At 63.9% G+C, this 56,350-nt stretch carries 54 protein-coding genes (2 of these 54 running past the window's edge); 28 read left to right on the plus strand and 26 right to left on the minus strand.

The window, feature by feature from the left end; all coding sequences use genetic code 11:
* The 3 genes in view from IEX85_RS04520 to IEX85_RS04530 are tightly spaced (each overlapping or abutting the next) and all read left to right on the plus strand, a layout consistent with a single transcriptional unit that may run on beyond the window.
* Positions 1–658 carry the 3' portion of a DUF484 family protein gene (locus IEX85_RS04520; RefSeq protein ID WP_188858782.1) on the plus strand. The gene continues 32 nt to the left of window position 1, outside the view, so only the last 658 of its 690 coding nucleotides appear in the window; the start codon falls outside the window, past its left edge; its stop codon occupies positions 656–658.
* Positions 655–1,551 (plus strand): tyrosine recombinase XerC, encoded by an 897-nt coding sequence (xerC, locus tag IEX85_RS04525; RefSeq protein ID WP_188858784.1) that lies wholly within the window; start codon positions 655–657, stop codon positions 1,549–1,551. Before IEX85_RS04520 ends, xerC begins: the two co-directional genes overlap by 4 nt.
* Positions 1,544–2,269, plus strand: coding sequence for an HAD family hydrolase (locus IEX85_RS04530; protein WP_188858786.1), 726 nt, complete (start codon positions 1,544–1,546; stop codon positions 2,267–2,269). Before xerC ends, IEX85_RS04530 begins: the two co-directional genes overlap by 8 nt.
* 161 nt (positions 2,270–2,430) lie before the next feature.
* Here the strand turns inward: IEX85_RS04530 and hemW are convergent, their stop codons facing one another.
* From hemW to IEX85_RS04570, 8 genes are all read right to left on the minus strand, one after another.
* The gene (hemW, locus tag IEX85_RS04535; RefSeq protein ID WP_188858789.1) at positions 2,431–3,564 is read right to left on the minus strand and encodes a radical SAM family heme chaperone HemW; all 1,134 of its coding nucleotides are present in this window, start codon (positions 3,562–3,564) and stop codon (positions 2,431–2,433) included.
* A 97-nt stretch (positions 3,565–3,661) separates the two neighbouring features.
* Positions 3,662–4,300 carry an RdgB/HAM1 family non-canonical purine NTP pyrophosphatase gene (rdgB, locus tag IEX85_RS04540; RefSeq protein WP_188858791.1) on the minus strand — a complete coding sequence of 213 codons (639 nt, stop codon included), beginning with the start codon at positions 4,298–4,300 and terminating at the stop codon, positions 3,662–3,664.
* Positions 4,297–4,761: a DUF4426 domain-containing protein gene (locus tag IEX85_RS04545; RefSeq protein WP_188858793.1), complete on the minus strand. Its 465-nt coding sequence runs from the start codon at positions 4,759–4,761 to the stop codon at positions 4,297–4,299. Before IEX85_RS04545 ends, rdgB begins: the two co-directional genes overlap by 4 nt.
* An 81-nt stretch (positions 4,762–4,842) precedes the next feature.
* Positions 4,843–5,433 (minus strand): methionine biosynthesis protein MetW, encoded by a 591-nt coding sequence (gene metW / locus IEX85_RS04550; protein WP_188858795.1) that lies wholly within the window; start codon positions 5,431–5,433, stop codon positions 4,843–4,845.
* Entirely contained in the window at positions 5,423–6,589 is a 1,167-nt protein-coding gene (gene metX, locus IEX85_RS04555) for a homoserine O-succinyltransferase MetX (RefSeq protein WP_188858797.1), read from the minus strand. Before metX ends, metW begins: the two co-directional genes overlap by 11 nt.
* Positions 6,590–6,650: 61 nt before the next feature.
* A complete protein-coding gene (locus tag IEX85_RS04560; RefSeq protein WP_188858799.1) occupies positions 6,651–7,193 on the minus strand; it encodes a YggT family protein in 543 nt (180 codons plus the stop codon).
* A gap of 106 nt (positions 7,194–7,299) precedes the next feature.
* Positions 7,300–8,124, minus strand: a complete 825-nt coding sequence (proC, locus tag IEX85_RS04565) for a pyrroline-5-carboxylate reductase (protein WP_188858801.1) — start codon at positions 8,122–8,124, stop codon at positions 7,300–7,302.
* Positions 8,125–8,219: 95 nt separating this feature from the next.
* On the minus strand, positions 8,220–8,936 hold the full coding sequence (locus IEX85_RS04570) for a YggS family pyridoxal phosphate-dependent enzyme (protein WP_188858803.1): 717 nt from the start codon (positions 8,934–8,936) through the stop codon (positions 8,220–8,222).
* Positions 8,937–9,030: 94 nt separating this feature from the next.
* On the opposite strand from IEX85_RS04570, the gene IEX85_RS04575 reads away from it, so the two are divergent.
* The 4 genes from IEX85_RS04575 to IEX85_RS04590 all read left to right on the plus strand — a co-directional run bounded on the left by IEX85_RS04575 (position 9,031) and on the right by IEX85_RS04590 (position 13,260).
* Positions 9,031–10,065, plus strand: a complete 1,035-nt coding sequence (locus IEX85_RS04575) for a type IV pilus twitching motility protein PilT (RefSeq protein WP_188858805.1) — start codon at positions 9,031–9,033, stop codon at positions 10,063–10,065.
* Positions 10,066–10,092: 27 nt separating this feature from the next.
* Positions 10,093–11,259, plus strand: a complete 1,167-nt coding sequence (locus tag IEX85_RS04580) for a PilT/PilU family type 4a pilus ATPase (RefSeq protein WP_188858807.1) — start codon at positions 10,093–10,095, stop codon at positions 11,257–11,259.
* A 92-nt stretch (positions 11,260–11,351) separates the two neighbouring features.
* Positions 11,352–12,557: an MFS transporter gene (locus tag IEX85_RS04585; RefSeq protein ID WP_188858809.1), complete on the plus strand. Its 1,206-nt coding sequence runs from the start codon at positions 11,352–11,354 to the stop codon at positions 12,555–12,557.
* 211 nt (positions 12,558–12,768) lie between these two features.
* On the plus strand, positions 12,769–13,260 hold the full coding sequence (locus IEX85_RS04590; protein ID WP_188858811.1) for a 2-amino-4-hydroxy-6-hydroxymethyldihydropteridine diphosphokinase: 492 nt from the start codon (positions 12,769–12,771) through the stop codon (positions 13,258–13,260).
* Here IEX85_RS04590 and IEX85_RS04595 read toward each other — a convergent pair.
* From IEX85_RS04595 to metK, 12 genes are all read right to left on the minus strand, one after another.
* Complete coding sequence (locus IEX85_RS04595; RefSeq protein WP_188858813.1) at positions 13,171–13,884, minus strand: SDR family NAD(P)-dependent oxidoreductase; 714 nt, start codon at positions 13,882–13,884, stop codon at positions 13,171–13,173. The genes IEX85_RS04590 and IEX85_RS04595 overlap by 90 nt on opposite strands.
* A gap of 31 nt (positions 13,885–13,915) precedes the next feature.
* The gene (locus tag IEX85_RS04600; RefSeq protein WP_188858815.1) at positions 13,916–15,862 is read right to left on the minus strand and encodes a putative bifunctional diguanylate cyclase/phosphodiesterase; all 1,947 of its coding nucleotides are present in this window, start codon (positions 15,860–15,862) and stop codon (positions 13,916–13,918) included.
* Between the two features lie 30 nt (positions 15,863–15,892).
* Positions 15,893–16,402, minus strand: a complete 510-nt coding sequence (locus tag IEX85_RS04605; protein ID WP_229721790.1) for a putative pterin-binding protein — start codon at positions 16,400–16,402, stop codon at positions 15,893–15,895.
* Between the two features lie 276 nt (positions 16,403–16,678).
* Entirely contained in the window at positions 16,679–17,950 is a 1,272-nt protein-coding gene (locus IEX85_RS04610) for a dihydroorotase (protein WP_188858818.1), read from the minus strand.
* 20 nt (positions 17,951–17,970) lie between these two features.
* Positions 17,971–18,975, minus strand: a complete 1,005-nt coding sequence (locus IEX85_RS04615) for an aspartate carbamoyltransferase catalytic subunit (RefSeq protein ID WP_188858820.1) — start codon at positions 18,973–18,975, stop codon at positions 17,971–17,973.
* Between the two features lie 14 nt (positions 18,976–18,989).
* Complete coding sequence (gene pyrR, locus IEX85_RS04620; RefSeq protein ID WP_188858823.1) at positions 18,990–19,499, minus strand: bifunctional pyr operon transcriptional regulator/uracil phosphoribosyltransferase PyrR; 510 nt, start codon at positions 19,497–19,499, stop codon at positions 18,990–18,992.
* On the minus strand, positions 19,480–19,956 hold the full coding sequence (gene ruvX / locus IEX85_RS04625) for a Holliday junction resolvase RuvX (RefSeq protein ID WP_188858825.1): 477 nt from the start codon (positions 19,954–19,956) through the stop codon (positions 19,480–19,482). The genes pyrR and ruvX overlap by 20 nt, the downstream gene beginning before the upstream one ends.
* Positions 19,957–19,965: 9 nt before the next feature.
* Entirely contained in the window at positions 19,966–20,544 is a 579-nt protein-coding gene (locus IEX85_RS04630; protein ID WP_188858827.1) for a YqgE/AlgH family protein, read from the minus strand.
* Positions 20,545–20,575: 31 nt separating this feature from the next.
* A complete protein-coding gene (locus IEX85_RS04635; protein ID WP_229721791.1) occupies positions 20,576–21,550 on the minus strand; it encodes an energy transducer TonB in 975 nt (324 codons plus the stop codon).
* Positions 21,547–22,506 carry a glutathione synthase gene (gene gshB / locus IEX85_RS04640; RefSeq protein ID WP_188858829.1) on the minus strand — a complete coding sequence of 320 codons (960 nt, stop codon included), beginning with the start codon at positions 22,504–22,506 and terminating at the stop codon, positions 21,547–21,549. Before gshB ends, IEX85_RS04635 begins: the two co-directional genes overlap by 4 nt.
* A gap of 732 nt (positions 22,507–23,238) precedes the next feature.
* The gene (locus tag IEX85_RS04645; RefSeq protein ID WP_188858831.1) at positions 23,239–23,967 is read right to left on the minus strand and encodes a 16S rRNA (uracil(1498)-N(3))-methyltransferase; all 729 of its coding nucleotides are present in this window, start codon (positions 23,965–23,967) and stop codon (positions 23,239–23,241) included.
* Between the two features lie 180 nt (positions 23,968–24,147).
* Positions 24,148–25,338, minus strand: a complete 1,191-nt coding sequence (gene metK / locus IEX85_RS04650) for a methionine adenosyltransferase (protein WP_188858833.1) — start codon at positions 25,336–25,338, stop codon at positions 24,148–24,150.
* 282 nt (positions 25,339–25,620) lie between these two features.
* Between metK and tkt the strand changes: the two genes are divergently transcribed.
* The 6 genes from tkt to IEX85_RS04680 all read left to right on the plus strand — a co-directional run bounded on the left by tkt (position 25,621) and on the right by IEX85_RS04680 (position 32,257).
* A complete protein-coding gene (gene tkt / locus IEX85_RS04655) occupies positions 25,621–27,615 on the plus strand; it encodes a transketolase (protein ID WP_188858835.1) in 1,995 nt (664 codons plus the stop codon).
* A gap of 51 nt (positions 27,616–27,666) precedes the next feature.
* Positions 27,667–28,683 (plus strand): type I glyceraldehyde-3-phosphate dehydrogenase, encoded by a 1,017-nt coding sequence (locus IEX85_RS04660; RefSeq protein WP_188858837.1) that lies wholly within the window; start codon positions 27,667–27,669, stop codon positions 28,681–28,683.
* A gap of 92 nt (positions 28,684–28,775) precedes the next feature.
* Positions 28,776–29,942, plus strand: coding sequence for a phosphoglycerate kinase (locus IEX85_RS04665; RefSeq protein WP_188858839.1), 1,167 nt, complete (start codon positions 28,776–28,778; stop codon positions 29,940–29,942).
* Positions 29,943–30,022: 80 nt separating this feature from the next.
* A complete protein-coding gene (gene fba / locus IEX85_RS04670) occupies positions 30,023–31,087 on the plus strand; it encodes a class II fructose-bisphosphate aldolase (protein WP_188858841.1) in 1,065 nt (354 codons plus the stop codon).
* A 246-nt stretch (positions 31,088–31,333) separates the two neighbouring features.
* The gene (locus IEX85_RS04675; protein WP_188858843.1) at positions 31,334–31,888 is read left to right on the plus strand and encodes a L,D-transpeptidase family protein; all 555 of its coding nucleotides are present in this window, start codon (positions 31,334–31,336) and stop codon (positions 31,886–31,888) included.
* Positions 31,889–31,999: 111 nt separating this feature from the next.
* Positions 32,000–32,257 carry an alanine-zipper protein gene (locus IEX85_RS04680; RefSeq protein WP_188858845.1) on the plus strand — a complete coding sequence of 86 codons (258 nt, stop codon included), beginning with the start codon at positions 32,000–32,002 and terminating at the stop codon, positions 32,255–32,257.
* 91 nt (positions 32,258–32,348) lie between these two features.
* Here IEX85_RS04680 and IEX85_RS04685 read toward each other — a convergent pair whose 3' ends face one another.
* Positions 32,349–33,278: a L,D-transpeptidase family protein gene (locus tag IEX85_RS04685; protein WP_188858847.1), complete on the minus strand. Its 930-nt coding sequence runs from the start codon at positions 33,276–33,278 to the stop codon at positions 32,349–32,351.
* A 154-nt stretch (positions 33,279–33,432) separates the two neighbouring features.
* Here IEX85_RS04685 and IEX85_RS04690 point away from each other — a divergent pair, with 154 nt between their 5' ends.
* The 15 genes from IEX85_RS04690 to leuA all read left to right on the plus strand — a co-directional run bounded on the left by IEX85_RS04690 (position 33,433) and on the right by leuA (position 51,691).
* Positions 33,433–33,837 (plus strand): NADH-quinone oxidoreductase subunit A, encoded by a 405-nt coding sequence (locus tag IEX85_RS04690; protein WP_188858850.1) that lies wholly within the window; start codon positions 33,433–33,435, stop codon positions 33,835–33,837.
* The gene (locus tag IEX85_RS04695) at positions 33,834–34,466 is read left to right on the plus strand and encodes a NuoB/complex I 20 kDa subunit family protein (protein ID WP_188858852.1); all 633 of its coding nucleotides are present in this window, start codon (positions 33,834–33,836) and stop codon (positions 34,464–34,466) included. The genes IEX85_RS04690 and IEX85_RS04695 overlap by 4 nt, the downstream gene beginning before the upstream one ends.
* Entirely contained in the window at positions 34,466–36,229 is a 1,764-nt protein-coding gene (nuoC, locus tag IEX85_RS04700) for an NADH-quinone oxidoreductase subunit C/D (RefSeq protein ID WP_188858854.1), read from the plus strand. The genes IEX85_RS04695 and nuoC overlap by 1 nt, the downstream gene beginning before the upstream one ends.
* 156 nt (positions 36,230–36,385) lie before the next feature.
* Entirely contained in the window at positions 36,386–36,901 is a 516-nt protein-coding gene (nuoE, locus tag IEX85_RS04705) for an NADH-quinone oxidoreductase subunit NuoE (protein WP_188858856.1), read from the plus strand.
* On the plus strand, positions 36,898–38,181 hold the full coding sequence (gene nuoF / locus IEX85_RS04710; protein WP_229721792.1) for an NADH-quinone oxidoreductase subunit NuoF: 1,284 nt from the start codon (positions 36,898–36,900) through the stop codon (positions 38,179–38,181). The genes nuoE and nuoF overlap by 4 nt, the downstream gene beginning before the upstream one ends.
* An 839-nt stretch (positions 38,182–39,020) precedes the next feature.
* Positions 39,021–41,777 (plus strand): NADH-quinone oxidoreductase subunit NuoG, encoded by a 2,757-nt coding sequence (gene nuoG / locus IEX85_RS04715; RefSeq protein ID WP_229721793.1) that lies wholly within the window; start codon positions 39,021–39,023, stop codon positions 41,775–41,777.
* Complete coding sequence (nuoH, locus tag IEX85_RS04720) at positions 41,770–42,714, plus strand: NADH-quinone oxidoreductase subunit NuoH (protein WP_188858859.1); 945 nt, start codon at positions 41,770–41,772, stop codon at positions 42,712–42,714. Before nuoG ends, nuoH begins: the two co-directional genes overlap by 8 nt.
* Before the next feature lie 49 nt (positions 42,715–42,763).
* The gene (nuoI, locus tag IEX85_RS04725) at positions 42,764–43,279 is read left to right on the plus strand and encodes an NADH-quinone oxidoreductase subunit NuoI (protein WP_188858861.1); all 516 of its coding nucleotides are present in this window, start codon (positions 42,764–42,766) and stop codon (positions 43,277–43,279) included.
* Positions 43,276–43,788 carry an NADH-quinone oxidoreductase subunit J gene (gene nuoJ, locus IEX85_RS04730; protein WP_188858863.1) on the plus strand — a complete coding sequence of 171 codons (513 nt, stop codon included), beginning with the start codon at positions 43,276–43,278 and terminating at the stop codon, positions 43,786–43,788. Before nuoI ends, nuoJ begins: the two co-directional genes overlap by 4 nt.
* Positions 43,785–44,093 carry an NADH-quinone oxidoreductase subunit NuoK gene (gene nuoK / locus IEX85_RS04735; protein WP_188858865.1) on the plus strand — a complete coding sequence of 103 codons (309 nt, stop codon included), beginning with the start codon at positions 43,785–43,787 and terminating at the stop codon, positions 44,091–44,093. The genes nuoJ and nuoK overlap by 4 nt, the downstream gene beginning before the upstream one ends.
* Before the next feature lie 51 nt (positions 44,094–44,144).
* Positions 44,145–45,956: an NADH-quinone oxidoreductase subunit L gene (nuoL, locus tag IEX85_RS04740; RefSeq protein WP_188858867.1), complete on the plus strand. Its 1,812-nt coding sequence runs from the start codon at positions 44,145–44,147 to the stop codon at positions 45,954–45,956.
* 31 nt (positions 45,957–45,987) lie between these two features.
* Positions 45,988–47,484: a complex I subunit 4 family protein gene (locus tag IEX85_RS04745; RefSeq protein WP_188858869.1), complete on the plus strand. Its 1,497-nt coding sequence runs from the start codon at positions 45,988–45,990 to the stop codon at positions 47,482–47,484.
* Positions 47,481–48,905 (plus strand): NADH-quinone oxidoreductase subunit N, encoded by a 1,425-nt coding sequence (locus IEX85_RS04750; protein WP_188858871.1) that lies wholly within the window; start codon positions 47,481–47,483, stop codon positions 48,903–48,905. The genes IEX85_RS04745 and IEX85_RS04750 overlap by 4 nt, the downstream gene beginning before the upstream one ends.
* A gap of 108 nt (positions 48,906–49,013) precedes the next feature.
* Positions 49,014–49,475: a hypothetical protein gene (locus IEX85_RS04755; protein WP_188858873.1), complete on the plus strand. Its 462-nt coding sequence runs from the start codon at positions 49,014–49,016 to the stop codon at positions 49,473–49,475.
* A 536-nt stretch (positions 49,476–50,011) separates the two neighbouring features.
* The gene (gene leuA, locus IEX85_RS04760; RefSeq protein WP_188858875.1) at positions 50,012–51,691 is read left to right on the plus strand and encodes a 2-isopropylmalate synthase; all 1,680 of its coding nucleotides are present in this window, start codon (positions 50,012–50,014) and stop codon (positions 51,689–51,691) included.
* A gap of 159 nt (positions 51,692–51,850) precedes the next feature.
* Here leuA and IEX85_RS04765 read toward each other — a convergent pair whose 3' ends face one another.
* The 5 genes from IEX85_RS04765 to IEX85_RS04785 form a co-directional block, all read right to left on the minus strand.
* Positions 51,851–52,357, minus strand: coding sequence for a disulfide bond formation protein B (locus IEX85_RS04765; RefSeq protein ID WP_188858877.1), 507 nt, complete (start codon positions 52,355–52,357; stop codon positions 51,851–51,853).
* A 111-nt stretch (positions 52,358–52,468) separates the two neighbouring features.
* Entirely contained in the window at positions 52,469–53,098 is a 630-nt protein-coding gene (locus IEX85_RS04770; RefSeq protein ID WP_188858879.1) for an outer membrane beta-barrel protein, read from the minus strand.
* A gap of 100 nt (positions 53,099–53,198) precedes the next feature.
* Positions 53,199–54,110, minus strand: coding sequence for a DMT family transporter (locus tag IEX85_RS04775; protein ID WP_188858881.1), 912 nt, complete (start codon positions 54,108–54,110; stop codon positions 53,199–53,201).
* A gap of 53 nt (positions 54,111–54,163) precedes the next feature.
* Entirely contained in the window at positions 54,164–55,045 is an 882-nt protein-coding gene (locus tag IEX85_RS04780) for a DMT family transporter (RefSeq protein WP_188858883.1), read from the minus strand.
* Between the two features lie 619 nt (positions 55,046–55,664).
* A protein-coding gene (locus tag IEX85_RS04785) for an ATP-grasp domain-containing protein (protein WP_188858885.1) crosses the window boundary here: on the minus strand, positions 55,665–56,350 show its 3' portion. 139 nt of this gene lie beyond the right edge of the window; the window shows 686 of its 825 coding nt (coding positions 140–825); its start codon lies beyond the right edge, outside the window — the gene reads right to left on this strand; it ends in the stop codon at positions 55,665–55,667.

Below are 56,350 nucleotides of genomic sequence, written 5' to 3' on the forward strand. Positions count from 1 at the left end.
GGACGAACGGCAGGTGGCGGACTATCTCGCCGAGAACCCGGACTTCTTTTCCGGTCACGCCTATCTGCTGGAAAAACTCTATGTTCCCCACGAAACCGGCGCAGCGGTGTCGCTGGTCGCTCGCCAGACCGGCGTGCTGCGGGAGAAAAACCAGCAGCTGCGCACCCATCTGTCGGATCTGATCGAAGTCGCGCGCCACAACGATATCCAGTTCGAGAAGACCAAGCGCATGGTACTGGCGCTGCTCGGTTGCGAGACCCTCGACGATGTCGCGGTGGCGATCGACGAGAGCCTGTGCGGCGACTTCCACGGCGATACCACGGCGCTTTTGCTGATCGACCCTGTGGCGGACGCTACCGCGAACCTGCGCCAGTTTGCCAGCGAGGAGCTGCAGGTGCTCGGTCCGCTGCTGGAAACCAGCCTCCCGAGCTGCGGCCGACTGCCGGAGAGTCAGCACGCCTGCCTGTTCCAGGAAAAGGCGTTCCGGGTGCAGTCCGGCGCGGTGGTGCCGCTGATTCAGGGTGAAACCCTGGGGCTGCTGGCGATCGGCAGCTACGACCCGCATTATTTCCAGAGCAGCCAGGGCACTCTGTTTCTGAGCTATGTCGGTGAAGTGCTGAGCCGGGTGCTGTACCGCATTCTGAGCCGGGATCGATGACCGACGCGGCGCTGGACGCTTTTCTGCGCAACCTGCGCAGCGAACGCCAGTGCTCGGATCACACCCTGGCCAATTACCGGCGCGATCTGCAGCGCCTGCAACGCTATATGCTGGCCAATCACCTCGACGGCTGGGATGTCGTGCAGCCGCGTGACATCCGCGCCTTCGTGGCCGAAGTGCATCGTGACGGCCTGTCCGGCAAGTCCATTCAGCGTCAGCTCTCGGCGATACGTACCTTCTACCGCTATCTCAGCCGCGAAGGCCTGGCGTCCCGGAATCCGGCGCTAGGGGTGCGCGCGCCGAAAAGTCCCCGCCGCCTGCCCCCGACCCTCGACGCCGACCAGCTCGGCCAGTTGCTGGAAATCCCGGTCGAGGATGCCGTCTCGGCGCGCGACTGCGCCATGATGGAGCTAATCTATTCATCGGGGCTGCGGCTGGCGGAGCTCGTCAGTCTCGACCTCGGCGATATCGACTTCCGTGACGCCAGCCTGGTGGTGACCGGCAAAGGGCGTAAAACGCGCATGCTGCCAGTCGGTGGCAAGGCGCTGCAGGCGCTGGATGTCTGGCTGCAGTGGCGGCCGGGGCTGGCGCATGGTGGAGAGGCGGCGTTGTTCGTCAGCAGCCGTGGCGGTCGCATCAGCAGCCGCGCGGTGCAGCAGCGGCTGGCGCACTGGGGGCTGCACCAGGCCACCGATGGTCAGGTGCACCCGCACCGCCTGCGGCACAGCTTCGCCAGCCATCTGCTGGAGTCGAGCGGCGACCTCAAGGCGGTGCAGGAGCTGCTGGGGCATGCCGATATCGCCACCACCCAGGTGTATACCCACCTGGATTTTCAGCATCTGGCCGATGTCTATGACAGGGCCCATCCGAGAGCGCGCAAGAAAAATGATTAAGTGTGTAACCTTCGACCTCGACGACACCCTCTGGGCGGTAGACCCGGTGATCGAAGCGGCGAACCGGTCATTGTTCGACTGGCTGGCGCGCAATGCCGAGTTGTTCACCCGCCAGTTCAGCCTTGCGGATTTGCCGCGTCTGCGGCGGGAGGTGCTTGAAAGGCACCCGGAAATCGGCCACAGCGTCACCCAGATCCGCCTGCGGCTGCTGGAGCATGGTCTGCTCACCGCCGGCTACCCGGCGGCGCAGGCGGAAGCCCTGGCGCTGCAGGCATTCGAGGTATTCCTCGACGGTCGCAATCAGGTGGAGTTTTTCGAGCATGCCGTCACCATGCTGCAGATCCTGCGCGAGCGCGGGCTGCTGATAGGCGCGCTGAGCAACGGCAATGCCGACGTCCAGCGCGTCGGGCTCGGCGACTACTTCGATTTCCAGTTCAACGCCGACGGTACCGGCACCGAGAAACCCCATCCGCTGATGTTCGAGCAGGCCCTGGAAAAGACCGGTCTGCGGCCCGAGCAGGTGGTGCATATCGGCGACAACCCCGTCGCCGATATCGAGGGCGCGCACAATGCCGGCTACTGGACCATCTGGGTCAACCTCAAAGGCGAGCTCTGGCCCGGCGGCCCGACCCCGGACCAGGTGGTGCACGATTTGAGCGAAATCCCCCGGGCGCTGACGGAAATCGCCGAGATCGCCGCATCGCGCGTAACGCTTTGATGGGTAAGGCGTTGGGCATGGGGTCACACCACACGCCTAACGCCTAGGGTGCCGGTGAGCCTGCGAACCGCACCAGGTAATTGCGGGAACGGTGCGGTTCACTCCGTTCACCGGCACCCTACGATGTTTCCCGTCACCCGTCACCCGTCACCCGTCACCCGTCACAGAAACAGCTCCAGCAGGTTGTTGAGGAACAACCGGCCCTGGGACGTTGGCCGGATCTGGTCGGGGTTCTCCTCGAGCAGGCCCTGACGGACGGCCTTTTCAAGCTGCGGTCCTATCTGCTGCAGGTCGAGCCCCGTTCTCTCGCCGAGCAGGCCGACGGGAACGCCGTCCACCAGTCGCAGCGCGTTGAGCATGAATTCGAACGCCAGCTCGTCCGCGGCAATCGGGTTTTCGCCGCCGAGTCGCCGCGCAGGATCCATGTAGGCGGCGGGCTGACGCTGTTTCCAGCGTCGCACGATGCGTTTTTCCTCCGGGCGGGTCAGCTTGCCGTGGGCGCCGGCGCCGATGCCGATATAATCGCCGAAACGCCAGTAGTTGAGATTGTGCGCCGCCTCGCGGCCATCACGGGCATAGGCCGAGATTTCGTATTGCCGGAAACCGTGCAGCGCCAGGCGCTGCTGACCCTGTTCCTGAATTTCCCACAGCAGCTCGTCGACCGGCAGGGCCGGCGGGCGGGCATTGAATTCGGTGTTGGGCTCGATGGTCAGCTGGTACCAGGAGAGGTGTTCGGGCTGTAGCGAGATCGCGGTCTCGAGATCATGCAGGGCGCCGGTCAGGGTCTGCTGCGGCAGGCCGTGCATCAGGTCGAGGTTGATATTGTCGAAGCCGATGGCGCGGGCGCTGGCGACCGCGGTGTAGGCCTCGTCTGCACTATGGATACGGCCCAGGGCGCTGAGCTGGGCATCGCTGAAGCTCTGAATGCCCAGTGACAGGCGGTTGACCCCGGCCTCACGAAAGCCGGCGAAGCGCGCCTGTTCGAAGGTGCCGGGATTGGCCTCCATGGTGATTTCGGCGTTCGCAGCCAGCGGTGTCCGCTGCGCAACACCCGCCAGTATCCGCGCCAGGGCACCGGCTGAAAAGAGGCTCGGTGTGCCGCCGCCGATAAAGACCGTTTCGATCTCCCGGCCCTGCACATCCGCAAGCTCCGACTCCAGGTCGGCCATCAGGGCCTCGACGTACTGCTCCTCGGGCAGGTCCCCGCGCGCGGCGTGCGAGTTGAAATCGCAGTAGGGGCACTTGCGCACGCACCAGGGAATATGGATATAGAGGGATAGCGGGGGCAGTTGCATGGGATCGTCGTGCGTGGGGTTAATGGGAGGTGGTGAGTGGCGTAGGAGCCCACTCTGTGGGCGAACGGGCGCTAATTGAACGCCGGTGGATGCGGCGCTATGCGCCTTGATCCACCCTGCAGGGTTTCAGGTAAGGCTCGATGTTTTTCACCAGCTGCGCGACGGCCTGACCGCGATGGCTGATGCGGTTCTTTTCCTCCGGTGCCAGTTCTGCGGCGCAACGCCCGAGTTCCGGTACCAGGAACAGCGGATCATAGCCGAAGCCGCCTTCGCCGCGCGGCGCATGCAGTATCTGGCCCTCCCAGCTGCCAATGCTGATCAGCGGCGTCGGGTCCTCGGCATGACGCATGAATACCAGCACGCAGCGAAAACGTGCACTGCGTGCCTGCTGTGGTATCTCGGCAAGCTGGTGCAGCAGGCGCTGGCAATTCTCGGTATCGCTGGCGCCCGGGCCGGCGAATCGCGCCGAATAGATGCCGGGCGCGCCGTCGAGGGCGTCGACCTCCAGGCCCGAGTCGTCGGCCAGCGCCGGCAGACCGGTGCAGCGACAGGCGTGGCGGGCCTTGAGAATGGCATTCTCGATGAAACTCAGGCCCGTTTCCTCGGCGTCGGTGACGCCGAGTTCGGACTGGGGGATGACCTCGACCTCCAGGGGGGCGAGGACCTGCTGGAATTCACGGAGCTTGCCGGCGTTGCCGCTGGCCAGCACGATACGCTGTACGGATTGACTGCTCATTCGGGATAGAAGGTCTGTTCGAACTGAATGCTGTAGGCGGACTGGTTCGGGTCCGGCTGTACTTCGAGCGAGATGCGCATCAGCTGCTCGCCGGAGAAGCGCAGACCACCGATGTAGTAAAGGGCGTCGGCCTCGCGGATTTCCTTGAAGCTCAGGTCCTCGCTCTGGCCGATCAGGTTGCTGGCGCTGCCCGTCACGTTGGCGGTTACCGCCTGCTTGCTGCCGTCGGCCTGCTTCTGCAGCACCGAGACGTTGATCAGCGCGAGGTTCTTGCTGCGGGTGAGACCGTAGCTTTCGGCGACGTCCGGCTCGATGAAGGTGCTGTTGAAAGCGTTGTAGTGTACCTCGTAGTCGCCGTAGGCGACGAACTGGTCGGCGCTCGCCACCGGCGCAACGGTCAGCAGCCAGCCGGTCAGGCAACCGGCTGCAACAGTCAGACGGGATTGATTGATTGCTCTCATGGTTTCTCCTTCCTCAGCCAATTTTCGGCCAACTCGCCAGCGGCGCGGTGCGAATCGCTTCGCTCGGCGGCGCCCTGCCACTCACCGGGTAATCCGGTAGATGGCGATTTCGCCCAGCATGTTGGGCCACAGTCGCAGCCACCAGCGGTCCCGATGCAGATGATCCACCACCGTGCGCTCGCGGATATGAATGTTGCGCTCGATGCACAGGCGCTCAAAATCCTTGAACGTGCAGAAGTGGATGTTCGGCGTGTTGTACCAAGTATAGGGCAGGAATTTGGACACCGGCATCTGGCCGCGAAAGCCCAGGTAGCCGCGTGCGCGCCAGTGGCCGAAGTTGGGAAAAGTGACGATGCATTCGCGGCCGATACGCAGCATTTCGTCGACGATGATGTCCGGACGGTGCATCACCTGCAGCGCCTGGGTCATGACGACGACGTCGAAACTGTTGTCCCGAATCGACGCCAGGCCTTCGTCGATGTCTTTTTCGATGACGTTGACGCCGGCCATGATGCAGGCGGTGATATTGTCGTGGTTGTATTCCAGACCATAGCCCTCCACCTGCTTGTGGCGGCTCAGGTAGCTCAGCAGCTCGCCTTCGCCGCAACCGAGGTCGAGAACGCGGCTGCCGGGCTCGATCCAGGCCTGGATAATGTCGAGATCAGCGCGCATCCGGGCTCTCCGGTGGAATATCGGCGGCCACCCTGCGCATGTAGGCGTGCAGAACCTCCATGTATCGCGGGCTGGGAATCAGGAAGGCGTCGTGTCCCTGCTGGGAGTCGATTTCGGCGTAGCTGACCGGCTTGCCGGCGTCGACCAGCGCATCGACGATTTCCCGCGAGCGTGCCGGGGAAAAGCGCCAGTCGGTGGTGAAGGAAATCACCATGAAGCCGCAACGGGTACCGGCCAGAGCGTCCGCCAGGCTGTGGCCGAAGGCTGCGGCAGGGTCGAAGTAGTCCAGAGCCCGGGTCATCAGCAGGTAGGTGTTGGCGTCGAAGGCGGTGGAAAAGCGCTCGCCCTGGTACTGCAGGTAGGACTCCACCTCGAACTGGGGGCTGTAGTCGAAGTTCAGCGCGTCGCTGCGCATCTCCCGGCCGAATTTCTCGTGCATGCCGCCGTCGGACAGGTAGGTGATATGGCCCACCATGCGTGCCAGCATCAGGCCGGTCTTGGGGATCGTCTCCTGCTCGTAGTAGTGGCCGGCGTGGAACTGCGGATCGCGGGAAATCGCCTGGCGTGCGACCTCGTTGAAGGCAATGTTCTGGGCGGTGAGCTTCGGTGCCGCGGCGATCACCATACAGTGACGCAGCCGCTCCGGATGGTCGATCGCCCACTGCAGCGCCTGCATTCCACCGAGGCTGCCGCCGATCACCGCGGCCCACTGACGGATGCCGAGATGGTCGGCCAGTCGCGCCTGGCTTTCGACCCAGTCGGGCACCGTGACGATCGGAAAGTCCGGACCATAGGGCTTGCCGGTCTCCGGGTTCGGGCTGTTGGGCCCGGTGGAGCCATGGCAGCCGCCAAGGTTGTTGAGTCCGACGACGAAGAAGCGGTTGGTGTCGATCGGCTTGCCGGGACCTACCGCCGAGTCCCACCATCCGGGCTTGCGATCCTCGGTGCTGTGGTAGCCGGCGACATGGTGATTGCCGGAAAGGGCGTGGCAGATCAGGATGGCGTTGCTGTGGTCTGCATTGAGCGTGCCGTAGGTCTCAATGGCCAGCTCGAAGGCGTCGAGCGTGCGGCCGCAGGCGAGCTGCAGCGGCTGGTCGAAGCGAACGAGACTGGGTTCGACGAGCCCGACCGAATCGTCGGGAAAGGGGGTTGGCATTTGCTCATTTTCCGGGGGCTGGGCGCTGTTTATGCCTTTAGCGTAGACGATGAGGCCGTGACTACATCACCAGGCGGCCGAGCTGAGACTGCACGATCTGGATGACCAGGAAGATCAGGATCGGTGACAGATCGAGTCCGCCGATCGGCGGAATCACCTTGCGCGCCAGCGCGAACAGCGGCTCGGTCAGTTGCAGCAGCAACTGCGGCGCAGGGTGGTAGCTGTTGGGCGCGACCCAGCTGATGATCACCGCGCCGATCACGGCCCAGAAGTAGATGGTCAGGATGGTGTTGAGCAACCCGACCAGTGCGTAGATCAGCAGACTGGTGATCCCGATGCTGTGCCCGGCCACGGTGATGAGCGCGAACAGCGTCGCCAGCTTGACGACATAGGCCAGCAGCAGCGGTGAGGTGTCGATGCGGCCGGCGCGGGGAACGATCTGCTGCAGCGGCCGCAGCACAGGGTTGGTCAGGCGTGCGACAGCCTGGGAGATCGGGTTGTAGTAGTCCGCCTTTGCCAGCTGCAGCAAAAAGCGCAATACGACGATAAAGGCGTAGAGCTCGCCGACCGTGCGGATGATCAGTAGGATCGGGTCCTGTCCCATGGCTGTTCGTTGCCTTCCTGTTGGTTAAGCCGTTGATTGGCGGAAAGTATAGAGCCTTTCGCCGGGTGAATGAACTCTGGGGAACCTGTGAACCTTACCAGGCCCCCTAACCCTTGAGCTGCTCCGCCAGCTCCCGGGAGCGTCGGGCACAGGCCTGCATCGCCTGCTCTACGGCGGCCTCCAGCCCCGCCGCCTGGAACGACAGTATGGCCTGTTCGGTGGTGCCCTTGGGCGATGTCACGTTGCTGCGCAACTGCGACGGGCTCAGCTCGCTGGCCGAGGCCATGCGGGCGGCGCCGAGGGCCGTCTGCAGTGTCAACTGGCTGGCGACGTCGCGGCTCAGGCCGAGCTTCTCGCCGGCGGCGATCATCGCTTCCATGAACAGAAAATAGTAGGCGGGACCGGAACCCGAGACCGCCGTTACCGCGTGCAGCAGCTCTTCGTGCTCGACCCAGAGTGCCAGCCCCACGCCGCTCATCAGGCTCTCGGCCCGGGCTTTCTGTTCGGCGCTGACACGAGCGTTGGCGTACAGGCCGCTGGCGCCGGTCTGCACCTGTGACGGGGTGTTGGGCATGCAGCGTACGATGGCGTTGTCGCCGCCGAGCCAGCGGTCCAGGCTGTCGCAGCCGATACCGGCCGCGACCGATACCACCAGTGGCCGGCTTTCGACGACGGCCGCCGTCATGGCTTCGCAAACCGCTTTCATTATCTGGGGCTTGACCGCCAACACCAGAATATCGGCGGCGCGGGCTGCAGCGTCGTTGTCGCTGCCGGTGCACAGGCCAAGGGGCTCGAGGTCGGCCAGCTTTTCGACCCGGGTGCCGGTGGCCCAGATTCGCTCGGCCGGGTAGCCGTTTTCCAGCAGGCCGCCGATGATGGCGCGGGCCATGTTGCCGGCACCGATAAAGGCTACGGTTGGTTTCGTACTCATCTGGATTCCTTTTGCTTCGTCGAGCGCGGGCCGAACAGGGCGGGGCCGATGCGCTCGTTATGGTTTTGGCGGCGCCTTCGGGCCATGGGCTCCGTTCATGTCGCTGTTCCCACGGGTGTTTTGGCGCCGTAATCGCGGGGGCCGAACAGGGCAGTACCGATGCGCACCTGGGTCGCGCCTTCGCATATGGCCGCTTCCATATCCGCGGACATCCCCATCGACAGGGTATCCAGCCCAGGGTGTTCCTGCTGCAGTTGTCGCAGCAGCTCCCGCATGGCGGCCAGTGGCCGCCGCTGCTCCTCGGGATCCTCACTGGCGGCCGGAATCGCCATCAGGCCGCGCAGGCGGATGTTGGGCAGCGTCGCGACCTCTCGTGCCAGCGCCTCCACCTCATCGGGCAGGCAGCCGGATTTGCTTGGTTCCGCGCTGATGTTCACCTGCAGGCAGATATTCAGCGGCGCCAGCCCTCCGGGCCGCTGTTCCGACAGGCGACGGGCCACCTTGGCGCGGTCTACGCTGTGCACCCAGTCGAAGTGCCCGGCGATGGCACGTGTCTTGTTGGACTGGATCGGGCCGATAAAATGCCACTCGATATCGAGGTCGGCCAGCGCCTCGATTTTATCCAGCGCTTCCTGCAGGTAGTTTTCGCCGAAGGCGCACTGGCCTGCGGCATAGGCGTCGCGCAGTTCGTCGGGGCTGCGGGTCTTGCTGACGGCCAGCAACTGTACGGAATCCTCGCCGCGGCCGCAGTCCGCCGCGACCTCGGCGATCCGCTTGCGCACTGCACAAATATTGTCTGCTATGCTGTTCATTGCTCTGCTTTAGCGGTGGCGGTCATTGGATTGACCGGGGTATTCTGCTAGAAATAGGGTCTCGAATGGAAGTAGTAGCGGGTCGCGAACGAAGATGGATATAACCGAGCTCTTATCGTTTACGGTGCAGCAGGGAGCGTCCGACCTGCATCTCACGGCCGGGATGCCGCCAGTGATCCGTGTCGACGGCGACGTCCGTCGCATCAAGCTGCCGGCGCTGGACCACAAGGCCGTGCAGGCCCTTGTCTACGACATCATGAACGACAAGGTGCGCAAGGAGTACGAGGACAACCTCGAGGTCGACTTCTCGATCGAAGTGCCGTCCCTGGCGCGCTTTCGTGTCAACGCCTTCAACCAGAACCGCGGCGCCGCCGCGGTGTTCCGCACCATCCCCAGCCGTGTACTGACGCTGGAGGATCTCGGCATGGGCAAGGTGTTCCAGGACATGGCCGAGAAGCCCCGCGGGCTGGTGCTGGTGACCGGGCCGACCGGTTCCGGTAAGAGTACGACCCTGGCGGCGATGGTCGACTACATCAACGACAACCGTACCGACCATATCCTCACCATCGAGGATCCGATCGAATTCGTGCACGAAAGCAAGAAGTGCCTGATCAACCAGCGTGAGGTGCATCGTGACACCCACAGCTTTGCCAACGCGCTGCGTTCGGCGCTGCGCGAGGACCCCGATGTGATCCTGGTCGGCGAGATGCGAGACCTCGAGACCATCCGCCTCGCGCTGACGGCCGCCGAAACCGGTCACCTGGTGTTCGGCACCCTGCACACCACCTCGGCGGCGAAGACCATCGACCGTGTCATCGACGTCTTCCCGGCGGCGGAAAAGGACATGGTGCGCTCGATGCTGTCGGAATCCCTGCAGGGCGTCATTTCCCAGACCCTGCTCAAGAAAACCAATGGCGGCCGGGTGGCGGCCCATGAGATCATGGTCGGTACGCCGGCCATCCGCAACCTGATCCGAGAGGACAAGGTCGCGCAGATGTATTCGGCGATACAGACCGGTGCAGCCTTCGGCATGAAGACACTGGACCAGAGTCTGCTGGAACTGCTGCAAAAGGGATTGATCTCGCGCGAAGCCGCGCGGGAAAAGGCAAAGAGTCCGCAGAGCTTCTGACGGGCATCAGGCTTGGGGAATTAGACCGTGGACTTTACACAACTACTCAAGGTGGTTATCGACCGCGACGCATCGGACCTTTTCGTCACCGCCGGCGCGCGTCCGAGTATCAAGGTGGATGGCACCATCAAACCGCTGACCAAGGAGCCGCTGACACCGTCACAGGTGCGCTCGCTGGTCTACAGCACCATGAACGACAAGCAGCTGGCCGAGTTCGAGGGCACCAGCGAGTGCAACTTCGCCATCAGCGCGCGGGGCATGGGGCGTTTCCGTGTCAGTGCGTTCATGCAGCGCAACTCTCCGGGTATGGTGCTGCGTCGCATCGCCACGCGTATCCCGTCGATGGAAGAGCTGAATCTGCCGCCGGTGCTCAAAGACCTGTCGATGACCAAGCGCGGTCTGATCCTGTTCGTCGGTGGCACCTCGACCGGTAAGTCGACCTCGCTGGCGTCGATGATCGATTACCGCAATTCCCATAGTCGCGGTCATATCATCACCATCGAGGACCCGATCGAATACATTCACGATCACAAGGAAAGTATCATCACCCAGCGCGAGGTGGGCCTCGATACCGAATCCTTCGACGTGGCGCTGAAGAACACCCTGCGTCAGGCGCCCGATGTCATCCTGATGGGCGAGATTCGCTCCAAGGAAACCATGCAGTACGGCCTCGCGTTCGCCGAGACCGGTCACCTTTGCATGGCGACGCTGCACGCCAACAACGCCAACCAGGCGCTGGACCGCATCATCAGCTTCTTCCCGCCGGAGCACCACAACCAGATCTGGATGGACATGTCGCTGAACCTCAAGGCGATCGTGGCGCAGCAGCTGCTGCCGACCAAGGACGGCAAGGGGCGTCGTGCCGCGATCGAGGTGATGATCAACACCCCGCTGATCCAGGACCTGATCCGCAAGGCCGAAGTGCACGAGATCAAGGACGTCATCAAGAAGTCCACCAACCTTGGCATGCAGACCTTCGACCAGGCGCTGTTCGAACTCTACAAGCAGGGCATCATTACCTACGACGTGGCGCTGGCCCATGCCGACTCGGCCAACGACCTGCGTCTGATGATCAAGCTCAGCGCCGACACCAACCCGGATCTGGCGGCCCCTCCGGAGGACAACTCCTTCCTGCTGCAGGAGGAGGACGATTACCTCAACGAGCGTGGCGATATCGACATCAAGAGCATGTGATTTCGCCTCGGGAGTCGGTACCGGACGGGGCCCTGGGGCCCCGTTTTTACTTCCCGTAATCCTGGTTTTCACAGGGCCGCCTGTTTCCCCGAATGCATAACAATAACAACAAAGCCACCGCCTTTTCGTCGTCCGACTTCAACCGCTACTTCGCCGCCAGCGCCTTTCTGACCCTGGCTACCTGGATGACCCGCTTTCTGATTGGCTGGATCACCTGGGATCTTACCCAATCCGCGCTCTGGGTCGGTGTGGCCAGCGCGCTGATGCTGGTGCCGACGCTGTTTCTGTCGCCGTTTTTCGGCGTGCTTGCGGACCGGGTAAACGCCCGCAACGGCATGCTGCTGGTGCACCTGAGTGAAGCGTTGCTGACCCTCGCCACGGCGCTGGCGACGCGCTACGGATACTTTTCGCTGCACTGGCTGTTGTTGCTGGCGTTGTTGCTGGGAACGCTCTCGGCGGCGCAGCATCCGCTGCGCCTGGTGCTGCTGCCGAAACTGGTGCCGCGGGAGTTGTTTCCCAGCGCCATCGGGCTGGCATCGACCACCTACAACGCCTCGCGGGTGCTGGGACCGGCGCTGGCGGCCTGGCTGCTCCTGGTTGCGGGTATCGCGGGGGCCTTTTTCGTCGTGGCCGCGCTGTTTCTGGCAGGGTTGCCGCTGATCCGCCGGATCCGGCTGGCGCCGCAGCAGCGCGCCGCCACCCAGTTGCCGGTGTGGCAGGCGCTGCTGCAGGGGTGCCGGATGGCGATGCAGGTCCCGTTGATAAGGGTGGTGCTGCTGCTGACGATGGTCGATGGTCTGCTCGGTCGCAGCATCATGGAGCTTTTGCCGGCCATTTCCGGGGCCTTGATCGATGGCGATGCGGCGACGCTTGCCAAACTGACCGCGGTGGCCGGACTTGGCTCGATACTCGGCGGGGTGCTGGTATCGCGGGTGCGGGGGCGTGAAGAGCGTGTGCTGCGCCTGATATTGATGGCGCTGCTGGGCTGCTCGGTGGTTTTGCTGCCGGTCCTCGCCGTGCGCGATCTGACAGGTCTGGGTCTGGTGATCATGCTGCTGAGTCTGGCGGTGACCGTTATCGGTACCGGGTGTCAGGCGTTGATACAGCTTTGCATCGGTGACGAGTATCGCGGACGTGTGTTGAGCATCTGGACCGTCGTCAGCTTGGGGATGCCGGCGCTGGGAGCCTTTGTGCTCGGTGCCTCGGCGGATGTCCTGGGTTTTCGCCCCGTGCTGGTGTGCGTGGCGTTTCTGGGCATGCTGTCGGTGCTGGCAATATACCACCAGACGCAACGCTGAAGGCGCTTTCCGTGTATGGATTCCGTTTCAATCATGTGTTTGAATGTCGTTTAAAGACCCGACATTCAAGGCGGACTTTCTCCCTTTCCGGGGATCCTTGCCGAAGCCGCTTTCAATCGGAATTAATGGTGCTGCCGTTTCTGAATATTCCGATTTTTCTGGTCTGGTCCGAATAATTATAAACCGCGAAGCGTCAGTGACCTGAGGCCCCATGTACCATTATCTTTCGATTGGTTCGAATATCGATCCCGAGATCAATATCGCCAGATGCATCGAGCAGCTACTGACTCGTTTCGAAATTGCCCACCTGTACCCCTGCACCTATACCGCCCCTGAGCAGATCGACAGCGAGCGTATCTTTTTGAATACGCTGATGATTATTAAAAGCGATCAGGAGCCGGTCGAACTCAAGCGCGAGTTTTGCAGGATTGAGGAATCGCTCGGGCGGGACCGTTCGGACAAGGACCGCAGTCGCAAGGACAGAACCTGCGATATCGATCTTGTTTTCAGCGACGAAAGCTGCCACCCGGAGTTCTTTCGCCGCTGTAATGAAACCTACCTGCGGCAGGTACTTTCCCGCTCTTCCAGCAAGGCGGAAGTCACTATTTTCGGTTCAAAGTTTTCCGATCGACCGGCCGCCGTCTATTTTGAGGGTGCTGCCGGTGACAAAGCCGTTATCGAGTATAAAACGGACCCCCTTTAGAATCGGCTCGAATCCCGATTCGATCTTGATCAGGGTTTCACTGAAAACCGCGGCCTTTTCCTCTTCCTTGTGGCTCGGCAGAAACATCAGCGGGCCCGGCGCAATGGCATTCACGCGCACCCCTGGCGCGAGTTTTTTGGCGTAGGTCTTGGCCAGGTTTTCCAGTCCCGCCTTGGTGCTGCAATAGAGTCCGAATGCGGGGTTGGGGTTCTCGGCGTAGATATCGGTGATATGGACGATGCAGCCGGCGTCGCTGTCCGAGCTCAGCAGGTCGCCAAGGTTTTCGTTGAGAAAGGCCGGCATGCGCATGTGCACCTGGTAGAGCGCGTCGTAGAAGGCGCAGAGGTCATCCGGGTGCTGCTCGTCCTTCTCGAACAGCGAGGCGTTGTGCACCAGCAGGCGCAGGGGGTGTCCCAGTGACCGGATGCGGGTCACAGCCGCCTCCAGGGACGGCAGTTCGCCGTATTCCACTTCGATGATATGCAGCCTGTCCGAGGCTTCGGTCCGGAGTTCGTCGCTGGCGTTGCGGGTCAGTGCGATGACCTCGTAGCCGTCGCGAAGAAAGGCGCGGGTCAGGAACAGGCCCAGCCGGCGGCTGGCCCCGGTAATCATTACTGTCTGCATGGTTGTCGTCCCGGGACGCCGACTGGCGGGGTCAGGTGACCAGCGCCTGCCCGTCCAGCTTAGTGAGGTAGTGGTCGAATTCGGCCGGCGGAATCGGCCGGGCGAAGAAGTAACCCTGGCCGTAGTCGCAGCCGGTGCTGTTCAGCAGCCACTGCTGCTCGAGGGTTTCGATGCCTTCGGCGATCACCTTCAGGTCCAGCTTGTGCGCCATCACGATCATTGCCTCGCAAAGCGCCAGGTCGCTGCTGCCGGCCTTGAGATTACGCACGAAGGACTTGTCGATCTTGAGGTAGTCGATATCGAACTTTTTCAGGTAAGACATCGACGAGTAGCCGGTGCCGAAGTCGTCCAGCGAAACCTCTATGCCCAGTTCCTGGATTTCCATCAGCCGAGTGGCGAAACCGTTGTCCATCAGCAAGCCCTCGGTGATTTCGATGGCAATCGAATTACCCGGAAGGTCCAGCGAATTCAGCAGCTCGCCCCAGGCCTGGACATCGATCCCCTCGGGCTGCAGCTGTACCGGCGAGGTGTTGATGCTGATCTGGAAATCCGGGTGATGACTCTGACGCCAGGCCCGGGCCTGCTTCGCCGCTTCGCGGAACAGCCAGTTGCCGATATCGATGATCAGGCCGGTCTCCTCCGCCAGAGGAATAAAATCGACCGGGCTGATCAGGCCTCGCTCCGGATGGTGCCAGCGTATCAGGGCTTCGGCCTTGATCACGGCACCGCTGGCGCAGTCGACGATGGGCTGGTACAGCAGATGGAACTGGTTGCGGCAGAGGGCGTTGCGCAGGTCGTTGATCAGTTCGACCCGGGCCTGCGCCGCTTCCTGCATGGAGGCCGTGAAATAATGGAAGCGGTTGCGGCCCTGAGCCTTGGCGACGTACATCGCCTGGTCGGCGTTCTTGAGCAGGGCGTTGACGTCGAGCGCATCGTCCGGATAGAAGGTGATCCCGATACTGGCGGAGATATAGTCCTTGCGGCCGGCGAGCTGGAAAGGTTCGCCGAAGCTGTCCAGGATCTGCTGGCTGATCCTCGCTGCGGTATCGGTGCGGTCGAGGCCGCCGAGAATGATGGTGAATTCGTCGCCGCCGAGGCGCGCCACGGTGTCGGACGAGCGCACGCAGCGGATCAGCCGTTGTGCCGCGTCCTTCAGCAGGATGTCACCGACATCGTGACCCTGGGTGTCGTTGATATCCTTGAAGTGGTCGAGGTCGAGGAACAGCAGTGCCAGCCGCCCGTCGGCCCGCTGGGCCTTCCTGATTTCCTGCTCGAGACGGTCACGGAACAGGCGCCGGTTGGGCAGGCCGGTCAGGGGGTCGAAATTGGCGAGGTTGCTGAACTGCGAGCGGCTCGTCTGCAACTGGCGGATCTGGCGAATGACGATGCTGAAGAACAGCAATGTCAGCAGCAGCTGGAAAACAATCAGACCGGTGCTGATGCGAATCTGTCGCTCGACTTCGGCGGCCCGCAGTTCGGCGTGTCTGCCGGAGCGCTGCACCGAGTCGAGGGACAGGTCGTGCAGCTGTCGCTGAATAGGCCGCAGTTGTCCCAGGATCGATCGTAGCGTGTCGGCATCGAGCCCGTCACCGGACTCGAAATAGGGGCCGATGTGGTCGAGAAAGCGATACAGGCTATCCAGCATCGCACGATAGTTCTTCTCGTCGAGCAGCAGCGGCGCCGTCGGATTGTTTTTCAGCACCTCGACGCGGCTGTAGAAGATGTCGTAGCGCAGCTGCAGTTGCTCGGGGTCCGGTGGCGTTCCGGCATTCAGCGTATCGTAAAGGTGATTGCCCAGTCGCAGGGCTTCCGCCTCGACCTGGAACACGTTCCAGCTGACGTTGCTTTCGTTGTACTGGATCGTGCTGTTAAGCAGCCGGCTCTGATGGTACTGGATGTATATGACCACCGAAAACACCAGCAGCAGGGAGACGCTGATCAGGATTAGCCAGTACTTCGTGCTTCTGGTCGCCTGCATTTGTTATTAGTTTCAGTCTCTGAAAGCCGGTTATTCGATGTTTAACGCTTTGAGCTGCCAGATCGCGCGATTGTAGTAGATCTGTGACTGGGTTTCGCTCTCGTTGTCGAACGGATAAAGAATGAACAGCGGGCCCTTGTTGCGCACCGACATCGGTGCGCCGTCCATCAGGCGGGCGACGATCATGTTGAACCTGCGCGCATCCTCTACCGGGATATCGACCTTGTAGTCGTTGAGCGCGATGGCCTGGATGTTTTCGCCCTCGGCGCCGACCCGTGCCAGTACCTCGCGCAGCAGGGGGCCGCTGAATTCGTGAGCTTCCGGGTGCCAGGGCGTGTTGGTGACAAAACTGTGTTGCGGCATCGCCTCCAGCATGGCCATGTCGAACACGAAGTGGTTGTCGACGTTGAACTCGCTGATCCGTCCGCTGACGGTCAGTACCGGATCGCCGGAGGGAGGCTCGGTTGCGTTCGAGCCGGTAGACGCCAGCATCATGGCGGCAAAACCCAATGCCGGGGTCAGGCATCTTGAGACGGGCATATGCGGATTCCTTGTGCTTGGTGCTGGAGGTTTTCGGTGCGGTCGCCGCTGTCGCAATGCACTGGTGTGCGCCGACAGGAGCCGTGCAGCCCCTAGCCTAGAGGAATCAGAGAGGAAAGCAAAGCCTGGTGCTGACCTTGGAGGCAATAAATTAAAACGCTTGTTTGGTTGTTTCCGGAATTGCCACAATTGCGCCCTGTTTCGGCAGCTTCGGCAAGTCTTAAATGGAAAATGGCAGCGAAATGCGGCACCGGGCGGCGCCGCATTTTGCGCCGGTCAGAGTTTGAATACCTGCTCGCCGGCGAGCAGGGTATGGGTGACCCGACCGCGCAGCTCGGTGCCCATGAAGGGGCTGTTGCCGCCGCCGGAGCGGGTCGCGGCGGCGCTGGGGGTCCAGCGGGCTGCAGGATCGAAAATGCAAACGTCCGCGGCGCGCCCGGGCTTGAGGGTGCCGGCGTCGATGCCGAGGATTGCGGCGGGTTCGCAGCTCAGCTTGGCGATCAGCTGCGGCATCTCCAGCAGGTCCTGTTCCACCAGCATCAGGCAGAGCGGCAGCAGCGTCTCGAGTCCGCTCATGCCTGGCTCGGTCGCGGCAAACGGCGCCTGCTTGGCGATGGCGTCGTGGGGCTGGTGGTCGGAGCAGATGGCCTGGATGCCATCCGCCAGCAGCGCCTGGCGCAGGCCGGCACGATCGAGCTGGCTGCGCAGCGGCGGGATGACGTGGTAGTTGCTGTCGAAACCGTCGACATTGACATCGCTGAGCAGCAGGTGGTGCACCGCGACATCGGCGCTGACGTTGAGGCCGCGGGCCCGGGCTTCGATGATCATGCGTGCCGAGCGGTCGCAGGAAATCTGGCCGAAGTGGGCGCGCACCCCGGTCTGCTCGACCAGCATCAGGCAGCGCGCGACCTCGACGGTTTCCGCCGCTTCCGGAATGCCGGCAAGGCCAAGCCGGGTGCTGGTGCTGTCGTCGTGCATGCAGCCTTTGGCAAGCTCGGCATCCTGGGCCTGGAACAACACCAGCAGGTCGTGGGTTGCGGCGTATTCTAGGCAGCGCATCAGCACCAGGCTGCTGCGGATCGGCAGCCGGGCATTGCTGAAGGCGATGCAGCCGGAGCCGGCCAGCGCGTGCATCGGTGACAGCTGCTCGCCCTCGAGGCCGCGGGTCAGCGCGCCCATCGGCAGCACCCGGGCCAGCCCCGTTTCGCGGGCCTTGTCCTGGATCAGCTGCGCCACCGCCGGCGTATCGACGATGGGGCTGGTGGTCGGCGGCGTCACCAGAGTGGTGATGCCGCCGGCTGCGGCCGCGGCGGATTCGCGGGCGATGCTGCCCTTGTGGGTGTAGCCGGGCTCGCGAACGTGGGCGCAGAGGTCGACGAGGCCCGGGCACACCACCTGTCCGGATGCATCCAGCGTGTGCCCGGCCTCGAAGCCCGCCGGTGCGGTGTCGATGCCTGCGATCAGGCCGTCGGCAATAAAGAGGTCGGTCACCTGATCGAGCTGCTGGCTCGGGTCGATTACGCGGCCACCGGTAATCCTGATATTCATCTGCTGTGGCTCCTGTCCGGTCACTGCGCCTGTACCTGGGGATGCTGTCGTTCGACCATCTGGCCGCTCATTGCCATCGACATCACCGCCATGCGCACCGCGATGCCGTTGGTGACCTGGTCGAGAATCAGCGAGCGGGGGCCGTCGGCGATCGCGGATTCGATCTCGACTCCGCGGTTGATCGGCCCGGGGTGCATGACCACGGCATCGGGACGGGCATAGGCCAGCTTCTCGGTGGTCATGCCGTAGAGCCGGTAGAACTCGGATTCGCTCGGCAGCAGGGCGCTGTTCATACGTTCCTTCTGCAGCCGCAGCATCATGATGACGTCGACTTCGTCGAGGCCGGATTTCATGTCGGTGAAAACTTTGACTCCCATCGCCTCGATATGACGCGGCAGCAGTGTCTTGGGGGCAATGACCCGGATTTCGCTGGCGCCGAGGATGCGCAGGGCATGGATCTGCGAGCGCGCCACCCTGGAGTGCAGGATGTCGCCGACGATGGCGACCTTGAGCGGCTCGAAGGCGCCCTTGTGGCGGCGGATGGTGAGCATGTCGAGCATCGCCTGGGTCGGGTGTGCATGGCGGCCGTCGCCGGCGTTGATCACGGCCACATCGGGTGTGACGCGGCTGGCGATGAAATGCGCCGCACCGCTGTCGGCGTGGCGCACCACGAACATGTCCGAGTGCATCGCCTCCAGGGTCATCAGGGTGTCCTTGAGGGTTTCGCCCTTGGAGGTCGAGGAGGTGCTGATGTTCAGGTTCAGCACGTCGGCGGACAGGCGCTTGGCTGCCAGCTCGAAGGTGCTGAGGGTGCGCGTGCTGGCCTCGAAGAAGAGGTTCACGACGGTGCGGCCGCGCAGCAGCGGTACCTTTTTGATCTGCTTGGCGCCCATGTCGATGAAGGAGTCGGCGGTATCGAGAATTTCGGTCAGCAGTTCCCGTGACAGGCCTTCGGTGGTGAGGAAGTGCCTCAGCTGGCCTTTGCTGTTCAATTGGATCCGGTTCGGATCTTGCGGCTCAAACATGATGTTGGCTTGGCTCAGGTTCGTTGACGGATATTGAGTTCCAGCGGGTCCGGCCCGCTGAGCTTGACCACCTGGTTGGGACCGATGGCCAGGGTGCCGCCGATGATGTCGGCCTGTATCGGCAGCTCCCGACGCTGCAGATCCAGCAGCGTGACCAGGGTCACCGATGCCGGGCGGCCATAGTCGAACAATTCGTTCAGCGCCGCCCGCACGGTACGGCCGGACATCAGCACGTCGTCGATCAGGACGATGTGGCGGCCCTCGGTGTCGCCGGGCAGCTGCGACGGCTGCACGCTGGGGTGCAGGCCCTTCTGGGTGAAGTCGTCGCGGTAGAAGGAGATGTCGAGGATGCCGATCGGCCCCTCGAGGCCGAGTTGCTGCTGCAGTCGTTCGGCGACCCAGACGCCGCCGGTGCGGATGCCGACGATCAGCGGGTTGTCGATATGGCGCTGTTCCAGCAGCGCCTTGAGTTCAGTGCCCATCTTGTCGAGCAGGGCGTCGACGCTAAGGCTTCCCGATGTCATAGATCTCTTCCAGTTTGGTATGGCTGGGAATGCGGTCTGTGCTGGCGAACCAGCTTTCGAGTATCAGCTGCGCGGCGATACCGTCCACCGATTCCTTGCGGTAGTTGTTGCCGCCGCCGGCGGCGTGATGAATGCGCTTGGCCTCGGCGGTGCTGAGGCGCTCGTCGATCAGGTAGCAGGGGCGCTGATAGCGGTCCTGCAGGCGGTTGGCGAACTTGCGCGCGCGGCGGGCCATCTCGCTGATGCTGCCGTCCATGTTGATCGGAATGCCGACCACCAGGGCGTCGGGAGCCCATTCGGCTATCAACGGGTCCAGTGCGTTCCAGTCGGGGATGCCGTCCCGGGCATTGATCGGGGAAAGGGGGGTCGCGGTGCCGGTCAGTGCCTGACCCACGGCGACACCAATCCGGCCTGTGCCGAAATCGAAGGCTAGTGCCTGCTGGCAGTCTGCGCTCATTAAGTCTCGTTATGCATGTCCCGCCTGGGCGGTGAGAAGGTCCAGGTTGATACCCAGTGTGGATGCGGCCGCCTGCAAGCGCTCGTCGGCCGGAATCCGGAACATTATATCCAAATTGGCAGGACAGCTTAACCAGGCATTTTCGCTGATTTCCCGTTCCAGCTGTCCGGCGCCCCAGCCGGCATAGCCGAGGGCGATGAGGGCATCGGCGGGGCCGCTGCCGCTGGCGATGGCTTCGAGGATGTCGATGGAGGTGGTCAGGCAGACGTCGTCGGTGACCTGGTAGGTGGCGAGCCAGGGTACGCTGCCCCCTGGCGGGCTTCGGTGCAGCACGAAGCCGCGTTCACCCTGTACGGGACCCCCGGCGTAAACCTGGCGGTTGTCCCGCACCTGTATGCTGCGTTCGAGGCTCAGGTGCTTGAGCAGGTCGTCCAGGCGCAGATCGATGGCCCTGTTGATCACGATGCCCATGGCCCCGTACTCGCTGTGGTCACAGATGTAGGTGACCGTCTGGGCGAAGTGGAGGTCGTGCATGTGGGGCATTGAGATCAGGAAGTGATCCCGCAGACTTTGCGGCTTGGGGGACATCTTGGGAGTCCTTAGGGGTTTCACCTAAGGATTAGTACAGCCGGGCCTGATTCTCAAATTTCCAGGTTCTAATTATTTCAAGTACATCGGTGGTTTTGCGCATCTCCACCGGGAATGGCTGGAACGGCGCGGCCAGCCGCACGATCCGTTCGGCCGCCTCGTCGAGCACCCGGTAGCCGGAAGAGTGCAGCACCTCGATGTTCTTGACGCTGCCGTCCGGCAGTATCGACACCAGCAGCCGCAGGCTGCCGTAGATGCCGTTATCGCGGGCCTCCGAGGGGTAGTTGCGATTGCCGTAATCCTCGACGCGGCGGCGCCAGTTCTCGAAGTACGCCGCCTCGCTGTGCTTGAGTGTCGAGGCGCTGGTGAAACGCCTGATCTTCGGGCGCTTGGCGTAGGCTTCCTGCTGCATGTCGAGCTGTGCCTGCAGACTGGCGATTTCCAGGCTCCGGGCCAGCAGCGACGAAGACGCGCCGGGGACAGGCGCCGGTGCCGCTTCCTCCGGTCTGGGTTCGCGGCGGGCCTGCTTTTGCTCCGACCGGGCCTCGGTGGTGACGACCTTGGCCGGGCTTGCCTCGACCTTCGGCGAGGGCTGTTCGGCGACTTTCGGCGCGGGTTCCGGCACCGGTGCCGGCTGCAGCACTTCCGCCTCCGCCGCGACCGGCTGGCTCTGCTGCATCGCCTGCTGCTTGAGCTCCTCGCTCTGGAACGGCGCCTCTTCCCGCGTTGCGGGTGCCTTTTTCTCGTCCAGGGTCCCGCTGCCCTGCTGGTTTGCCTGGGCGATGAAGTCCGCCTCCTCAGGCGGCTTTTCGCTTTCGAAGCGCGCCAGGGTGATGTCGATCACCTTGCGGGGCGGGTCGAAAACGGGGGCGCTGAAACCGATCCCGAGCACCAGGATGGCATGTACCGCCAGCGCGACGAAAAGGGTGAAGCCGAAGCGGTCCAGTGCGCCGACGGCCGCCGCTTTTGCCGGCGGCCCCGAGATGGCGTTGGCGGCCCGGCTCACGCCTCGCGAGCTCCCTTGATCTGCTCGACGACGTCCATCAGCTGCATACCGATATCCAGCCCGAACTGGTTGTCCAGTTCACGGATGCAGGTCGGGCTGGTGACGTTGATTTCAGTCAGGAAGTCGCCGATGACGTCCAGGCCGACGAACAGCAGGCCCTGCTCGCGCAGTGTCGGGCCGACCTGCTCGCAGATCCAGCGGTCGCGGTCGCTCAGCGGTCGTCCCTGGGCGCTGCCGCCGGCGGCCAGATTGCCGCGGGTTTCGCCGGCCATCGGAATGCGGGCCAGCGCGTAGGGCACCGGTTCGCCGTTGATCATCAGAATGCGCTTGTCGCCGTCAAGGATCTCCGGGATGTACTTCTGCGCCATGATGGTTTCGCGGCCATCCTTGGTCAGCGTCTCGATGATGACCCCGAGGTTGACGCCGTCGTTCTGGATGCGAAAGATCTGGCTGCCGCCCATGCCGTCGAGCGGTTTGAAAATCACGTCGCGGTGTTCGGCGTGGAACTGCCGCAGCAGATCGGCACGGCGCGTCACCAGCACCGGCGGGCAACACTGCGGGAAGTGGGTCGCGAAAAGCTTTTCGTTGAAGTCGCGCAGCCGCTGCGGCGGGTTCACCACCAGCACCCCCTGCTTTTCGGCCTGTTCCAGCAGATGGGTGCTGTAGATGTACTCGTTGTTGAACGGCGGGTCCTTGCGCATCAGGATCACATCGAGATCCGCCAGCGGCGCGTTGCGGTAGTCGCCGCGGCTGAACCAGTCATCCGCATCCATGCGCACGTCCAGCGGGGCCATTTCGGCCATCGCCTGGCCGTCGCGGGAGAAAAGGTGCTGCTGCTCCATATACCAGAGCTCCCAGCCCTTGCGCTTGGCGGCCCAGAGCATGGCCAGCGAGCTGTCTTTCTTGAAACTGATGGACTCGATCGGGTCCATCACGATGCCAACCTTGAGGGTCATGTGAGGGTGCATCCTTTTGAATTCCTGCGGTTACCGCAAGTGTACCGCAGAGGCGGGGGGAAAGTGTAAGGCTTCGGCTGCGCTTAACCGGATCCACGACCGGGACAGCGTCGGCACGGCTTGTGTTGGGTTAGGGTCGTTCCGACCTTCACCCAATCTACGCAAAGCGCATCGCGTAACCCGTCCTGTAGATCGCAGGTAGGATGGAACAAGCGATGCAGCGGCACGGGCAAACCGTTTCCACGTCGTTCGGGCATCGCGGCCCCATCATATCGATCGCAGTGCAGATCGATGGGTATCGTCGGCACGGCATCTGTTGGGTTACGGTCGTTCCGACCTTCACCCAACCTACGCAAAGCGCATCGCGTAACCCGTCCTGTAGATCGCAGGTAGGATGGGACAAGCGATGCAGCGGCACGGGCAAACTGCTTCCACGTCGTTCGGGCATCGCGGCCCCATCATATCGATCGCAGTGCAGATCGATGGGTATCGTTGGCGACGTACGTTCCCGAACCCGCCGGTGTTGGGTTACGCGACTTCGTCGCTAGACCCAACCTACGAAGCGCATCGCGTAACCCGTCCTGCAGATCGCAGGTAGGATGGGACAAGCGATGCAGCGGCACGGGCAAACTGCTTCCACGTCGTTCGGGCATCGCGGCCCCATCATATCGATCCCAGTACAGATCGATGGGTATCGTCGGCACGAGAGGCGCCAGGTTGCGTCTCACGCCATCACGCCCAGTCGCCCCACAGATAATGCAGTATCGCCTGGGCCGCGACCGGCGCGGTTTCGGTGCGCAATACCCGGGGACCGAAGCAGACCGGCTGGAAGCCGGCGGCCGCTGCGGCGGCGACTTCCGCTTCGCTGAGGCCACCCTCGGGTCCGATCAGCAGGGCCACTGACGCCGGGGGCGGCAGCTCCCCGAGGGCGCGCGCGCTGTGGTGGTGCAAGACCAGCTTGAGATCGGCCTCGACGCTTTGTACCCATTCCAGCAGCGGCTGCGGCGCGTCGATGTCGGGTACGCTGCAGCGCAGGCTCTGTTCGCAGGCACTCACGGCGACCTGCTGCCAGTGACGCTGGCGCTTGTCCTGGCGCTCGCTGTTGAGTTTGACCTCGCAGCGTTCGGAGAACAGCGGCGTCATGCGCGACATGCCGGTTTCGGTGGCTTTTTGAACGGCGTAGTCCATGCGCTCGCCGCGTGACAGGCACTGCCCGATATGCACCTTGAGCCGAGGCTCCCGCGCCGATTCTTCGGCGGCATCGATGTGCGCCAGCACGCGGCGTTTGTCGACCTCGACCAGGGTTGCGGCGTAGTCGCGGCCGTCGCCGTTGAACAGCTGTACCCGGTCACCGGCACGCATGCGCAGCGTTCGGGCCAGGTGCTGCACGTTGCTGTCACCGAGTGGCAGTGTCTGGCCGTTTTGCAGTGGCTGGGGTTCGTAGCATCGCGGTATGCGCATGGCGCCGGGCTCCATCCGGAAAAGCGCCTATTATGCTACGCCGCAGGCCGGGACGTAACCGGGGCCGTGGTCTTTGCCTGCTGCCGCTCCGGCCCCGGTACTGCGCTGTTCGTGATGCCGTGCGCGGGACACAAAAAAGGGCCGCCCGCGGGCGACCCTTCTGGTACCTCAGTCGGAGTGTCAGAGGCCGGCGGCGTCGCGCAGGGCCTCGGCCTTGTCGGTCTTCTCCCACGGGAAGGCGAGGAAGGTGTCATTGCCTACGGTCATCTCGTAGGGCTCGCGACCGAAGTGGCCGTAGGCTGCAGTGGCGCGGTACATCGGGTGCAGCAGGTCCAGCATGCGGGTGATGGCGTACGGACGCAGGTCGAAGTGGTTGCGCACCAGTTCGATGATCTTGTCGTCGGAGATCTTGCCGGTGCCGAAGGTGTTGATCGACACCGAGGTCGGCTCGGCGACGCCGATGGCGTAGGACACCTGGATTTCGCAGCGATCGGCAAGGCCTGCGGCGACGATGTTCTTGGCGACGTAGCGGCCGGCGTAGGCGGCGGAACGGTCGACCTTGGACGGGTCCTTGCCGGAGAAAGCGCCGCCGCCGTGACGGGCCATGCCGCCGTAGGTATCGACGATGATCTTGCGGCCGGTCAGACCGCAGTCGCCCACCGGCCCGCCGATGACGAACTTGCCGGTCGGGTTGATATGGAACTTGGTGTCGCGGCTGATCCACTCGGCCGGCAGCACGTGCTTGATGATCAGCTCCATCACCGCTTCGCGCAGGTCTTCCTGATGGACGTCCGGGTTGTGCTGGGTCGACAGTACGACCGCATCGATACCGCAGGGCTTGCCGTTCTCGTAGCGGAAGGTCACCTGGGACTTGGCATCCGGACGCAGCCAGGGCAGCAGGCCGGAGCGGCGCGCCTCGGCCTGGCGCTCGACCAGACGGTGGGCGTAGGTGATCGGCGCCGGCATCAGCACGTCGGTGTCGTTGGAGGCGTAGCCGAACATCAGGCCCTGATCGCCCGCACCCTGGTCTTCCGGGCGCGAACGGTCGACGCCCTGGGCGATATCGACGGACTGCTTGCCGATGATGTTGATGACACCGCAGGTCTCGCCGTCGTAGCCGACGTCGGACGAGGTGTAGCCGATATGGCAGATCACGTCGCGAACCAGGTTCTCCAGATCGATCCAGGCGCTGGTGCTGATTTCACCGGAGACGATGGCGACACCGGTCTTGACCAGGGTTTCGCAGGCCACGCGGGCGTATTTGTCTTCGGCAATAATGGCGTCGAGCACCGCATCGGAAATCTGGTCCGCGATCTTGTCCGGATGACCTTCAGACACGGATTCGGAAGTGAACAAGCCGTATTCGCTCATCTCAGCTAAGCATCCTCATAAAACGGGGGGAGTCGGGCGTCTGGACCCGGGCGGGCAGACGGACATTTTAAAGGGACGCATTTTAGCCCCGTGCGATGCAAATTGCATGACGGTTGGCTGCGAAAAGGATGAAAATTTCCGCTTTTGATATGAATTCGCTTCATTTGAGCCGAAAAAAAGCCGATTCCCATTTGATGCCGACCGGCAAACAGGCGAAAATTACGCGCACCAAAATTTGTCCTCTACCGCCTTACGTTTGGGTCAACCCCAGGAGAAGCTTTAATGTCCTCTCGCAGAGAACTTGCCAATGCTATTCGCGCGCTGAGCATGGACGCTGTCCAGAAGGCCAAATCCGGCCACCCCGGAGCCCCGATGGGCATGGCCGACATCGCCGAAGTGCTTTGGAACGATTTTCTGAAACACAACCCGTCCAACCCGCAATGGTTCGACCGCGACCGCTTCATCCTGTCCAACGGTCACGGATCCATGCTGATCTATTCGCTGCTGCACCTGACCGGTTACGACGTGAGCATCGAGGACATCAAGAACTTCCGTCAGCTGCACTCCAAGACCGCCGGCCACCCGGAATACGGCTACTGCCCGGGTGTCGAGACCACCACCGGACCGCTGGGGCAGGGGATCAGCAACGCCGTCGGCTTCGCCGCCGCCGAGAAGGCACTGGCCGCGCAGTTCAACCGTGACGGCCACGACATCATTGACCATTACACCTACGCCTTCATGGGCGACGGCTGCATGATGGAAGGCATCTCCCACGAAGCCTGCGCCCTGGCCGGTACCCTTGGACTTGGCAAGCTGATCGCCTTCTGGGACGACAACGGCATCTCCATCGACGGCGAAGTCGAAGGCTGGTTCACCGACGATACCCCGAAACGCTTCGAAGCCTACGGCTGGCAGGTGATTCCGGGTGTCGACGGTCACGACCCGGATCAGATCCGTGCCGCCATCGAGCAGGCCCAGGCCAACAGCTCTCAGCCGACGCTGATCTGCTGCAAGACCATCATCGGTTTCGGTTCACCCAACAAGGAAGGCAAGGAAGAGTGCCACGGCGCGCCGCTGGGCGATGACGAGATCGCCCTGACCCGCGAGCGTCTGGGCTGGAACCATCCCGCCTTCGAAGTGCCGGAAGACATCTACGCCGACTGGGATGCCCGCGAGTCCGGCAGCCATGCGGAGAACGAGTGGAACGAGCGCTTCGCCGCCTATCGCGCCGAGTACCCGGAGCTGGCCGAGCAGCTGCTGCGTCGCATCAGCGGCGATCTGCCGGCGGACTTCGCCGAGCAGGCCGATGCCTGGATTCGCGAAGTGGCCGAAAAGGGCGACACCATCGCCTCGCGCAAGGCTTCGCAGAATGCCCTCAACGCCTTTGGCCCGATGCTGCCGGAGCTGCTCGGTGGCTCCGCCGACCTCGCCGGTTCCAACCTGACGCTGTGGTCCGGCGCCAAGGGCATCAGCAAGAATGACGCCAGCGGCAACTATCTGTTCTACGGTGTGCGCGAGTTCGGCATGTCGGCGATCATGAACGGCATCGCCCTGCACGGCGGTTTCATCCCCTACGGCGCCACTTTCCTGGTGTTCATGGAGTATGCCCGCAACGCCCTGCGCATGGCGGCACTGATGAAGCAGCGCGTGATCCATGTTTACACCCACGATTCCATCGGCCTTGGCGAAGACGGCCCGACCCATCAGCCGGTCGAGCAGATCGCCAACCTGCGTCACACCCCGAACATGAGCCTGTGGCGCCCGTGCGACGCGGTCGAGTCCGCGGTGGCCTGGAAGTCGGCGCTGGAGCGCACCGACGGCCCCAGCGCACTGATTTTCTCGCGCCAGAACCTGCCGCATCAGGCGCGTAACGACGAACAGCTGGCCAACATCGCCCGGGGCGGCTACATCCTGCGCGATACCACGGGCAAGCCCGACGCCATCCTGATCGCCACCGGTTCCGAAGTCGCGCTGGCGATGGAGGCCGCCGAGCTGCTGGCCGGCGAAGGCAAGCAGGTGCGCGTGGTGTCGATGCCGTCGACCGATCGCTTCGAGGCTCAGGATGCGTCCTACCGCGAAGCGGTGCTGCCGTCCGACATCAGCGCCCGCGTTGCCGTCGAAGCCGCCCAGGCGGACTACTGGTACAAGTACGTGGGCCTGAACGGCGCCATCGTTGGCATGCGCAGCTTCGGCGAGTCGGCGCCGGCCGGCGAGCTGTTCAAGCACTTCGGCTTCAGCGCCGAAAATGTCGCCGAAACCGTTAAATCCATTCTCTAACTCGTCGCAGGGCCGGCTTGTGCCGGCCTTCGCCGGGGTTCTGAACCGTCGATGAAATACCGCGTCGCAATCAACGGCTACGGCCGCATCGGGCAGTGCGTACTGCGCGCCATCTACGAGTGCGGCTTCCGCCGTGATTTCGAGGTGGTGGCGCTCAACGAGCTGTCCGATCTGGAAACGGTGACCTACCTGACCCGGTACGACACCACCCACGGCCGTTTTCCGCTGCCGGTGAGCCACGATGGTCGTGACCTGCTGATCGACGGCGATCGCATCCGGGTGCTGAACGAGCCGGATCCGCGCAACCTGCCGTGGAAGGCGCTGGGCGTCGATCTGGTGCTGGAGTGTTCCGGCTCCTTCAAGGATCGCCACAATGCCGAGCTGCATCTGGCCAAGGGCGCCGGCAAACTGCTGTTTTCGCAGCCGGCGACGGCCGAGGTCGACGCTACCATCGTCTACGGTCTGAACCAGCAGCTGCTGCGCCCGGAACATCGGGTGGTATCGGCGGCTTCCTGTACCACCAACTGCGTGGTACCGGTGCTGGACCTGCTGGACCGCGAGTTCGGTATCGAGAACGGCGTCACCACCACGGTGCACTCGGCGATGAACGACCAGCCGGTGATCGACAGTTACCACCAGACCGACCTGCGCCTGACGCGCAGCGCGATGCAGTCGATCATTCCGGTGGATACCGGGCTGGACCGCGGTATCGACCGGTTGCTGCCGCATCTGGCCGGGCGTTTCGAGTGTCTGCACCTGCGCGTGCCGACGATCAACGTCTCGGCGATGGACATGTCCATCAATGTGCGGCGCGCCACCGACAGCGAAGAGGTCAACGCGCTGATCCGTCGGGCGGCGGCGGGGCCGCTGCAGGGGCTGCTGGGCTACACCGACGAGCCGCACGCCTCGGTGGACTTCAACCGCGACCCGCGCTCGGGGGTGTTCGATGGCACCCAGACCCGGGTCTGTGGCGGCACGCTGCTCAAGCTGCTGTGCTGGTTCGACAACGAATGGGGATTTGCCAACCGGATGCTGGATGTCGCCCGGCACTGGCTGATGAAAAGCTGAAAGCCGTAAGCGTCACGCGGCAAGCGGCGCCTGGTCGTCTTGCGGCTTGGGGCTTACAGCTTACAACTTCTGAAACTTAGGTAGGACACTCTATGAGCGTACTGAAAATGACGGACCTGGACCTGGCCGGCAAGCGCGTCCTGATCCGCGAAGATCTCAACGTGCCGGTCAAGGATGGCGTCGTGACGTCCGACGCGCGCATCCGCGCCTCCCTGCCGACCATCGAGCTGGCGCTGAAGGCCGGCGCCAAGGTGATGGTGATGTCGCACCTGGGTCGCCCGAGTGAAGGCGAGTACGAGGAAAAGTACTCGCTGGCGCCGGTCGCGGCGCATGTCGGCAAGCTGCTGCAGCGCGACGTGCCGCTGATCAAGGACTGGGTCGACGGCGGCTTCGAGGTCGGCGAGGGCGAGCTGGTACTGCTGGAAAACGTGCGCTTCAATGTCGGTGAGAAAAAGGACGACGAAGCCCTGTCACGCAAGATGGCCGCGCTTTGCGATGTCTACGTGATGGACGCCTTCGGCACCGCGCACCGGGCTCAGGCCTCGACCCACGGCGTGGCGCGCTTTGCCGAAACCGCTTGCGCGGGCCCGCTGCTGGCCGGCGAACTCGACGCGCTGGGCAAGGCGCTGGACAAGCCGGCACGCCCGCTGGCGGCCATCGTCGGCGGCTCCAAGGTGTCCACCAAACTGGAAGTGCTCAATGCACTGGCCGACAAGGTCGATCAGCTGATCGTCGGCGGCGGTATCGCCAACACCTTCCTCGCCGCGGCGGGCAAGCCGGTCGGCAACTCCCTGTGCGAGCACGATCTGGTCCCGGTCGCCAAGGCGCTGATGGAGAAGGTCAATATTCCGCTGCCGGTTGATGTCGTCGTGGCGACCGAGTTCGCCGAGAGCGCGACCGCGACCGTGAAGTCGGTCGACGATGTCGCCGATGACGAGATGATTCTGGATATCGGTCCGCAGTCGGCCGCCAACCTGGCCGCGTTGCTGAAAGATGCCGGCACCATCATCTGGAACGGTCCGGTCGGCGTGTTCGAATTCGACCAGTTCGGCGAGGGCACCAAGTCCCTGTCGCTGGCCATTGCCGACAACCAGGGCTTCTCCATCGCCGGCGGTGGCGATACCCTGGCGGCCGTGGACAAGTACGGCATCGCTGACAAGGTTTCCTATATCTCCACCGGTGGTGGCGCCTTCCTCGAGTTCGTCGAGGGCAAGCAGCTGCCGGCGGTGGCTATGCTGGAATCGCGCGGCAATTCCTGAGACGGTCCTCACCGTCGCAGGCGAAGAACTGAACCCGGGCGCCCGTTGCGGCGCCCCTGAACGAAACGAAGGGTACTACCATGGCACTCGTCTCCATGCGTCAGCTGCTGGATCATGCCGCCGAATTCGGTTACGGCATTCCGGCCTTTAACGTCAACAACCTGGAACAGATGCGCGCCATCATGGAAGCGGCCGCGAAAACCGACTCGCCGGTGATCGTGCAGGCGTCCGCGGGTGCGCGCAAGTACGCCGGTTCCAACTTCCTGCGTCACATGATTCTGGCGGCAATCGAAGAGTTTCCCCATGTGCCGGTCTGTATGCACCAGGATCACGGCACCTCGCCGGCGGTCTGTCAGCGCTCCATCGCGATGGGTTTCTCGTCGGTGATGATGGACGGCTCCCTGGGTGAGGACGGCAAGACGCCGACCAGCTACGAGTACAATGTCGACGTCACCCGTCGTACCGTTGAAATGGCGCACGCCTGCGGCGTTTCCGTCGAGGGTGAGCTGGGCTGCCTGGGCTCGCTGGAAACCGGACAGGCCGGTGAAGAGGATGGCATCGGCGCCGAGGGTATCCTGAGCCACGACCAGATGCTGACCGACCCGGACGAGGCCGCCGACTTCGTCGCCAAGACCAACGTCGACGCCCTGGCAATCGCCTGCGGCACTTCCCATGGCGCCTACAAGTTCACCCGTCCGCCGACCGGCGACATCCTGGCGATCGACCGTATCAAGGCGATCCACGACCGCATCCCCAACACTCACCTGGTGATGCACGGCTCCTCGTCGGTGCCGCAGGAATGGCTGGCGGTGATCAACGAGTTCGGTGGCGAGATTCCTGAAACCTACGGTGTCCCGGTCGAGCAGATCGTCGAGGGCATCAAGCACGGCGTGCGCAAGGTCAATATCGACACCGACCTGCGTCTGGCGTCCACCGGCTCCATCCGCCGCTTCCTGGCGCAGAATCCGGCCGAGTTCGACCCGCGCAAGTACCTCAAGGAGTCGATCAAGGCGATGAGCGAAATCTGCGTCGCGCGCTACGAAGCCTTTGGTACCGCCGGCAACGCCAGCAAGATCCGCGCGATCAGCCTCGAGGACATGTCCGCCCTTTACGAGCGCGGCGAACTCGACGCCAAGGTGAATTAAGAAGAAGCGGCTGGCTTCAAGCGACAGCAGACGGGGCGGCGCCTGAGAGGGGCCGCCCCGTTTTCATCTGTCGTAAGGTGCTTCCGGGCGGGTAGGGCACCATGGGCGCGGCGAATCGTGCCACCTGCTGCCCGGTGCTGTTTCCGGTATGCCGCTTCGGGTTGTTGTTCCGCTGGCGCGAATTGCCTATGCTGGGCGGGAAACCGTGCCCCGGCAAGGGGCGGACCTTTTGTCGAGGGAGCTGCTTTGCCCAACAAGACCACCTGCCTGGCCCTGGCCTGCCTGCTGTTCAGCCTGCTGCCTTTCGCCCGTGCGCAGGCGGAAACCTGGGTACTGATCGATACCCGCACGCAGACGCTGTCGGTGATGGACGGCATAAGGGTGCTGGAACATTTCGATCGCATCGCCCTCGGCGCGGCCGGCGCGGGACTCAAGCGCGGTCGCGGTGACGGCAAAACGCCACTCGGTACCTTCCACGTCAGCTGGTTCAACCCGAGCAGCCGCTTCAACTATTTCATCGGTCTCGATTATCCCAACCGGGCCTACGCCGACCGGGCGCTGGAAGAGGGACGTATCGACCGCGGTACCCACCTGCGGATCGTCAGCGCCATCGACCTGCGCATCACGCCGCCTCAGGATACCCCGCTCGGAGGCCAGATCGGGATTCATGGTCTGGGTGCCGGGGACCGGCGGGTGCACGAAACGCTTAACTGGACCAACGGCTGCATCGCGCTGGATAACGGCGAGATTCAGCGTCTGGCCCGCTGGGTCAGGCGCGGCACTCGGGTCGAAATTCTCTGATACGAAACTGACTGGCATACACTGTCGTTGTATCGCAAGTGGTCTATGCTTTGCGGTGCAGCCGTCTGCGTCGGCTGCGGGCAATTCATTTACTGACGGGAGAGTCTCAAGATGAGAATCCGCGAATTGACGAAGATAGGGATTCTGGGGGTAGCCGCTGCCCTGACCTTCGGCTGTGCCAGCAACGCTGCAGATTACGAGATGCTGAAGTCGCAGCACGAGTCCGACATGCAGCGTGCCATGGATATGGCCGCCCAGGCCAATGCCAAGGCAGACGAAGCGCTGAGGGTTGCGAATGAGGCCAATAGTCGCAGTATGGCCACCGACGAGAAGCTGAACCGCATGTTCCAGCGCTCGATGATGAAGTAGATTTTTGCTGTTCGGGGCGGGGCGCGTCCGTCGCGCCCCGCCCGTTCTTCACTGTCCGGTGGCATCCGGGCCCTTTTCCGCAGGTGTTTCCTCAGCGGCCGACCAGACGCGGCACGCCATCCGCGAGCGTCACCGCCAGGCGGATCCTGCCGGGTGAGACATCCGCGCCGAACTTCTCTGCGTCGGCTGCGATATCCAGCAGCAGCGCGGCCTGGCTGGCTTCGTCGAGCCGGGCGTCTTCTTCCAGCACCGGGTGAGCTTCCAGTACCAGGTCGCGACCGTTCCATCCCAGTTTGGTTGGCTGGTTGACGATATGCACCGGCGTGCCCAGCGGCACCTGGCTGTACAGGCTTTCGATATTTTCCGGGTACAGGCGCACGCAGCCGTGGGTGACGCGCATACCGATACCGAATTCCTTGTTGGTGCCGTGAATCAGATAGCCCGGTATCCCCAAGCGCAGTGCGAAGCGGCCCAGCGGGTTACCGGGGCCACCGGGCACCATATCCGGCAGAATTTCGCCGTTGGCGGCGTGTTCGTCCTTGATCGACTGCGGCGGATACCAGGGCGGATCCTGCTGCTTCTGGATCACCCTGGTCTGCCCCAGCGGCGTCTTCCAGTCCATCCGGCCGACGCTCACCGGATAGGTGACGACCACAGGCGCTTCGCCGTGCTGTGGCTTGGGATAGTAGTACAGGCGCATTTCCGGCACGTTCAGCACGATGCCCTCGCGCGGTGCGTCGGGAAGCACGAACAGGTTCGGCAGTACCACACGGGTATCCTCGCCGGGCAGCCAGCGGTCGACCTCCGGGTTCGCCAGCACGATCTCCTCGTAACCCAGGCCGAAGGCGCGGGCGATATCGATCAGCGTGTCCGTCTGGCGCGCCTTGGTGACCCGGATCTCGCCGACGACATTCTGGTCCGCAGGGGGCAGCACGAAGGTTTCGGCCCGAGCCTGCTGACCCGGCAGGCCGAACAGCGTCGCCAGGCCGCAAAGGAGAGGGAATGAGTATCGTTTGATCATTCCACGGATCCTAGCCGGAAACGCGCGAAAAAACCACGCTGTAAAGGTCTCATTCTGTGTCTTCTGCAGATTGTCGCGGTGGCTTCTATAGTTAGCCTCATCGGGATCTGTTCGCAGGTTCCCTGGCGCTACAGCTCTGGAAGGGGGGATTCGCATGCACGCTACGGAGGAAACGCTCTGGTCCCTGGCGTTATACGGCCTGGCGGTGCTGTCGCTGGTTGCGCTGATGCTGGGACTGTCCTACGCGCTGGGACAGCAGCGCCGCTCGCGGGCCACCGATGAGCCGTTCGAATCGGGTATCGTCTCGGTCGGCAGCGGCCGGCTGCGACTGTCGGTGGCCTATTTCGTCGTTGCCATACTGTTCGTGATCTTCGATCTGGAGGTGGTGTTTCTCTATGCCTGGGCGGCGGCGTTCGATGCTGTCGGGCTGGCGGGTTTCGTCGAAGCGCTCATATTTATACTGGTGCTGCTGGCGGCGCTGGCGTACCTCTGGCGCGAAGGTGCGCTCGACTGGGGACCGCGGCAGCGTAGCCTGGAGCGGACGGAGCGCGAACGATGAGCTGGCACCTGAGCCGCGCCGACACCATTGCCAGCGATCGTGACCCCGGGGTCGAGGAATTCGTCCGGCAAAGCGTACTGACCGCCCGGCTCGAGGAGCTGATGTCCTGGGGCCGCAAGCACTCGCTCTGGCCCTTCAATTTTGGCCTCTCGTGCTGCTACGTCGAGATGGCGACAGCGTTCACGCCCCGCCACGATATCGCCCGCTTTGGCGCCGAGGTCATCCGCGCGACGCCGCGTCAGGCCGATCTGATCGTGATCTCCGGCACCGTATTCATGAAGATGGCGCCGGTCATTCAGCGCCTTTACGACCAGTTGCTGGAGCCGCGCTGGGTCATTTCGATGGGTTCCTGCGCCAATTCCGGCGGCATGTACGACATCTACAGCGTGGTGCAGGGCGTCGATCGTTTTCTGCCGGTCGATGTCTACGTGCCCGGCTGTCCGCCGCGGCCGGAGGCGCTGCTGCAGGGGCTGATACTGCTGCAGGAGGCCATCGGTGAGGAACGGCGGCCGCTCAGCTGGGTTATCGACGGCCATGAGGTTTACCGTGCCCCTAAATCGTCGCAGCGTGACCGCTGGCGCGAAAGTCGCAGGCAGGCCACCACCCTGAGACCGCCGGACAGCGTCTGATGGATACCGTCCGGTCGTCGCCTGAACATGTCGAATCTCCTCACTCGTCACTGGAGGTGTTGCGCAGTGCCGCGCCGGGGCTGGTCGGGCAGCGAACGGCGGACGGCATCGAAACCTGCTGGGTACCGAGGGATCAGTTGCGGGCGCTGCTGGGCGCCGCGCAGCGCCAGGCATTCGAGATGCTGTTCGACCTCACCGCCATCGACGAGCGGGTACGCGAGCACCGGCAGGAGCAGCCCGCGGCCGACTTCAGCGTCGTCTATCAGTTGCTGTCGGTAAGCCGCAACCGGGATCTGCGCGTCAAGGTCGCGCTGCTCGAGGAAGATCTGACGCTGCCGAGCATCTGCGACCTCTGGCCCAACGCCAACTGGTACGAATGCGAGGTCTGGGACCTGTTCGGCATCCGCTTCGACGGCCACCCCCATCTGCGTCGTATCCTGCTGCCGCCGACCTGGGAAGGCCATCCACTGCGCAAGGATCACTATGCCCGCGCCACCGAAGTCGACCCCTTCAGCCTCGATGCGGCGCGCCAGGACCGGGAGCAGGAGGCGCTGAAATTTTGTCCCGAGGACTGGGGCATGCAGCGCCAGAGCGACGACAGCGACTTCATGTTTCTGAATCTCGGACCCAACCATCCCAGCGTGCACGGCGTCTTTCGGGTGGCGCTGCAACTCGATGGCGAAGAGATCGTGCAGGCGGTTCCGGATATCGGCTACCACCATCGCGGCGCCGAGAAAATGGGCGAGCGCCAGGCCTGGCACAGTTACATTCCCTACACCGACCGCATCGACTACCTCGGCGGGGTAATGAACAACCTGCCGTACGTGCTGGCGGTGGAAAAGCTTGCCGGCATCGAGGTGCCGGCCCGGGCGCAGTGCATCAGGGTGATGATGTCGGAGCTGTTCCGCATTGCCAGCCATCTGGTCTTTTACGGCACCTTCGCCCAGGACGTCGGCCAGATGTCGCCGGTGTTCTACATGTTCGCCGATCGGGAACGGCTGTTCGGCATCGTCGAGGCGATCACCGGTGGCCGCATGCATCCGGCCTGGTTTCGCATCGGCGGTGTGGCGCAGGACCTGCCCCGGGGCTGGGAGCGGATGATTCGCGAATTCATCGACTATCTGCCGGCGCGGCTCGACGAGTACGACAGCATGGTGCTGGACAACCGCACGCTCAAGCGTCGCACCCGCGGCATCGGCGTTTACAGCAGCGCCGAGGGCCTGGCCTGGGGCGCCAGCGGGCCGGGGCTGCGCGCCACCGGGCTGGACTGGGACCTGCGCCGCAAACGCCCCTACAGCGGTTATGAACAGTACGATTTCGAGGTGGTGACCGCCAGCGGCGGTGACTGCTACGACCGGGCCTGGGTGCGTGCCGAGGAAATCCGCCAGAGCCTGCGCATCGTTCGGCAGTGTCTCGATCATATGCCCGCGGGCGACTACAAGGCCCGGCATCCGCTGACCACGCCGCCGCCGAAGGACCGCACCCTGGAGGATATCGAGACGCTGATTCAGCATTTCGTCAACAGCAGCTGGGGGCCGGTGATTCCGCCCGGCGAGGCGGCGGTTGCGGTCGAGGCGACCAAGGGCATGAACGCCTACTATCTGATCAGTGACGGCGGGACCCTGTCGTACCGGACCCGTATCCGCACGCCGTCGTTCCCGCACCTGCAGATGATCCCGCTGATGAGCCGGGGACTGTTCGTCAGCGACCTGATCGCCATTATCGCCAGCATCGATTTCGTGATGGCGGATGTGGATCGATAGTTAACAGTTGTGAGTGGACAGTGAACAGTTTGTCGGTTGGGTCTGAGCCCGAAGGGCCGTAACCCAACATCGGTGTGACGGGTTACGTGTGACAGGTGACAAAAAGCGACCTGGGGAAGATGCGTAACGCGTCACCTTCACCAATCGGAGATTGCCATGGCCGAGGTATTCGCCCGCGATACAGGCTGGTCGCAGGTCTATCTGAGCGATGAGGAGCGCGCGGAGATCGAGCGTGAAGCCGAGTGCTACCCGCGTCGCGAAGGCCTTTGCATTGAGGCGCTGCGTATCGTGCAGCGGCACCGCGGCTGGGTTTCGGACCACAGTCTGGCGGCAATCGCCGACTACCTGAATGTCGATGCCGCCGAGGTCGAGTCCGTCGCGACCTTCTACAACCTGATTTACCGCAGGCCGGTGGGGCGCAGGGTGATTCTGCTGTGCAACAGCGTGACCTGCTGGATGCTCGGCTGCGAGACCCTGCGCACGCGTATCCAGGCCGAGCTCGGCATCGACTTTGGGGAAACTTCCGCAGACGGCGAGTTCACGCTTTTGCCGGTCACCTGCCTTGGCGACTGCGACCATGCGCCGGCGGCGCTGATCGGCGATCGGCATCACCACGATCTGGATCCGGACAGGATCGTGGCGCTGCTGCGCCAGAGCAGGGAGGACGAATGATGGAGCGCCCGCTGACGCACCATCTGAAGGACGATGGCACGGCGCTGTCACTGGCCGAGTACCGCGCGACCGGCGGCTACGAAGCGCTGCACAAGGCGCTGTCGGGAATGGCTGCCGAAGACGTGCTCGAAGAGGTCAGGTCGGCCAACCTGCGCGGGCGCGGAGGAGCGGGCTTTCCGACCGGCGTGAAATGGAGCCTGGTACCGCGGGGCGAGGGTGCGCCCCACCCCAAGTACCTGGTCGCCAACGCCGACGAAATGGAGCCGGGCGCCTTCAAGGACCGACTGCTGCTCGAGCGCAATCCACACCTGTTGCTCGAAGGCATGCTGCTCGCCGCCTATGCCATCGAGGCCGATGTCGCCTATATCTTCCTGCGGGGCGAGTATGTCGACCCGGCGCGATGTCTGCGCAAAGCGCTTGCAGAAGCCCGCGATGCGGGTCTGATCGGCACGCATATTCTCGGCAGCGACTTCAGTCTCGAGCTGCATCTGCACATCAGCGCCGGGCGCTACATCTGCGGCGAGGAGACGGCGCTGATCAATGCGCTCGAAGGTAAGCGTGCCACCCCCCGGGCCAAACCGCCCTTTCCGCAGATCAGCGGTGCCTGGGGCCGGCCGACCGTGGTCAACAATGTCGAGACGCTGTGCAACGTCGCGCCCATCGTGCGTCACGGCGCCGACTGGTACCGGAGCCTGGGCCTGGGCGACGAGAGCGGCACCAAGCTGTTCGGCGCCAGCGGCCGGGTGCGCAGGCCCGGCATCTGGGAGCTGCCGATGGGTACAAGTATCCGGGAAATTTTCGAGATTTGCGCCGGTGGCATGCAGGAGGGTTACGGCCTGCGCGGGTTCCTGCCGGGGGGCGGCTCCACCGATTTCCTGCTGCCGCAGCATCTGGACCTGCCGATGACCTACGAGAGTATCGGCCAGGCCGGCAGCCGCATGGGTACCGGTACCCTGATCGTGCTCGACGACCGCACCTGTCCGGTCGGCATGGTGCTGAATCTGGAACGCTTCTTTGCCCAGGAGTCCTGCGGCTGGTGCACGCCCTGCCGTGACGGTCTGCCCTGGACCCGGCAACTGCTCGAGGCAATCGAAGCCGGGCAGGGCCGGCCGGAAGACCTGGCCACGCTTGAGGAGCATTGCGGTTTCATGGGGCCGGGCAAGACCTTCTGCGCCCTGGCGCCGGGCGCGATGGAACCGCTGCAGAGCGCGCTGAAGTTTTTCCGCGACGACTTCGAGCGGCATATCGCGGAAGGACGATGCCCCTATCGTCAGGCGTAGGGCACCTTGAGCGCAGCGAAAGGTGCCGCACAATCGGTGAGGCGTGAGGCGTGAGGCGTGAGGCAGTCACTAGCCGTAACTGGATCCGCGGACGGGAGGATGGGTAGAGCGACGCATTGCAGCGGGGTAGGCGTTAGCAGCGGGTCACGGGCATCGCGAAACCGCCAGGGACGGTGGAAATCCTGTAAACGCCGGAGCGGTTTTCAGGGAACCCGTCAAATCGATCGCATTACAGATCGATTGGTGCCGGCTGGCAGAGCCTGTGTTGGGTTACGGTCCTTCGGACCTAGACCCAACCTACGAAAGCTGAGGATCGCCAAGACCCGCAATATCGTTCGCATTACAGATCGATTGGTGTCGGCTGGCAGAGCCTGTGTTGGGTTACGGTCCTTCGGACCTAGACCCAACCTACAAAAGCTGAAGATCGCCAAGACCGCAATATCGATCGCATTACAGATCGATTGGTGTCGGCTGGCAGAGCCTGTGTTGGGTTACGGTCCTTCGGACCTAGACCCAACCTACGAAAGCTGAGGATCGCCAAGACCCGCAATATCGATCGCATTACAGATCGATTGGTATCGGCTGGCAGAGCCTGTGTTGGGTTACGGTCCTTCGGACCTAGACTCAACCTACGAAAGCTGAGGATCGCCAAGACCGCAATATCGATCGCAGTGCAGATCGACTGGTCTCGGTCTGCAGGGACGTCACGAACCCGGAACCGCAGGCGCTCGCGCCGCGAGCGAAGGGCCCGGCCACGAAAAGTTTCGTTCACCGAGTGGCCCCTACAAGGGTTGCAACCATTGTCTAAGCTTAGCCATGCGCGCTGAGCAACCGAGGTCATGATGAGCCGGATTCTGATCGATGACAGGGAGTACGAGGTCGACCCGCGGCACAATCTGCTGCAGGCCATTCTCTCGCTCGGTCTTGATCTGCCGTACTTCTGCTGGCATCCGGCACTGGGTTCGGTGGGTTCCTGCCGCCAGTGCGCGGTGCTTCAGTACCAGGACGAGAACGACAGTCGCGGGCGCCTGGTCGTAGCCTGCATGACGCCGGTGCAGGAAGGAATGCGCATCGGGCTCGAAGCTGCGCAGGCGCATGAATTCCGGGCCGGCGTCATCGAGGCGCTGATGACCAATCATCCGCACGATTGCCCGGTGTGCGAGGAGGGCGGCGAGTGCCACCTGCAGGACATGACCGAGATGAGCGGTCATACCTTCCGCCGCTATCCTGGCCTCAAGCGCACCCACCGCAACCAGTACCTCGGTCCCTTCATCAACCATGAAATGAATCGCTGCATTGCCTGCTACCGCTGCGTGCGCTACTACCGCGACTATGCCGGCGGCAACGATCTCGGGGTGCAGGCGGCGCACAATCACGTCTACTTCGGCCGTCAGCAGGACGGTGTGCTGGAGAGCCCGTTCAGCGGCAACCTGGTGGAGGTCTGCCCCACGGGGGTTTTCACCGACCGCACCTACAGTCGCCATTTCAGCCGCAAGTGGGACCAGCAGAGTGCGCCCTCGGTCTGCGTGCACTGCGCCGTCGGCTGTAACCACTTTCCGGCCGAACGTTATGGCCGAATAATTCGTGTCAGCAATCGTTTCAATGCCAGGCTTAACGGTTACTTCCTCTGCGACCGTGGCCGCTTCGGCTACGACTTCCAGAACCAGCCGCGTCCGGGCGAATTCAGCGACAGCGAGGGGCTGCTGGATGCTCTGCTCGAACGCATTGCCGACCCCGCCCAGACGGTGTTCGCGGTCGGATCGCCGCGGGCGTCGCTGGAGAACAATTTCGCCCTCGCGACGCTGGCGGGCCCGGCGCAGTTCTACGCCGGCGTCGGCAGCGGCGAGTGGCGTTGCCTGCAGCAGTATCTGCGCATCCTGGCGCAGGGGCACAGCCTGGCCACCCCGGATCTCATCGAGCAGTGCGACGCGGCGCTCATTCTGGGCGAGGATATCGGTGCCACGGCGCCCCGGGTGGCGCTGTCGCTGCGTCAGCTGATCCGCAACTGCAGCTTCGAGCTGGCGGCGCAGCAGAAGATCGCACCCTGGCAGGATGCGGCGGTGCGCGGGCTCGGGCAGTGGCAGCGCAGTCCGCTCTGGCAACTGGTGCCCTGCGCCAACGCCCTCGGCGATATCAGTGCGGAGCAGTGCTACGAGACTCCGGCGGTGATCGCGCAGCTATCCGCGGCGCTGGCGGACCTGCTCGAGGGGCGTCAGGTGTCCGCTCACCTGTCCGCTGACCAGCGGGATTGGATCGGGCGTGCCGCGGCGATGCTGCGACAGGCGCAACGGCCGCTGCTGGTCTGCGGCTGTGGCCTGGTCGACGACAGGCTGCTGGCATCAGCGGCAAGGATAACGGCGGCGCTGAAGACGCCGGAGCGCGCCCCGCAGCTGTATATCGCGGCGTTGGAAAGCAACAGCGTTGGCCTGGCCGCGCTGTGCCCGCGGGCGCTGGATACGATGTTCGAGGATATTGAAGCCGCACGCCGGCAGGGCAGACGCTGCACGCTGGTGGTACTGGAAAACGACCTTGATCGGCGCCTTCAGCCGGAGCTTTTCGCTCGGCTGAAAACCCTGCTGGATCACTGGCTGGTGCTGGATTGCCTCGAGACCCCGTCGACCCGCGCCGCCGATGCTGCGCTGCCGGCGCCGACGGCGTTCGAGCAGCAGGGTAGCCTGGTCAATGCCTCGGCCATGCTGCAGCGATACGAAGCCGTCATGGCCCCGGGCTGTCCGCCACCCTGGCGCCGGTTCGCCGCCGCGCTCGGGCATTATCGCGAACGGCGGGGCGAGCTGACCCGCCCCGGCTGGATTGAACTGCGCGGCTGGCGCACGGCGGGTCAGTTGCGGCAATGTCTGGCCCGCCAGGTGCCGGCGCTGGCCGCGATCGAGCGTGCGGGAGTCGACGCCGAACTGCGGCTCGACGGCCGCGCACTGGCGCGGCAGAGCGCACGCTACAGCGGCCGCACCGCGATTCATGCCGCCGAGGAGGTACGGGAAATGCCGTCGCCCGTGGATGCGGACTCGCCGTTTCGCTATTCGATGGAAGGCGCCGCCGGGCAGGGCGGCTCGCGCGCCTTTGTCTGGGCGCCCGGCTGGAATTCGGCGCAGGCGCTGAATCGATTCCAGCAGGAGGTCGGGGGCGACTGGCAGGATAACCTCGCGCCTGCGCTGATCGACGCCGAGGCGCTGGAGCTGCCCCCCGGGCCGCGGTCGTCCGATAGTGCGCCGGCACCCGGCACCCGGACCTGGCTGCCGCGCTACGAGGTCTTCGCCGGCGAGCCGCTGAGCGATGCCGCAGGGGCTGTGAGCGAGCGTGCCGGCGATCCGGTACTGGTCATCGATAGACAAACCGCCGGGCGGCTGGAGCTGGAAAACCGGGACAGCATCGAGCTGCACTATCGGGGCAGGATGCACACCCTTTACGTTCACATCGACCCGAGCCTGCCGCCCGGATGCATCGCGGTGCCCCAGCGCGCGGGCTTCTGGCGCGCCACGGCGGACAGCGGCCCGGTGATGGAACTGCGCCCGGCGCGCAGCCCGCTGCCGAAACCGCCGCAACTGATCGCATCGGACCGGGAGGCGGAAAATGGCTGAGTTCGCAGTCATTATCTTTCGCGCTCTGGCGCTGTTACTGGCGCTGGTGCTGTCGGCGGCGCTGCTGACCTGGGCCGAACGGCGGCTGCTTGGGCTCTGGCAGGATCGCTACGGTCCCAATCGGGTCGGCCCCTTCGGTTTGCTGCAGGTGGTCGCGGATATGCTCAAGCTGCTGGGCAAGCAGGAGTTCGTGCCGCCGTTCGCCGACAAGCCGGTGTTCATTCTGGCGCCGGCGATCGCCATGTCCACCATGCTGCTGGCGTTCGCGGTCATTCCCTTCGCGCCGGGCTTTCCGCTTGCCGACCTCAACCTCGGCCTGCTGTTCTTCCTGGCAATGTCGTCACTGGCGGTGTACGCGATCCTGCTCGGCGGTTACGCCTCCAACAACAAGTACGCGCTGCTCGGTTCGCTGCGCTCCGCCGCCCAGGTGTTGAGCTACGAGGTGTTCATGGGGCTGGCGCTGCTGGGTGTGGTGTTGCAGGCCGGTTCCTTCAGCCTCGGCCAGATCGTCGAGGCGCAGCGGGAACTCTGGTTCTGCATTCCTCAGTTTCTCGCCATGGTGCTGTTCTTTATCGCCGGGATTGCCGAGAGCCACCGGCTGCCTTTCGATCTGCCGGAAGCGGAGCACGAGCTGACGGCGGGTTTCCATACCGAGTACTCGGGCATGAAGTTCGGCATGTTTTTCGTCGGCGAGTATCTCGGCGTCATCCTGATTTCGTCACTGATGACGACGCTGTTTTTCGGCGGCTGGCTGGGACCGGTATTGCCGCCCTGGCTCTGGTTCCTGCTGAAAACGCTGTTTTTCGTGCTGTTGTTCGTGTTGCTGCGGGCGGCATTGCCACGGCCCCGATACGATCAACTGATGGCATTCGGCTGGAAGTGCCTGCTGCCGCTGGCGCTTTTGAATCTGACGGTAACGGCTCTGGTGCTCCTGTGACCGGCGGCGGTCGGGCGGGGAGCCGCACCAGTGGCGGAGGGAGGTAGTGATGCTCAGTGAGCTGAAGTCGATGTGGAAGGTGCTGCAGCACACGCTCAGGCCCCGCGAGACGGTGCAGTACCCCGAGGAAAAGCCCTACCTCGCCCCCCGCTACCGCGGTCGCATCGTGCTGACCCGCGACCCCGACGGCGAGGAACGATGCGTTGCCTGCAACCTCTGCGCCGTGGCCTGCCCGGTGGACTGCATCGCGCTGCAGAAAACCGAGGACGAGACTGGCCGCTGGTATCCCGAGTTTTTCCGTATCAACTTTTCCCGCTGCATCCTCTGCGGCCTCTGCGAAGAAGCCTGCCCGACGCTGGCGATACAGCTGACGCCGGATTTCGAGATGGCCGAGTACGAGCGCCAGAGCATGGTTTACGAAAAGGAGGACCTGCTGATCTCAGGACCGGGCAAGTATCACCAGTACAGTTTCTACCGCTTCGCCGGCAAGGCGATAGGCGGCAAGGGCAAGGGCGAGGCCGCGCACGAGGCCGAACCGATCGATACCCGGAGTCTGTTGCCGTGACCACGCTTTTCTACCTGACCATGCTGATTGCGCTGCTGGCGGCTTTGCAGGTGGTGCGCGGGCTCAACGCGGTGCACGCGCTGCTGCATCTGATCGTGGCCCTGCTGGCTCTGGCGCTGCTGTTCTTTCTGCTCGGTGCGCCTTTCGCCGCTGCGCTCGAGGTGATCGTCTACGCCGGCGCCATCATGGTGCTGATGGTGTTCGTGATCATGATGCTGAACCAGGGTGACGCCGCCGTCGAGCAGGAGCGAGCCTGGCTGGACGGCGCCAGCTGGCGGGGGCCGGGTCTGCTGTGCGCGTTGTTGCTGCTGGAGCTCGGCTATCTGCTGCTGGCCTCCGATACCGGCAGCGCGGGCTGGCGGCCGGTGGCCGCGGCCGAAGTGGGGCGCGCGCTGTACGGCCCCTATCTGCTGCTGGTGGAGCTGGCGTCGATGCTGCTGCTGGCCGCGCTGGTGGGAGCCTGGCACCTGGCGCGGGCGCTGAAAAACAGGAGAGGTGAGGAGTCATGACCGAACTTCCGGTCGAGCATGGGCTGCTGTTCGCGGCGGCATTGTTCTGTATCGGCTTGGTGGGCGTGCTGATCCGGCGCAATCTGATATTCATCCTGATGTCGCTGGAGCTGATGCTCAACGCCACCGCTTTCGTATTCGTGCTCGGCGGAGCCCTGCATGGCAATGCCGACGGTCAGGTGATGTTTCTGATGATTCTCACCCTGGCGGCGGCGGAAATCGCGGTGGCGCTGGCGCTTGTGGTGCACCTGTATCGGCGCTATCGCAGTCTCGACGCCGACCGGCTGGAAGCGATGAAGGGATGAGCATGAAACCGGCATCCGGGACCGGCTGCGCCCGCCGGGCGGAGACATAGCATGGCGGCCCTGCTGCTGTGGATACCGCTGATGCCGCTGCTGAGCAGTCTGCTGTTGCTGCTGGCCGGTGCGCGCCTGGGCGAACGTCCGGTCGCGCTCCTGGGTGTCGGTTCGGTGGCGCTCTCGGCCCTGTTCAGCCTGGCGGCGATACTGAGCTTCTCCGCCTCCGACGGCGTTGCCTGGGGCATCGAGACGCTGCCCTGGTTCAGCGCCCTCGGGCTCGAGGTGGGTTTCAGTCTGCACTTCGACGGACTGAGCGCGGTGATGGTGGGCGTCATTACCGGCGTCGGCCTGCTGATTCACCTCTATTCGGTCGCCTATATGGCCGGTGACGCGGATTTCGCGCGCTTCTTTGCCTACCTCAACCTGTTCGTCGCGATGATGCTGATACTGGTGCTGGCCGGAGACTTTCTGCTGCTGTATCTGGGCTGGGAGGGCGTGGGCCTGTGCAGCTTCCTGCTCATCGGTTTCTGGTACCGTCAGCCGGAAAACGGCTACGCTGCCCGCAAGGCGTTCGTCGTCACCCGCATCGGGGATGTCGCGCTGGCGCTGGGGTTGCTGATACTGGTGCAGCAATTCGGCATGCTGAATATTCAGGACAGTGTGGATCAGGCCCGGCAGCTGTGGCCCGGCAGCGACCTGGCCGGCTGGGTGGCGCTGCTGCTGCTTGGCGGCGCTGTCGGCAAGTCGGCGCAGCTGCCGCTGCAGACCTGGTTGCCGGACGCCATGGCCGGCCCCACGCCGGTCAGTGCGCTGATACACGCCGCCACCATGGTCACTGCCGGCGTCTATCTGATTGCCCGGACCCAGGGCATTTTTATGCTGGCGCCACAGGTGTTGCAGCTGGTGGCGCTGGTCGGTGCGATGACACTGTTCCTGGCGGCCTGCAGCGCGCTGGTGCAGCACGATCTCAAGCGGATTCTGGCCTACTCAACCATCAGCCAGATCGGCTACATGTTCTTCGCCCTCGGCACCGGCGCCTTTTCGGCGGCTGTCTTCCACCTGATGACCCATGCCTTTTTCAAGGCGCTGCTGTTCCTCGCCGCCGGCCAGGTGATAATGAGTCTGCATCACGAGCAGGATACCCGTCGCATGGGAGGGTTGCTGCGACCGATGCCGTTCAGCGCCCTCTGCTTTGCCATCGGCTGCGCGGCTCTGGCGGCGCTGCCGCTGACCTCGGGTTTCTACAGCAAAGATGCCATTCTGCTGCAGGCCTATGCGCAGGGTGGAGCAGGTTTCGCCTGGTGGCTGGCGCTGGCCGGGGCGCTGGTGACGGCGCTCTACAGTCTGCGATTGTTCGTGCGGCTGTTCCTGGGCGATTGTCGCACTCTGCCCGAGCCGGACAACCGCCCGCTGCTTTGCTGGCCGCTGGGGATTCTGTGCCTGCTGGCGCTGTTCGGCGCCCTGATACCGCAACCGCTGCATGACGTTTTCAGTGCGGCGCCGCAGGCGCACGTGCCGTTGCCGGTGCACCTGCTCGTGCTGGCGATGCCCGTTATCGGACTGGTGGCGGGGATCTGGCTGCTGCTGCGTCACCGCGACTGGCGGCAGGCGTTTGCCACGGGCGCGCTGGCGCGCTGGTGGCGGGCGGGCTGGGGTTTCGATGTGCTGTACGACTGGCTGCTGGTGCGACCGTTGCTGTGGCTGGCAAGAGTGAACCGACGCGACCTGGCCGACCTGCCGGTACAGCTGCTGGTCTGGACGAGCCGGATTTGTCACCAGGGACTGTCGCGCCTGCAGAGCGGGCGGCTGCGACACTATGCCGTCGGTATCGTCGGTGGCGCCGTGCTGATACTGGCGGTGGTGCTATGAAGACGGCGGCGTTGCGCGCGAGGAGGGATCCATGATTCTGGTCTGGCTGCTGCTGCTGCCTCTGCTTGCCGCGCTGTTCGCACCGCAGGTCGAGCACTGGCGTGCTGACGGCAGCCGCTGGCTGAGTCTGACGGCGCTGGGACTGCAGGCGCTGCTGTTGCTTGCCGCCGCCGGCGGCGGCGGCGACTGGTGGCTGGAGTCGCGCGCCGACTGGCTGCCGCGGCTTGGCATCGGCTGGCACCTGGGGCTGGACGGGCTCAGCTACCTGTTGCTCTGGCTCACCGTCGCGCTCGGTGCCGTTTCGGTGCTGATTTCTTGGCGCGAGATCCGCCAGCGGGTGGCGTTTTTCCATTGCAACCTGATGCTGTCGGTCGCCGGCATCGTCGGCGTTTTTCTGGCGCTGGACCTGTTTCTGTTCTTCGTGTTCTGGGAGCTGATGCTGATTCCCATGGTGTTGCTGATCGCGATCTGGGGGCACGACAACCGCCGCTATGCGGCGACCAAGTTCTTCATCTTCACCCAGGCCAGCAGCCTGCTGATGCTCATCGCCATTCTGGGGCTGGCGTTCGCGCATCAGTCGCAAACCGGAACCCTCAGCTTCGATCGCGATGCGCTGTTGCGCCTCGAGCTGGCGCCGGGGCTGGCTTACTGGCTGATGCTGGGCTTCTTTGTCGCCTTTGCCGTCAAGCTGCCGATGGTGCCGCTGCATACCTGGTTGCCGGATGCGCACACCGAAGCGCCCACCGCCGGCAGCGTGCTGCTGGCGGCGATTCTGCTCAAGACCGGCGCTTACGGGCTGCTGCGCTTCTCGCTGCCGCTTTTCCCCGCGGCCAGCGCCGATTTCTCGCCCGTGGCGATGGCGCTTGGCGTCGCCGGCATCCTCTACGGCGCCAAGCTGGCCTTTGCGCAGGATGACATGAAGCGTCTGGTAGCCTACACCAGTGTCAGCCACATGGGCTTTGTGCTGCTGGGCATCTACGCGCTCAATGGCATGGCGCTGCAGGGCGCGGTGATGCAGATGCTGGCCCATGGTTTCAGTACCGCGGCGCTGTTCATTGTCGTCGGCATGCTTCAGGAGCGCTGGCACACACGGGATCTTCGGCAACTGGGCGGACTCTGGACGCAGCTGCCCCGGCTGTCGGGCTTTACGCTGCTGTTCGCGCTGGCGTCGCTGGGGCTGCCGGGACTCGCCAACTTCATCGCCGAGTTTTTGATTCTGGCCGGCGCTTTTCAGCGTAGCTGGCCGCTGACGGCGGTTGCAGCACTGGGGCTGGTCGGTGCCGCGCTCTATGCGCTGCTGCTGGTGCAGCGCGGGCTCTGGGGCGGGGGCGCACCGGCGCCGGGCAGGCACGACTGCTCGCGACGCGAATGGCTGGTGCTTGGGGCGCTGGCGCTGGCGCTGTTCTGGTTCGGTTTGCACCCGCAGCCGGTGCTGGATCTGGTGCGCGAGCCGCTGGTGCAGCTGCTGGATGCGCCGCACCATGCCGCCGAGTCGCCGCCGCGGCTGCCGGTCGGGAGCTGGTTATGATCGGCGCGGCCGAACTCAGGGCGCTGCTGCCGCTGATGCTGGTGGCGCTGACCGCCATCGGCACCCTGCTGCTGGCGGGGTTCAGGCGCGATGCCAGGCTCGCGGCCCTGGGCTATCAGGGCGGGCTGCTGCTAACGCTGCTGACATTGCCCTGGGCGCTGCCGGAGCAACCCCTGGAGGTGACGCCACTGCTGCGAATCGACGGCTTCTTCGGCTACTTCGCGGCGCTCTTCGTGCTGGTGGCGATGGCGGTTGGCCTGATGATGCAGCGACAGGTGCGAAGCAAGACTTCCGGGGAGAGGGTCGAGGAGAGTTACGTGCTGCTGGCCATCTGTCTGCTCGGCGCCCTGGTGCTGGCCGGCGCGCAGCACTTTGCCGCGCTCTTCGTCGGCCTCGAGCTGATCAGTGTCGCCAGCTTCGCGCTGGTGGCCTACCCCTGTGGCGGCAGGCCCTCCACCGATATACGTCAGCGCAACAGCCTGGAGGCCGGGCTCAAGTATCTGGTGCTGTCCTCGGTGGCGTCCGGCTTCCTGCTGTTCGGTATCGGCTGCCTGTATCTCGACAGCGGCTCGCTGGCATTTGCGCCGCTGCCACCCTCGACGTCGCTGGCGTTGCCGGGGCTGGCGCTGCTGCTGGTCGGTGTTGCATTCAAGCTGGCGCTGGTGCCCTTCCACTTCTGGTCGCCGGATATTTACCAGGGGGCGCCGACGCCGGTTGCGGCGCTGGTGGCGACGCTGTCCAAGGGCGCGCTGTTCGCGGTGATGCTGCGCTATCTGTGGTTCGGTGCGCTGCAGGAACTGGAAACCCTGGTGCCGGCGGTTGCCTTGCTGGCGAGCCTGTCGATGCTCGGCGGTAACCTGCTGGCATTGCGGCAGCGGGATATCAAGCGACTGCTGGCGTATTCGTCGATCGCGCACCTGGGCTATCTGCTGCTGGTGCTGCTGGCGATTGGCCATGCCGGGGTTGCGATCGAGGCCGGAGCCTTCTACGTACTGGCCTACAGTCTGACGACGCTGGGGGCCTTCGCACTGATCGGCTGCGTCTGCGAAGCCGGCGACGAGCCGGACTATCGCCTCGAGGCTTTCGCCGGGTTGATCTGGCGCGCACCGCTGCTGGGTGCCAGTCTGATGCTGATTCTGCTGTCGCTGGCCGGCATTCCGCTGACAGTCGGCTTCATCGGCAAGTTCTACATCGTTGCGGCGGGCGTGGATGCCGGCCTCTGGTGGCTGCTGGCGGTGCTGGTCGCTGGCAGCGCGATCGGACTCTACTACTATTTGCGGATCATCCTGATCATGCTGGCACCGCAGTCGGAGCCGTCGGGTATCGGCGGTGGTCGCTGGCTGGTATACGGGCTGACGCTGCTGCTGGTGCTGTTGGGGGTGTATCCGCTGCCGGTGCTGCAGTGGTTGCCAGTGCTATAGCAGCCTTCGTGCTTGGCCGCAGTAGATCAGCGTTAAGTCCGACAGGCTGCTAGGGCCTATATTTAGGGTGTCGGGAAGCTGCCGGCACCGTATTCGGGGGAGACAGGAATGAAGAGTTTCGAGACCGTGGGGGACATCGTCGACAATGCCATCGCCATTCATCGGGGGGCCGAACAACTATTCCGGGGGCTGCGGGCGCAGACTGCCGACACGCGGGCGCAGATGCTGCTGGACTACATGATCAAGCACGAGCAGCAGATGGAGACCAGCGTGCACAACCTGCGCCGCTCGGGGTCGCAGGGGGTACTGGGAACCTATATTCAGTACACCCTCGAGGAAGCTCCCGGCGCTTATCTGGCTTCGCTGTCAGAATCCTTTCCGGACCCCACGGCCGATCAGGTGTGCGATATCGGTCTGCGTCTGGACGGCTATCTCGTCGAGCTGTTCGAAGGTGCCCGCAAGGAAATCGACGCGCCCAAGGCGATGGATTTCCTGCAGGACCTCATGGACCTGGAGGCGCTGGAACGCCGCAAGCTGAGTCAGACGCTGAACTCCCTGCACGATCTCTGACCCGTCCGGCTGCGCTCCTGTCAGGAAGGCAGCCAGGTTATCCCTGGCGGAAGTGGTCGATCAAGGCGCGGTTTCGGGTTTTTCGAGAGCCTGGGTGCGCTATTTTTGTATTGCCTGCATGAAATCGCTAAAAAATCATCATTTAATGGCTGTGAAAGGTTGTTTGAGGTGAAAATTGCCGCGACTTTGCACACATTCACTGCCGCCTGCCCCGTACAATAGCTCTCAACGAAATGGCTGATCACCTCAGCGACGCCGGTACCCGGGCGCCTATCAGGCGCAGGGCACTGCCGGCGCGACCCGGACCCACGAAGACCGGAGCAGAGGGAGCCTACCCCGGACCCGGGTGCTCAGCATTTCGCTACCCCATCACGGCAAGACAGGTAACTGCAATGTTCAACAACAGTCCGATGCTATCGCTACGACTTTGGCGCAGTTGCCGGGCCTGGAGTCCCTTCGACTCCTAGAGATTCATGTGGCGCCCGGTAGCTGATTGATGGCCACAATCCTCTGATCCAGCTTCCGGAGATACCCAGATGAACCGTTTCGACCATCGTAAATACCGCCCCTTCGCACCGATTCGCAAGACCGACCGACGCTGGCCCGACCAGGTCATCGAGCGCTCTCCCCAGTGGTGCAGCGTCGACCTGCGCGACGGCAACCAGGCCCTGATCGAGCCGATGAACGTGGTGCAGAAGCGCCGCATGTTCGAGTTGCTGGTCAGGCTCGGCTTCAAGGAGATCGAGGTCGGCTTCCCGGCCGCATCGCAGCCTGATTTCGACTTCGTCCGCACCCTGATCACAGAACAGCTGATTCCGGACGACGTCACCATCCAGGTTCTGACCCAGGCCCGTGAAGAACTGATTCAGCGTACCTTCGAGTCGCTGCGCGGTGCGCGCCGGGCGGTGGTGCACGTTTACAACTCCACCTCGACGGTGCAGCGCGAGCAGGTGTTCGGACTCGACCGCGACGGCATCAAGGCCATCGCCGTACGCGGCGCCGAAATCGTCAAGCGCGAGGCGCGCAAGTACCCGCAGACCGAGTGGGTTTTCCAGTATTCGCCGGAAAGCTTCACCGGTACCGAACTGGACTATGCCGTCGAGGTCTGCGATGCGGTCACCGCGGTGTGGCAGCCGACGCCGGACAACAAGGCGATCATCAACCTGCCGGCGACCGTCGAGATGGCGACGCCGAACGTCTTTGCCGATCAGGTGGAATGGGTCTGCGACCATATCGCGCGACGCGATTCGCTGATCATCAGCGTGCACACGCACAACGATCGCGGCTGCGGCGTTGCCGCCGCGGAGCTCGCGGTGATGGCCGGCGCGGACCGGGTCGAGGGCACCCTGCTCGGCAACGGCGAACGTACCGGCAACATGGATATCGTCACCATGGCGCTGAACCTCTACAGCCAGGGCATCGACCCGCAGCTGGACCTGTCCAACATGGACGAAATCGTCGAGTGCGTCAAAGCCTGCACCCAGCTGCCGGTGCATCCGCGCCACCCCTACGCCGGCGAGCTGGTGTTCACCGCCTTTTCCGGCAGCCACCAGGATGCCATTCGCAAGTGCCTGGCGCGGCGCCAGAGCGACAGCCCCTGGGAGGTGGCCTACCTGCCGATCGATCCGGAAGACCTGGGCCGCGACTATCAGGCGGTGATCCGTATCAACAGCCAGTCCGGCAAGGGCGGGGTGGCCTACGTGCTGGAGCGCGAGTACGGCATCCAGATGCCGCGCTGGATGCAGATAGAGTTCAGTGCCCAGGTGCAGCGCGCCACCGAGGAGAGCGCCGGCGAGCTGAACGGTCCGCAGATTTGGCAGATTTTCCGCGACCATTACCTGGCGAACGCCAGCGGCTGCAGCGTGCACAATTACCAGCTTCGCCGCGACAACGGTCAGGACCGTCTCGACGCCGAGATCGACTGGTTCGGCGAGGCGATGTCGGTATCGGGTTGTGGCACCGGCGTGGTAGGCGCTTTCGTTGACGGCCTCAACCGGCAGCTGGCGCAGCCGGTGGTGCTGGTGGAGTACAGCGAGCATGCGATGGGCGACGACCACGGTGCCGGCAGCGACGCCATCGCCTATGTGCAGGCCAGCGTCGACGGCAATCGCTTCAGCGGGGTTGCGGTCAGCGAGGATATCGTCACCGCGTCGCTGAATGCCATCCTCGATGCCCTGGCGCGCGCCCGTGACGAGGTGCAGGTAAGCGCCGCCTGACGATAGGGTTATGGTCTCGATTGTATTTTCGCAGCCTGCGGCCGGGGTCCGCTGCGCCCGGGATAACGTAGGGCGACCCTGAGCGAAGCGAACGGCGCCAGACAATGGCACGTTTCGTTGCACTCAAGGTGCCCTACGGTTTTGGTCTGGCCCGAGCGGCTATCCCCGGCGCAGGCCGGCGACCAGCATGGCCAGGGTGAACAGCACCATCAGGCCGCCGAAGGCCACCAGGGCTTCGGCCATGGTGATGCCCAGCGGTAGCTCCGGCGTATAGCCGCAGGGTTCCCAGATCTCGAACAGCGTCGGCCACCACTGGTCCGGTGCGAACCAGGGCGGCAGCCCCGATTCCATGCTGCAGCTGCCTTCGATCCAGCCGCGCTCGATCCCTAAGGTTTTCCAGGAACGTTCCAGCATCCCCACCATGGTCACGAACGCCAGCAGCAGCGTCAGCAGACGCAGCGGCTTGCTGCCGTGGCCGAGCAGTCCGAGCAGGGCCACCAGAATGAAGCCGGCGAGCCAGAGCCTTATATGCACGCAGAGTACGCAGGGGCCGTATCCGAGCTCGTACTGGTAGTAAAGGGCCACGCCTTCGAGGGCCAGGCCGAGCAGGATCATCGCCAGCCAGAACAGGGCGCTGCGGCCCAGGGCGCTTAAGCGGTCGAACATCGAAAATTCCTTGATAGCGACGGGGTGTGCGCTATCAGATCACAAAAAGGCGGCGGGGTTCCAGCCAGGCGGCCGGAGCGCGAAGGCCCCGGCAGCCTGAGGGGCCCGACCTTAGAAGCGGTAGCTGAGGCTGGCGGTGTAGTTGTCGATATCGGCCTTGCCGCCGATCAGGTCGTCATCGTAGTCGATCTCGTAGTGGGCGTACTCGGCACGAACGTCCCAGTTGGCGTTCAGCGCATAGGTCAGGCCGAGACCGTAGACCACGTCGGTGCCGTCAGCGACTTCGTGCTGATCGAGGTATTCAATATCGGTTTCCCAGTTGAAGGCGCCGACCCGGCCGTAGATGCCGAAACCGTAGTTCAGTGGAATGGTGCCGACCAGGCTGAGCTCGTAGCCTTCGGTTTCGAAGGAAACGCCCTCGGAGAACGGGCCTACCTCGAAATCGGCGCTGGGCTTGCCCATGTTGGTGAAAGCGCCTTCCACAGCCACGTAGTCGTTGAAGGCGTAACCGAAGTAGATCCGGTAGGATTTATCGCTGTCATCGATCTTGCCTATGCTCGGCGTCACTACCAGTCCTTCTTCGGCGGCAAAGTCCGCAAGAGCCTGGTTGACGTCGCTTTTCGGAACATCCTGCTCGGCCCAGCCAAGCCCGGCGCCGAAGTAGCCACCCTGGGCGGCAGCGTTGGCGGAGCCGAAAACGGCGGCGGAAAAGAGGGCGGCACTCAAGAGCTTTTTCGACATGGTGACTTCTTCCTGAAGTAGAGAGTGGACGTAATCCCGTACCGGGACGGGGCCATTGTAACCCCGGATTGTTGCATCGCGAAATGGCGCGGTGCCAGTGTCAGCCATAGCGTTTGCGACTTTGACGCAGCGCTACCCAGGTATTGGTGCCGATGGCGCCGAGGATGGCGGCGCCGCCGACCAGGGTGAATACGGACGTGGTTTCGCCGAGCGCCAGCCAGACCCACACCGGCCCCAGTACCGTTTCGATCAGCATGAACAGGCTGACCTCGGCCGACGGCATGTACTTCGGTGCGGTCCAGATCAGCAGTGTCGCCAGCGGGATCTGCACCAGGCCCATCAGTGCCAGCCAGCCGTAACTGGCGGGCGCAAGCGACAGCGGTTCGGCCAGCGGCCAGCTGATCAGGCCGGCGACGGCGCCGGACAGTGCGATCAACGGCAGGCGCGGCAGCCCCGGCAGGCGCCGCAGCAGGGTGAACATCGCGCCCATGCCGACCGCCAGCGTCAGCGCGGCCAGATCGCCCTGCCAGCTGTCGCCGCCGTCGCCGGAGCCGGCGAATACCAGCAGCACCCCGGCGAGCGACACGAGGATCGAGATCATGGTGCGGCGCTGCACCCGCTCGCCGAGAAAAATGCGCGAGAAAAGGGCGGCGAACAGCGGCGAGCTGGCGAGTATCACCACGGTGTTGGCGGCGCTGGTATGACTGATCGAAAACACGAACAGACAGGTATTGATGCCGTAGGCAACGCCGGTGGCGATGGCAATGGCCCAGAGCGCGGCGCTTTGGGGCCAGGACTGGCGGCGGCGCAGGCACAGGCTGAGCAGCAGCGTCGCCAGGCAGGTGAGCCAGCCGCGCCAGAATACGACGTTCCAGGCCGAGCTGTCGGCGAGGCGTATCAGCAGGGCATCGAAGCTCAGCACCAGCACCCCGGTTGCGGCGATCAGCATGCCGCGGGCGTGGTCGTTGTCGAATCCGCCAGTCAGGGCTACCGGCTTCTGTGTTATCTGCATTGTTGCATTACTCCTGACAGGTCGCATGGCGGCTTGGCCGCCATGCGTCGGGCTCAGAGCCGCATGAGCTGCAGCCGTCCGCCCCAGAAAAAGATCGACAGGCCCGCCAGAATCACCGCGGTGCCGCCCCAGGTCGAGGCTGTGACGACTTCGCCGTTCAGCCAGCTGCCCAGCAGCAGCGCGAACACCGGCGTCACCAGCGTGACCAGCGCCACGGTGCTCGGCGGCAGCCTGCTGAGGATATGGAAGTAGCTGACGAACCCCACCAGCGAGCCAAACACCGCCAGGTACAGAATCGCCCAGGGGGAGTGACTGTCGAAGTCCAGTTGCGGCGCCGAGCCGTCCAGCAGGGCCCACAGCAGGCCATAGGCCGGCAGGCTCAGCAGCAGCGCGCCGACCGTCTGCGACAGCGGGTGAATCGCCAGCCCCTCGCGCTTGACCAGTACGCCGCTGAGGCTGAACAGCAAAGCGGCCAACAGAAGTAGCGTCACGCCGGGGCCGCTGCCCGGGCCCAGTGCGCTGCCGTCGAGGAAGATCCATCCCAGCCCCGCGATACCGAGCAGGCAGGCGCACCAGCGATGCGGCGCAAAGGGCGCCTCATCCAGCAGCAGCTGCGCCAGCAACGCCGAGATCATCGGCGACAGGCCGAAAATTACCGAAATCAGCCCCGACGGGATGTACTGCACTGCGGTATAGGTCGCCGCCATGGCGCCGAAGATCCCCAGGGTGGCACAGGCGTAGGAGCGCAGCGCCGCGCGGTGCCAGGGCAGTTCCAGTCGCAGCGCTCGGACCAGCAGCCAGCCCAGCAGCGCGGCAATCGCCATGCGCAGCCAGGCGGCCATCAGCGGATGAATGGTTTCGCTGCTCCAGGCCACACCCAGCGGGGTGGTGGCCCAGATCACCAGAACGGCCAGGTAGGCGCTCTGCACGGACATCGTCTGTTCTCCCTGTCGATGATGGAAACGTCCTGTTTCCGCTGCCGCGAGTATCGCCCGGGGCCACAAACAACAAGGCCGCAGGCGGTAGCGCTGCGGCCTCGGAAACCCGGTAATGACTGGAACCGGTTACCCGACCGCAGACGGCCACATCCAGCGGGCCACGCGGGCCAGTCGGAGAGCGGCAATGTGTCGATGCTGCGGATTCGGGATCATGGTGTATTTCCAGTTAGAAGATCGACATCTTGCGCCCGAGTTGACTATGCGGTCAAGCCTGGTCTGCTCTCTTTATGGTCCCGTGCACGAATTCGGTGCATCTGCTTGCCTGTGACAGGGTATGACGGCTGACCGACGCCTTCGGTCGCCGCAACGGCACCGGCGATCCCGTTCGCGACCGCTTTCTTTTTTGCCGTCATTCCCGCGCAAGCGGGGATCCAGCAGTTCCCGGCGTTTATGGATTCCCGCATTCGCGGGAATGACGGTGCCTCGGGAATGATGGTGCCGCGGGAATGACGGTCCCTCTAAGGTGATTTAATTTCGAATGCTGACAAGCAGGCCGCTAACTAAGACTTAACTTTCCCACTAATCCGCGAAGAACCTTTCTTTTCCTGGTGATGCTTCAGATGGCGACGGGCCAGATCGGCGTTGGCCGCAACGGATCGTCATCGGGGTCGTTGCAGCCGCTTTGGCGCTCCAGATAGTCTAGGATTACGCCGGGTATGTCGTTGTTGAGCGAGCCCAGGCCGCGGTTGCCGAACAACCGGTTGAATTCGAGCACGAAGGGGTAGCCGTCGACCATGGCGATGTCGAAGCCGGCGTGGTTGATATCCAGCGCCGTTGCCAGGCGATGCACCAGTGCCACGGCGGCCTCCGGCAGCGGGCTGTGGTCGATCCGGCCGCCACGGGACAGGTTGTTGTGAAAACCCTGGTCGGACTGTCGTCGCCAGAAGCCGCCGATGACCCGGTCGCCGATCCAGATGATGCGCAGATCGCGGTCGATCGGCAGCCACTCCTGGACGTAGAGACTGGGGGTGAGCTTCAGGTAACGCTGCCAGTCATCCTGACTTTCGATCAGGAATACCCCCTCGCCCATGGAACTCTTGGGGATCTTGGCGACGAAGGGCAGCGCCATCTGTTGCCACAGTCGCTCAGCCGAGGTCGGATCATTGGGCGCGGTCAGCGTCCAGGGCACGTGCTCCGGCGCCACGGCCATGAAGGCGCGGGTCATCTCGATCTTGTTGTGGCCGATCAGGTAGCTGGCGAGGCTGGGAAAAATGCGTCGTTTCAGTCCGAACACCAGAGGGT

The sequence above is a fragment of the Marinobacterium nitratireducens genome, from assembly GCF_014645375.1.
GTDB classification, from domain to species: domain Bacteria; phylum Pseudomonadota; class Gammaproteobacteria; order Pseudomonadales; family Balneatricaceae; genus Marinobacterium_A; species Marinobacterium_A nitratireducens.

Bases quoted from the DNA above. Each gene is read 5' to 3' on its own strand.
- IEX85_RS04690 (WP_188858850.1), top strand. From the start codon at position 33,433: ATGCACGCTACGGAGGAAACGCTCTGGTCCCTGGCGTTATACGGCCTG.
- IEX85_RS04680 (WP_188858845.1), top strand. From the start codon at position 32,000: ATGAGAATCCGCGAATTGACGAAGATAGGGATTCTGGGGGTAGCCGCT.
- nuoG (WP_229721793.1), top strand. From the start codon at position 39,021: ATGATGAGCCGGATTCTGATCGATGACAGGGAGTACGAGGTCGACCCG.
- IEX85_RS04765 (WP_188858877.1), bottom strand. From the start codon at position 52,357: ATGTTCGACCGCTTAAGCGCCCTGGGCCGCAGCGCCCTGTTCTGGCTG.
- nuoH (WP_188858859.1), top strand. From the start codon at position 41,770: ATGGCTGAGTTCGCAGTCATTATCTTTCGCGCTCTGGCGCTGTTACTG.
- rdgB (WP_188858791.1), bottom strand. From the start codon at position 4,300: ATGAGCAGTCAATCCGTACAGCGTATCGTGCTGGCCAGCGGCAACGCC.
- IEX85_RS04660 (WP_188858837.1), top strand. From the start codon at position 27,667: ATGAAATACCGCGTCGCAATCAACGGCTACGGCCGCATCGGGCAGTGC.
- IEX85_RS04695 (WP_188858852.1), top strand. From the start codon at position 33,834: ATGAGCTGGCACCTGAGCCGCGCCGACACCATTGCCAGCGATCGTGAC.
- IEX85_RS04645 (WP_188858831.1), bottom strand. From the start codon at position 23,967: ATGCGCATACCGCGATGCTACGAACCCCAGCCACTGCAAAACGGCCAG.
- IEX85_RS04610 (WP_188858818.1), bottom strand. From the start codon at position 17,950: ATGAATATCAGGATTACCGGTGGCCGCGTAATCGACCCGAGCCAGCAG.
- metX (WP_188858797.1), bottom strand. From the start codon at position 6,589: ATGCCAACCCCCTTTCCCGACGATTCGGTCGGGCTCGTCGAACCCAGT.
- IEX85_RS04685 (WP_188858847.1), bottom strand. From the start codon at position 33,278: ATGATCAAACGATACTCATTCCCTCTCCTTTGCGGCCTGGCGACGCTG.
- IEX85_RS04605 (WP_229721790.1), bottom strand. From the start codon at position 16,402: ATGCCCGTCTCAAGATGCCTGACCCCGGCATTGGGTTTTGCCGCCATG.
- nuoL (WP_188858867.1), top strand. From the start codon at position 44,145: ATGGCGGCCCTGCTGCTGTGGATACCGCTGATGCCGCTGCTGAGCAGT.
- IEX85_RS04570 (WP_188858803.1), bottom strand. From the start codon at position 8,936: ATGAACAGCATAGCAGACAATATTTGTGCAGTGCGCAAGCGGATCGCC.
- IEX85_RS04770 (WP_188858879.1), bottom strand. From the start codon at position 53,098: ATGTCGAAAAAGCTCTTGAGTGCCGCCCTCTTTTCCGCCGCCGTTTTC.
- metW (WP_188858795.1), bottom strand. From the start codon at position 5,433: ATGCGCGCTGATCTCGACATTATCCAGGCCTGGATCGAGCCCGGCAGC.
- proC (WP_188858801.1), bottom strand. From the start codon at position 8,124: ATGAGTACGAAACCAACCGTAGCCTTTATCGGTGCCGGCAACATGGCC.
- nuoI (WP_188858861.1), top strand. From the start codon at position 42,764: ATGCTCAGTGAGCTGAAGTCGATGTGGAAGGTGCTGCAGCACACGCTC.
- IEX85_RS04560 (WP_188858799.1), bottom strand. From the start codon at position 7,193: ATGGGACAGGACCCGATCCTACTGATCATCCGCACGGTCGGCGAGCTC.
- pyrR (WP_188858823.1), bottom strand. From the start codon at position 19,499: ATGACATCGGGAAGCCTTAGCGTCGACGCCCTGCTCGACAAGATGGGC.
- leuA (WP_188858875.1), top strand. From the start codon at position 50,012: ATGAACCGTTTCGACCATCGTAAATACCGCCCCTTCGCACCGATTCGC.
- ruvX (WP_188858825.1), bottom strand. From the start codon at position 19,956: ATGAGCGCAGACTGCCAGCAGGCACTAGCCTTCGATTTCGGCACAGGC.
- metK (WP_188858833.1), bottom strand. From the start codon at position 25,338: ATGAGCGAATACGGCTTGTTCACTTCCGAATCCGTGTCTGAAGGTCAT.
- fba (WP_188858841.1), top strand. From the start codon at position 30,023: ATGGCACTCGTCTCCATGCGTCAGCTGCTGGATCATGCCGCCGAATTC.
- hemW (WP_188858789.1), bottom strand. From the start codon at position 3,564: ATGCAACTGCCCCCGCTATCCCTCTATATCCATATTCCCTGGTGCGTG.
- xerC (WP_188858784.1), top strand. From the start codon at position 655: ATGACCGACGCGGCGCTGGACGCTTTTCTGCGCAACCTGCGCAGCGAA.
- nuoE (WP_188858856.1), top strand. From the start codon at position 36,386: ATGGCCGAGGTATTCGCCCGCGATACAGGCTGGTCGCAGGTCTATCTG.
- IEX85_RS04615 (WP_188858820.1), bottom strand. From the start codon at position 18,975: ATGTTTGAGCCGCAAGATCCGAACCGGATCCAATTGAACAGCAAAGGC.
- nuoF (WP_229721792.1), top strand. From the start codon at position 36,898: ATGATGGAGCGCCCGCTGACGCACCATCTGAAGGACGATGGCACGGCG.
- gshB (WP_188858829.1), bottom strand. From the start codon at position 22,506: ATGACCCTCAAGGTTGGCATCGTGATGGACCCGATCGAGTCCATCAGT.
- IEX85_RS04665 (WP_188858839.1), top strand. From the start codon at position 28,776: ATGAGCGTACTGAAAATGACGGACCTGGACCTGGCCGGCAAGCGCGTC.
- IEX85_RS04585 (WP_188858809.1), top strand. From the start codon at position 11,352: ATGCATAACAATAACAACAAAGCCACCGCCTTTTCGTCGTCCGACTTC.
- IEX85_RS04755 (WP_188858873.1), top strand. From the start codon at position 49,014: ATGAAGAGTTTCGAGACCGTGGGGGACATCGTCGACAATGCCATCGCC.
- IEX85_RS04575 (WP_188858805.1), top strand. From the start codon at position 9,031: ATGGATATAACCGAGCTCTTATCGTTTACGGTGCAGCAGGGAGCGTCC.
- nuoK (WP_188858865.1), top strand. From the start codon at position 43,785: ATGACCGAACTTCCGGTCGAGCATGGGCTGCTGTTCGCGGCGGCATTG.
- IEX85_RS04595 (WP_188858813.1), bottom strand. From the start codon at position 13,884: ATGCAGACAGTAATGATTACCGGGGCCAGCCGCCGGCTGGGCCTGTTC.
- IEX85_RS04530 (WP_188858786.1), top strand. From the start codon at position 1,544: ATGATTAAGTGTGTAACCTTCGACCTCGACGACACCCTCTGGGCGGTA.
- IEX85_RS04780 (WP_188858883.1), bottom strand. From the start codon at position 55,045: ATGTCCGTGCAGAGCGCCTACCTGGCCGTTCTGGTGATCTGGGCCACC.
- tkt (WP_188858835.1), top strand. From the start codon at position 25,621: ATGTCCTCTCGCAGAGAACTTGCCAATGCTATTCGCGCGCTGAGCATG.
- IEX85_RS04745 (WP_188858869.1), top strand. From the start codon at position 45,988: ATGATTCTGGTCTGGCTGCTGCTGCTGCCTCTGCTTGCCGCGCTGTTC.
- IEX85_RS04590 (WP_188858811.1), top strand. From the start codon at position 12,769: ATGTACCATTATCTTTCGATTGGTTCGAATATCGATCCCGAGATCAAT.
- IEX85_RS04545 (WP_188858793.1), bottom strand. From the start codon at position 4,761: ATGAGAGCAATCAATCAATCCCGTCTGACTGTTGCAGCCGGTTGCCTG.
- IEX85_RS04600 (WP_188858815.1), bottom strand. From the start codon at position 15,862: ATGCAGGCGACCAGAAGCACGAAGTACTGGCTAATCCTGATCAGCGTC.
- IEX85_RS04750 (WP_188858871.1), top strand. From the start codon at position 47,481: ATGATCGGCGCGGCCGAACTCAGGGCGCTGCTGCCGCTGATGCTGGTG.
- IEX85_RS04630 (WP_188858827.1), bottom strand. From the start codon at position 20,544: ATGTCCCCCAAGCCGCAAAGTCTGCGGGATCACTTCCTGATCTCAATG.
- IEX85_RS04775 (WP_188858881.1), bottom strand. From the start codon at position 54,110: ATGCAGATAACACAGAAGCCGGTAGCCCTGACTGGCGGATTCGACAAC.
- nuoC (WP_188858854.1), top strand. From the start codon at position 34,466: ATGGATACCGTCCGGTCGTCGCCTGAACATGTCGAATCTCCTCACTCG.